The following is a 57000-nucleotide window of genomic DNA, read 5'->3' as shown; positions in this document are numbered from 1 at the left end:
TGAACTACTACCACGGCGAGCTCGTCAGCGGACGGCCGCCCGCCGACGCGCCCGGCGGAGGAGACGCACCGACACCGCGACACACGCAATCGCCGTTCCCGTCGTCGGAGAACATCTTCTGGCACGACCGCGGCCTGCCCCGCACGTCGATGAACTGGGAAGTGCAGCCCGAAGGGCTGACGCGTCTCCTTCGACGCGTGCACGAGGACTACACCGGGGAGCGGGGGGTCGCGCTGGTCGTCACCGAGAACGGTGCCGCCTACGAGGACGAGCCGCTGATGGTGGATGGCGAGGTCCGCGTCGACGACGTGGAACGCACCGAATTCGTGGAGGCGCACCTCGCCGCGGTGCTCGACGCGATCGATGCCGGCGCGGACGTGCGGGGATTCTTCTACTGGTCGCTCCTGGACAACTTCGAGTGGGCGTGGGGGTACTCGAAGCGGTTCGGCATCGTCCGTGTCGACTACGAGACGCAGGAGCGGTCGGTGAAAGCCTCGGGCCTTCGATACAGTCGCATCATCGCCGGCCGCGCGCTGGACGTCGCCGCCGACGCATAGCGCCCCCGCTCGGCGAGGGGGGAGTGCATCAGCATGGCTCGTGAAGTGGTGACGATCGAAGAGGTCGCCGCGCGCGCGGGAGTGTCGCGCTCCACGGTGTCGCGCGTGGTCAACGGCTCGACAGCAGTCTCACCGGCCGCACTGGAAGCCGTTCGCCGGACGATCGCCGAGCTCAACTACGTGCCCAACCGGGCAGCCCGATCGCTCGCGCGTCGGCAGACCCACGCCATCGCCTTCGTGATTCCGGAAGACACCGATCGCTTCTTCGGCGACCCGTTCTTCGCGGCGGTGGTGGCGGGCGTGCACGAACGCGTCGCACGCTCGGAGTATGTGCTGAACCTCATCATCGCCAGCGATGATCCCGACGACAAGGCGACCACGTATCTCCGCGGCGGAAGCGTCGACGGCGTCATCATCGCCTCCCACCACACCAGCGACACCTTCGTCGATCGGATCGCCGCCGACCTCCCCGTCGTGTACGGCGGTCGTCCGGCACGCATCGGGCCGGACGGCCACTACGTCGACATCGACAATGTCGGCGGCGGACGCGAGGCCGGTCGGTACCTCGCGTCGCGGGGACATCGGCGGGTGGGCGCGATCTCGGGTCCGCCCACGATGGCCTCCGCGATCGACCGGCTCCACGGATTCCGGGAAGCCGCCGAGCAGGCAAGGCTCGAGGTGGTCGCCGTCGAGGACGGGGACTTCTCCGAAGAGGGCGGTGCGGCGGCGATGCGCCGCATCCTGGACGGTGGTCCGCCACCAGACGCGCTGTTCGTCGAGAGCGACCTGATGGCCCGCGGCGCGCTGGATGCGCTGCGCGAAGCCGGCGTGCGGGTACCCCAGGACCTCGCCCTCATCGGGTTCGACGACTCGCCGGTCGCCACGGCTGTGACTCCTGCGCTGACGACGATCCGCCAGCCATCCCGCGAGCAGGGATACGGCATGGCCGACGTCCTGCTGAACCTCCTCGCGGGCCGGGATGCGCCGCACTCGACGATCCTGCCGGTCGAGCTCGTCGTCCGCGACTCCGCCTGAGCCGGCGCGCCCGCGGAAATCGAGGAGATGCCGCGGATCGAGGGCCGATTCAGCCCGTTCGATCCTCGATCTGCGTGATTTCCTCGTTTTCCGGGGTGGTCAGCGTGGGTCGCCGCCCAGGGGTCCCACGGCCGGGATCGGCCCGCCATCATCCGCCCCCGTCTTGCGTGCCCGCGCGACGAAGTTTCCGAGGTGGTAGATGAGGAGGGCCGCCGCCGCGCCGATCACGATCGCGCCGAGCTCGAACTCTCCCCACACCATGGTGAAGCCGGCGATCGCGATCACGAGCGACACTGCCGCGGTGTACTGGTTGACCGGGCGGGAGAAGTCCACGCGGTTGTCGACCCAGATCTTGATCCCGATGATCCCGATCAGGCCGTAGAGGGCGGTGGTGACCCCGCCGAGGACCCCCGGCGGGATGGTGTTGAAGACGGCACCGATCTTCGGCGACAGGCTGAGGACGATCGCCGCGGTGCCCGCCACCCAATACGCCGCCGTCGAGTACACGCGGGTCGCGGCCATGACGCCGATGTTCTCCCCGTAGGTCGTCGTACCCGAGCCGCCGAAGACGCCGGCGAGAGTCGTGGCCGCCCCATCCGCGATCAACGCCCGGCCGGTGGAGCGGTTCACCGACGGATCGGTCATCGTGGCGACCCCGCGGACGTGTCCGACGTTCTCCGCGATGAGCACGAGCACGACGGGAAGGAACATCGCGATGACGCTCCAGGTGCCGGGGGAGGCGAAGTCGGCGAGGTGGAACTCGGGCAACCCGATCCACGCGGCATCCGCGACCGGACCGAAGTCGATGAGCTGCTCACCGGTCGTCACCTGCAGGAGCACGGTGGCGAGATACCCCACGAGCACGCCCAGCACGATCGAGATGCGGCCGAGGAAGCCGCGGAACAGCACGCTGAAGAGGATGACCGCGGCCAGCGTGATGGTCGCGGGAAGCGGCTGCTGCTGGTAGCTGCCCCACGCGACGGGAGCGAGGTTGAAGCCGATCAGGGCCACGATGGCGCCGGCGACGACCGGCGGCATGAGCTTGTCGATCCAGCCGAGACCGGCGAACTGCACGATGAGTCCCACGATGGTGAGCAGGATGCCGACGGCCACGATACCGGCGAGGGCGGACCCCATACCGGCGGATGCGGTGGCGGCGGTCACCGGGGCGATGAACGCGAACGACGAACCGAGGTAGCTGGGCAGCTTGTTGCGCGTGACGAGGAGGAACAGCAGCGTTCCCACACCGGAGAAGAACAGCGTCGTCGACACCGGGAAGCCGGTCAGAACCGGGACGAGGAACGTCGCGCCGAACATCGCGACGACGTGCTGGACGCCCACGGCGATCGTCGCCGGCCAGTTCAATCGCTCGTCGGGTCGTACGACCGCTCCGGGTTCGACGGTGCGGCCGTCTCCGTGCAGTTTCCAGACCGGCATGGGTTCCTCCTCGTTGACGCCTCCGTCACTGTAGCGACAGGCGGCGTTTCGGCGTGGTTACGTAGCGCCCCGTCGACCGCACGAGATCTCGCCCAGCGGCCGGGATCCCGGCGTGGGAAGGCCGTGCGCTCGGCGCGAAGCCGTGCGCTCGCGGAAGGGAAAGCGTTCAGGCGCCGGTGAGGCGCTGGAGAAGCTCGGCGTAACGGGCCTGGGTGCGCGCCACGATGTCGTCGGGCAGCGCGGGCGGCTCGCCCGTGCGATCCCAGGATGCGGCGAGCCAATCGCGCACGATCTGCTTGTCGAAGCTCGCCATCCGCTCGGCAGGGGTGGTGCCCGCGCGCCAGGCCGCCGCATCCCAGTACCGCGACGAATCCGGGGTGAGCACCTCGTCGGCGAGCACGAGGGTGCCGGCGGCATTGCGGCCGAACTCGAACTTCGTGTCGGCGAGGATCAGTCCTCGCTTCTCCGCGATGGCTGCGGCGCGGCGGTAGATCTCCAGCGACAGGTCGCGCAACTCGGCGGCGGTGTCGTCGCCGACGAGTTCGACGGTGCGCGCGTAGGAGATGTTCTCGTCGTGCTCGCCGAGGGGCGCCTTGTAGGCCGGCGTGTAGAGCGGCTCGGGCAGGCGGTCGCCGTCGCTCAGGCCCTCGGGCAGCGGGATGCCGCCTACCGTGCCGCTCTCCCGGTACTCGGCCCATCCCGAGCCGGTGAGATACCCGCGCACCACGCACTCGATCGGCTGCATGTCCAGCGCCGCGACCACCATCGCCCGCCCGGTGACTTCGTCCGGGATCAGTTCCAGCGCCGCGTCGCCGATGAGCACGTGGTCGGGGATCAGATGGTTCGGGATGCGGCGGCCGCCGTCACCGGTGGCCAGGCGGTCGAACCACCAGAGGCTCAGGGTGGTGAGGATCGTGCCCTTCCCGGGGATGCCGGGGGAGAGGACGTGATCGAACGCGCTCACGCGGTCGCTCGCGACGACGAGCATGCGCGTGGGGCGGGTGCCCTCGGGGGTGCCGACCGGAACGTACAGGTCGCGCACCTTGCCGGAGTACGTATGGCGCCAGCCGGGCAGTTCGAGGGTGTGGGTCACCTGCCCCATTATCCCGGGGGTGTGATCGAATCCACGTAGTCGTGCGCCTCATCGACGAGAGGGCTCCACACCACATCTCCCGCGTCCGGGCTCGCGGTGATCCACTCCCGCATTTCACGCCCGCGCATCACCATGCGCTCCGCCGAGCCGTCCGTGACGAGCTCGTTCCCGCGGTCGCGCGGCACCTTCACGATCAGCTCGCCGTCGTGACTGAGGAACGCGTAGACCTTCCCGCGGATCCTCAGGCCCTCGGTGCTGAACATGCGTCCCATGTCGACGTCGGGAAGGGCCAGGTGGCGCTCGATGATGGGATCGAAAAGGGCTCGCCCCCTCGCACCTGCCTCACCGTCGACCATGACGAGACCGTAGCGGCCCGGCGTGCATTTCGGGAGGAGTTGTGCAGACGGGAGGCTGTTTCAGCCGATTTCGTCCTCCCTTGTGCACATCTCCTCCCGAGGCGCCGCGGGTGTCGTGCGGTCTCGGCATGCTGCCTGCATGGATACGACGATCGATGCCCAAGCGGAGGGCTTTCTCCGCTCCCTTTCCGACGAATGGCTGCGTCCGCATGGGGCTGAATGCCTCGCGTGCTACCTCAACCGGATGCTGGCGGCATTCGGATGCGACGGCACTCTGCGTTTCGCGCGGTCCTACCGCGAGGCCCGCGCGCCTCGGGCGACGGCGCTGGAACGACGCCTCGTGGTGGCGGGCGGATTCTGCGACTGCGAGGTGCTCTTCAACGTCTTCGCACCCGCCGCTTCCCTGACGTCGCCGGGATACCGGAAGGAGGACGAGGACGTCGGGGCGCCGCCGCCGACCGGGATGCCGCCCTGTCAGGGCGTGAGGCGCGGGTCGACGCGTCCGTGCCTGCTGTGGCGGCGATGGCGCTGGTGAGCGCTCACGGCTCGACGACACGCACCGCGATGTCTGTGCGGTACTGGCCGCCCTCCAGGTGGATCAGGTCCAGGGCGGCATATGCGCGCGTCCGGGCCTCGCGGAACGTCGAGCCGAGAGCGACCACGCTCAGCACCCGTCCGCCGGTGGCGACGAGCCGATCGCCTTCGAGGGCCGTGGCGGCGTGGGCGACGTGCACGCCGTCGACGTCGGAGGCGGCGTGAAGCCCTCTCACCGTGCGGCCGGTCACGGGGGCTTCGGGGTAGCCCTCACTGGCCAGGACGACGGTGACCGCCGTGGCCTCGGCGAACGCGGGACGCGGGTGCCCTTCGAGAGAGCCGGATGCCGCGGCAAGGAGGAGCTCGGACAACGGATCGATGAGTCGCGGCAGCACGACCTGGGTCTCGGGGTCGCCGAATCGGGCGTTGAACTCGATCACCTTGACGCCGGCGTCGGTCAGGATGAGGCCGGCGTAGAGGAGTCCGATGAACGGGGTGCCCTCCGCATCCAGCCGGCGGATGACGGGCTCGGCGATCTCCCGGGTGACGAGGTCGACGAACTCCTCCTCGCCGCCGAAGCGCGCGGACAACCACGGCAGCGGCGAGTAGGCGCCCATGCCACCGGTATTGGGTCCGTCGTCCCCATCGCGGAGGCGCTTGTAATCCTGCGCGGGGCTGAGCGGCAGCACCGTGTCGCCGTCGCTGAGGAAGAACAGCGACACCTCGGGGCCGGAGAGGAACTCCTCCACCAGAACCGGCGCGGTGGGCAGGTACTGCTCGGCGTGCGCCACCGCGGCGGCGCGGTCTTCGGTGACCAGCACGCCCTTGCCCGCCGCCAGTCCGTCGGCTTTCACGACGTATGGCGCGCCGAGCTCATCCAGGGCGGCGGCGACCTCGGCGGCGTTGTGCGCGCGGATGGCCCGGCCCGTGGGTACGCCCGCGGCATCCATAACGCGCTTGGCGAACGCCTTCGACCCCTCCAGCCGCGCCGCAGCCTTGCCGGGGCCGAACACCGGGATGCCGCGTGTGCGCAGCGCGTCGGCGACGCCGGCGACCAGGGGAGCCTCGGGGCCGACGATCACGAGGTCGATGTTCTCGGCACCGGCGAACGCCGTCACCGCGACAGGGTCGATCGGGTCGAGGGAGACGAGGTGCGCGTCGGAGGCGATACCGGCGTTGCCCGGTGCGGCGAAGATCGCGTGGTCGGCGTCTTCCGAGCGGAGGGCGAGAATGAGGGCGTGCTCGCGGGCACCGGAGCCGAGGACGAGGATTCGCACCGGCCCAGCCTATCCACGCAGCAGGAGCAGCCCCCCGGCGTAGCGTGGAACCATGCCGCGCAAGATCGACACCGCCGAGGGACGCCGCGCCTTGGCTGCCGTCGCCGAGGCCGACGCAGCCGGAGCGAAGCCCGCTCGCACCGACCTCGCCACATCCGTTCGGTATCTGCTGCAGCTGCTCGCCGAGAAGGCGCCCGGGCACACGGTCGAGGTGCGCGTGCCCCCGTACGGCGCCGTGCAGGTGATCGAGGGTCCGCGCCACACACGCGGCACACCGCCGAACGTCGTCGAGACCGATCCGGCGACCTGGATCGCGCTGGCTCTCGGTCGTGAGTCGTGGGTGGATGCAGCGGACGCCGGCCGCATCGCCGCCTCCGGTACCCGCGCGAATCTCGCCGCGCTGCTGCCGTTGCGTCCCTGACGGCTTCCGGGAGCGCCGGGCATTCTCCTCCGCAGGCCGCGTCCAGGCCCGGGTGCGAGAATGGGCGCATGTCCGATCCGCAGCGCGTGCCGTCCGTCCGGGACGAGCTCGTGACGGTGCGCGTCCGCCGTTCACCCCGGTACGGTGTGTTCCTCCTCCTCGGTGCCGCGCTCGGCGTGGTGGCCGCGATGGTGCTCACCCTCGCATTCCAGGGGACCACCGAGGCGAGCCCGAACTCCGGCATCCAGTACTCGAACATGCAGGTCTTCGGATTCGTCACGCTCATCTGCGCGCCGATCGGTGTCGCGATCGGCGGGGCCGTCGCGCTCATCCTCGACCGCGCGGTGGGTCGTCGCACCCGTCCTGCGCGCGTCGACCACGAGTCGGTGCATCTTCCCGACTGAGCCTCAGGCGAGCTCCGCGATGATCGGATGGATGGCCGCGTCGAAGGCCGCGACATCTCCTCGGAGCCCGTCGGTCACCGCGACCGTGAGCGAGCCGATCCACCACACGCCCCGCTGAGCGAGCGGAAGCACCTGCACGTTGAGTTCGAACGAGTGCGCGCGACGGCCCACCTGTCGTTCGTGCTCGGCGATGGCGCTCGCGTAGGCGCGGTACGACACCCCCGGCTTGGCGGAGGTGTCGGAGCGGTAGCGATCATGCGCGTCGCGTGCGAACGTCACCGCGGCCTCGGCGTACGGCTGCATGGCGGCGCGCAGCACGCCGGCCGAGGTGGGCAGCGCCACGAGGGTCTCGAATCCGTCGACCAGGTCCAGCGGCTCCGGCGACGGATGCGCCTGCGGTTCCACCGTCATGGCCCAGAACGCGCGCCATTGGCGCTCGAGGAGAGCCTGCAGGTCGTCGGGACGCTCGGCAGCCGCCCGCGGGGGGACGCCACGCAGGTGCGGGAGTTCTTCGGGGGAGCGGATGCCCAGGGTTTGCCGCAGGTAGAGCGCGAGCAGCACGGGCTGGCCCGCGTCCTCGCGGATCACCCATTCCGGACCGCTCCCGTCCCGCATGCCGCCCATCATAGGAGCCCGCCCCCACCGCATCCCTCCCCCCTTGCGGGCGCGAGAAACAACGTTCCGGTCGAAAAACGACGCGCCGCGTGGTGTTTCATCCGGAACGTCGTTTCTCGCGAGGCTGAAGGGCGCGAAGACAGCGCCGCCCGCCCCGGGTGCGCCGGTAGGCTGGGCACGTGGCCTCCCACAACCCCTACACCGCAGCCGGCGTCGACACGGCAGCCGGTGACCGTGCGGTCGAGCTCATGAAGTCCGCGGTCCGCGCCACCCAGGGAGCCGAGGTCCTCGGCGGGGTCGGTGGCTTCGCCGGACTGTTCGACGCCAGCGCGCTGCGGTCCTACACGAAGCCTCTGCTGGCGACGAGCACCGACGGCGTGGGCACGAAGGTCGCCATCGCGCAGGCCATCGACAAGCACGACACCATCGGCATCGACCTCGTGGGCATGGTCGTCGATGACATCGTCGTCGTCGGAGCCAAGCCGCTCTACCTCACGGACTACATCGCGTGCGGCAAGGTCGTGCCCGAGCGCATCGCGGCGATCGTGTCGGGCATCGCCCGTGGATGCTCCGAAACCGGCACCGCGCTCGTCGGCGGTGAGACCGCCGAACACCCGGGACTCCTCGGCGTGAACGACTACGACGTCGCCGGCGCGGCGACCGGCGTGGTCGAGGCGGATCACCTCCTCGGCGCCGACCGCGTCCGCCCCGGCGACGTGGTCCTGGCCCTCGCATCCAGCGGTCTGCACGCCAACGGGTACTCCCTCGTCCGGCACATCGTCGCCGGGCGCGGCATCGGCTACGGCGACCCCGCCGCCGACTTCGGCTCGACGTGGGGCGAAGTGCTCCTCGAGCCCACGCGGCTGTACACCGCGCCGCTCCTGCGGCTTCTCGACGGCACCACGGGCGTCCACGCCCTCAGCCACGTGACCGGCGGCGGAATCGCCGCCAACCTCGCGCGCGTCCTCCCCGAGGGAACGTGGGTGGAGCTCGACCGCTCGACCTGGTCGCCTCCGCCGGTCTTCCGCGTGCTCGCCGATCTCGGCGAGGTTCCCCTCGCCGCGACCGAGGGCACCTGGAACCTCGGTATCGGGTTCCTCGCCGTCGTTTCTGCGGAGACGGCGGATGCGGCGACCGCGGCGCTGACAGCGGAGGGCATCGCGACGTGGCAGGTGGGTGTCGTGGCCGACGGTGCGCGTCCCGTCGGTGAGTTCGAGCAGGGGGCGAAGGGCGTGAACGGCGGCGCCGTGCGCCTGGTGGGCGAGTATGCGGACGGCGGCGGACCCTCGGTCGGCCTCCGGAATGGAGCGAAGTAACACCCCATGTGCGGCATTGTCGGCATGGTCGGGCGCGGCCCGGTCAACCAGGAGATCTATGACGCCCTGCTCCTCCTCCAGCACCGGGGGCAGGATTCCACGGGCATCGCGACGGCCGAAGCAAGCGGCGTCTTCCATATCAACAAGCAGCGCGGGATGGTGCGGGAAGCCTTCCGCACACGCGACATGCGCACCCTGCTCGGCGAGATCGGGCTCGGGCACGTCCGCTATGCGACCAAGGGCACCGCATCCAGCGAGGAGGAGGCGCAGCCCTTCTACGTGAACGCCCCGTACGGCATCGTCCTGGTGCACAACGGCAACCTCACCAACACGCGTGAGCTCACCGATGAGCTGTTCCACAAAGACCGGCGTCACCTGAACACCAGCTCCGACACCGAACTGCTCGTGAACATCCTCGGGTCGGAGCTGCAGTCCGAGATCATCGAGCCCGACCTCGACCCCGACCAGGTGTTCCGCGCCGTTTCGCGCGTGCATGAGCGGGTGGAGGGGTCGTACGCGAGCATCGCGCTCATCGCCGGGTACGGACTGCTGGCCTTCCGCGACCCGTTCGGCATCCGCCCGCTCATCCTCGGTACCCGCAAGGCCGAGGAAGGCGGGTACGAGTGGGTCGTGGCATCGGAGTCGCTCGTCCTGGAGAACGCCGGCTTCGAGGTCGTGCGCGACGTGCTCCCCGGCGAGGCGATCTTCGTGACGCTGGACGGCACGCTGCACACGCGGCAGTGCGCGCCGAACCCCGTGCTGAAGCCGTGCTCGTTCGAGTACGTGTACCTGGCCCGCCCCGACTCCATCATGAACGGCGTCTCGGTGTACGAGGCGCGGCTCCGGATGGGTGAGCGCCTCGCCGACACCATCGCCAAGTACACCCCGCCCGGAACGATCGACGTGGTCATGCCGATCCCCGACTCGTCACGGCCCGCCGCCATGCAGGTGGCGCGCAAACTCGGCCTCGAGTACCGCGAGGGCTTCTACAAGAACCGCTATGTGGGCCGGACCTTCATCATGCCGGGGCAGGCGGTGCGGAAGAAGAGCGTCCGCCAGAAGCTCAACGCGATGTCGAGCGAATTCAAGGGCAAGAACGTGCTCCTCATCGACGACTCGATCGTGCGGGGCACGACGTCCAAGGAGATCATCCAGATGGCCCGGGATGCCGGCGCCAAGACCGTGACGTTCGCGTCGGCCGCGCCCCCGGTGCGGTACCCGCACGTGTACGGCATCAACATGCCCTCTCGGCAGGAGCTCGTCGCGCACGGCCGCACGGTGCCCGAGATCGCCGAAGAGCTGGGATGCGACTACCTCGTGTACCAGGAGGTGGACGACCTCAAGGCGGCGATCCTGGAGGGTTCCGACCTGGATGACCTCGACATGAGCTGCTTCGACGGTCGTTACGTCACCGGCACGGTATCCCCCGAGTATCTGGCCTGGGTCGAGGGCAGCCAGCAGTCCTGAGCCCGGATGCGGGGCATCCGTTCTCCCGCACGTCACCCGGCGCTTCCGTGTCGTTCTCCCGCGTGGGCTTCGCTGAGGGTGCGCCGTCGACCGACGGCGCGTTCCGACGAAGGACACCCCCATGACACCTCTCCCCACCACCCGGCGCGCCCGCGCGTCCGTCGGTACCGCATCCGTGCTTCTGCTCGCGTTGGCGGGCGCCGCCTCAGCGCTGCCCGCCACAGCGCTGCCCACCACAGCGGCGGATGCTCCGCTGGCCGAGCACGGCGGCGCCACCCGTCTGGACGAGGACCGCACCCAAGCGCTCCGCGAAGCGCTTCTCGACGGCCCCGCCAAGAACGTGATCCTCCTGATCGGCGACGGCATGGGCGACTCGGAGATCACGGTGGCCCGCAACTACGCCGAGGGCGCAGCCGGGACGTTCGCCGGCATCGACGCCCTGCCCCTGACCGGGTCGTACGTCCACTGGGCGCTGACAGCGGACGGCGCCCCGAACTACGCCTCCGAGTCGGCCTCGACGGCGTCGGCATGGTCGACGGGAACCAAGACCGTCAACGGCCGGCTGAGTGTCGACGTCGACAACGTCCCGCAGCCGACGTTGCTCGAGCTGGCGAAAGCCAACGGCCGGAAGACGGGGAACGTCTCGACGGCGGAGATCCAGGACGCGACTCCCGGCGCCGAGGTCGCCCATATCTCGGCGCGCGGATGCTACGGACCGGAGCAGACGACGGCCAACTGTGCCTCGGAGGCGCTGGAGAACGGCGGGCTCGGGTCGATCAGCGAGCAGCTGCTGAACCTGCGCCCGGACGTCACCCTGGGCGGCGGCTCGGCGAGCTTCACGCAGGTCGCGAAGGCCGGACCGTGGGAGGGCGAGACGCTCTTCGCGCAGGCCGAGGACCGCGATTACCAGCTCGTCGATGACGCGGCGGGGCTGGCAGCGGTGACGCAGGCCGACGCCGAGTCGCCGCTTCTGGGATTGTTCGCCGAGGGGAACTTCCCGGTGCGGTGGGACGGTCCGGATGCGGTCGACCTCACCGCCGGCGGCAGCCTCCCCGCTCCGGTCGCCTGCACCGAGAACCCGGCGCGGCTCGACACCGGCCTCTCGCTGGCTTCGCTGACAGGCAAGGCGATCGATCTCCTCGACAACGAGGACGGGTTCTTCCTGCAGGTCGAGGGCGCGAGCATCGACAAGCAGGATCACGGCGCCGATGCGTGCGGTCAGATCGGGGAGACGGTCGACCTCGACGAGGCGGTGCAGGTCGCCCTGGCGTTCGCTCAGGAGCGTCAGGACACGCTCGTCGTCGTCACGGCCGATCACGCGCACACCAGCCAGATCGTGGGATCGCCGATCCCGGGGCTGAACACCCACCTGCTGACCTCGGACGGCCAGCCGATGATCGTGGCGTACGGCACCTCGGCGGCCGGGGGATCCCAGCAGCACACGGGTGCGCAGGTGCGCGTCGCCGGTTACGGCCCGGGCGCGGCGAACGTCGTCGGACTCACGGACCAGACCGACCTGTTCTTCACGGCCTCACGGGCGCTGGGGTTGCACGAGGACCTTCACGCCCTCAGCGCCGACGCGACGATCACCACCGACGTGGCGGAGGTCGCCCCCGGCGGGTCGTTCACGGTGACCGTCGAGGGTCTCGATGCCGACTGGCAGGCCACCGGCACGCTGGCATCCGACCCCGTGGACCTCGGGCAGCGCGATGTGCGGAACGGGAGTGTCAGCTTCGTCGTCACTGCTCCCGAAGAGGCGGGCGCGCACACGGTGACCGTCGCGGGGCGGCAGACCGGCGTCGCCCTCAGCGCGCCGATCACGGTGACGGCCGACCCGGCCGCCGCAGAGCCCTCGTCATCGCCGTCGCCGGCTGCCGTGGCCGGCGGGATCAACGGCCCGCTCGCCGGAACCGGCGGAACGGTGCCGTGGCTGCTCGCCGGCATCGGCGCCGCGTTCCTCGCGGTCGGCGGCTACGCCATCCTGCGCCGCCGACGGATGGCCTGAGCGCACACGAAAACGGCCGGCGGCAGTTGCGATAACTGCCGCCGGCCGTCGCTTGTCACCTGGCAGGTGCCGGGTGTCAGGCCTTTTCGTCTTCGAGTTTTTCCTCGTGCTCGTCCGCCCACTTGTCTTCGTACTCGGCCTCGCTGGGAGCGTGCCCGAGTTCGCGTTCGAGGGCGGCGAGGTTCACGGAGTACGTGTCGTACTTGAGCTCACGGGCGATTTTGGTGTGCTTCGCCTTTTGACGGCCACGCCCCATGCGAGACCCCCTCATGTTCGGCAACGCGGGCCGTTCTCGGCCCGACGCATTCACGGATCCGGATCGACCGGCAAGAGTAGCATTCAGGATATCACGGTGCTCTGGTGCCCTTCCCCGTGGACCAGGCCGGACAGGAGGCATGAGCGATGGCGGACGAAGCATCCCCGATCCCGGAGGCCCGGGCGGCGGCCGCGGCGGATGCGCCGCACGGAGCGGTGATCGCGGGGGCGGTGCCCGGGCAATCGGCGCGTGTGGTCATCGAAGCCGCCCGCTACGCCCGGCTGCTGTCGGTTCCGCTGGCGATCGTGCACGTGGACGTCACCCGGTTCGTGACCTTCGAAGACCCCGACGGGTTCGTCCACTCCGCCCCGATCGATCTCGATATCGGCGGTGGTGACGCCGAGCTCGCGAAGGTGCGCGCGGCGGCCGAGTCGGCGCTCGTCGATTGCCCGGTGCCCTGGAGCGTGCATCAGCTCGTCGGCGACCCCGCGCTCGCGATGAAGCACCTCGCCGAGAGGATCGACGCGAAGCTGCTCGTCGTCGGCACGCGCAAGCGCGGGTTCGGTGAATCGGTGCGCGAGTTCTTCACCGGGTCGGTCGCGGCCCGGCTGACCCACCGTCAGCATCGCCCGGTCCTGGTCATCCCGCTCGGCGAGGCGGTTCCCGACGACCAAGAGATCGTCTGGACCTGATCACCCGCGGAGGGCCCGCGTGAGATCGCGGGATGCCTCGTCCAGCGTGTTCTCGAGCGTGTCGACGACCGAATCCGCGAGCACCCCGCCGCGCGCGACGTGCGACCGCAGGTCGGAGCGGACACGCGCGCGGAAGTCGTTCACGACTGCGTCCGCCCGGTGCAGCTGCTCACGGCTGAGCACGCGGGAGTCGTCGGAGTGCGCGCGCGGAGCACTTCCCCGCTCGTCGTTCGCCGCGGCTGCCAGGTCGGCTCGCAGGCTCCGCATGGCGTCGCGCACGCTGCCGCGCACTTCGTCCGCAATCAGCCGGACGCTGTCCGCCAGGCCCGCCTCGATACCGGAGAGGTCCCCGGCACGGCCGGCCACCTCGGCGCGGCCGGCACCGGTGATCTCGTAGACGGTCTTGCGCCCGTCGACCCTCTTGGAGACAAGGCCCTCCTCCTCGAGTTTGGCGAGCCGGGGATAGACGGTGCCGGCAGAGGGCGTGTAGGTCCCGCCCGTGCGGTCGGACAGAGCCTGCATGAGGTCGTACCCGTGCCGAGGCGATTCGTCGAGGAGGCTCAGCAGGTACAGGCGGAGATCGCCGTGGGAGAAGACGGGAGACATCACCACTCCGCCTCGGCCTCGAGGTCGCCCTGGCGGACGCCGGAGGCGCCGCGGCGGAGCACCGTGACGTTCCCGGAGACGGAGTGGCTGCGCACATCGACGAAGGTGCCGCTCAGTTCGCCGGTGGACCCCGAGTAGTTGGTCGGCCCGGACCCGGAGCGCGTCTGGCCGTCGATGGTGACCCGTCCGCTGACCGTGCGAACGGCGTAGTTGGCGGCGAGCTGGTCATCCAGGCGGATCGTGGTGGTTCCGCTCACGGTGTTCAAACCGATGGAGTGGACGGGGCCGTGGGAGTCCACGAGCATGGAGCCGGACACGGTGTCGATGGATGCCTTGCGCACAGCTCCCGTCGCGGCGATGTCGCCCGAGACGCTGTTGGCGCTCAAGGCTCCGTCCAGCTGGCGGATCTGAACATCGCCCGAGACCGCGTTGACGTTCAGGTCTCCGGTGAGGCCGTCGACGATGATGTCGCCGGAGACGGTATTGAGCCGGGCGTCGCTGCGGAGCCCGGCGACCAGGGCGCTCGCGCTGACGACACCCAGGGTGAGCGCGACATCGCGGGGGACCGCGACGGAGATCTCGGCTTTCGGCCCGCCGCCGCCGAAGTTGCGGAACACTTCGAGGAAGTTGTCCCAGCGCAACTGCGGGTGGTCGATCTCGAGGCTGTCGCCGGTCACCTCGATGCGCAGGTCTTTCACGGTGACCGAGTGCACTTCGATCCGGGCGCCGGGTTCGTCGTGGGCGACGACGTCGATCTGGCCGCCGACGAGGCCGACCTTGAGCTTGCGCACGGACTCGATGTCGATGACTCGGGTCTCGCCGGGGTGGACGAGCCACTTCTCGAGGGTCATGAGAACTCCAGAGGGTGAGGTGGGTCGCGATATATCGCGTTCGCCACTCAACACGATATATCGCGAGTGCGTCAAGGGGGGTCGCGCCAATCCCAGCGAACTCCCGCTTGACCTTGACGTTGCGTCAACTCGTACGCTCGTCGTGACGGGAGGCAGTCCATGGAATGGTCCATCCAGCAGATCGCGAAGCTCACCGGCACGACGAGCCGGACGCTGCGCCATTACGGCGACGTCGGCCTCCTCGCGCCGACCCGCGTCGCGCAGAACGGCTACCGCTATTACGACGAGGATGCGCTGGTCCGCCTGCAGCGCGTTCTCCTGCTGCGCGAGCTCGGCCTCGGTCTCCCGCAGATCGCGGACGTGCTCGAGCGCGGAAGGGCGGAGGAGTCCGCCCTGGCGACGCATCTCGCGCTCCTCCGCGAGGAGCAGGACCGCCTGTCGCGGCAGATCGCCGCGGTCGAGAAGACCTTGGAGAAACGGAGAGGAGGTGAACGATTGATGGCAGAGGAGATGTTCGACGGCTTCGACCACACGCAGCATCGTGATGAGGTCACCCGACGCTGGGGCGCGGAGGCGTACGAGCGCAGCGACGCGTGGTGGCGCGGACGATCCGCCGAGGAGAAAGCGGACTGGTCGGCCCGCGTGGCTCAGCTCGGCCGCGACTGGATAGCGGCGGCGGAGCGCGGGAGCGACCCGGCCGGCCGGGAGGCGCAGGAACTCGCGGCCCGGCACGTGGCCTGGCTCACCGGCATACCCGGAACACCGGCCGCTCAGCCGGGAGGCGACCTGAAGGGATACGTGCTGGGCCTCGGAGAGATGTACGTCGCCGATCCCCGGTTCGGCCGCAACTACGCGACGAGCGCGGGAGGCACCGCGGGCGCGGAGTTCGTCCGCGAGGCACTCCGCGCGTACGCCGAGGCGCAGCTATGACAGCCGACACACAGACGGATGCCACGTCCTTCGAGTGAGGGACGTGGCATCCGTGGGGCGTTAGACGCTCTTGCGCCCGCTGATCACCCGGAACAGGAAGGCGATGAGGGCGATCACGCCGACGATCAGCGCGACCCACAGCAGCCAGTTCAGGGCGGCGTTCAGTCCACCCACGATGGCCAGGATGATGGCGATGACGATGATAATGAGGAGGGCGATGTTCATGGTCGAGGTCTACTCCTTCTCTGAGCCGGCGTTCTCCGTGACGGCAGAGTGCCGGGCGCCGCAGACGACGCCCCTCCACCTTGCCCTATCGACCTTCGCGGAGAGTAGGGGTTGACGGTCGACGAAAACGGGTGCTACCCGCCCGGACGCGGGTCGCGCATACGCGGATCGGAGGAGTCACTGTCAACCCCGTCCCGAGGGATTTCCGCGAATCGTAGCGTCGGAGCATGCAGAGAGGAGTCCTCATGCCCGGTGGACGTGGATCGAACCTGAAGGACCCCGACCCTTACGCGGAGCTCGGGCGGCGCGGCTCCTCGGGCAAGAAGAAGGCGGAGCTCGACTCGATGCTCCGCACGCACTGACGGTGGCGCGGCTCATCCGGGTCCGCCCGTACGAGGACCCGGGATATCGGCGCGTCCGCTCGGGCAGTGGATTCCGCTACGTCGACCACACCGGTCTTTCGGCTCCGGCCGACGACGCGGAGCGGGCGCACGCCCTGGTGATCCCGCCCGCCTGGCGGGAGGTCTGGATCTCGCGCGAGCCCCAGGGGCACATCCAGGCCGTGGGCATGGATGAGGCCGGACGCAAGCAGTACCTCTACCACGGCGAGTGGTCCAAGCGTCGTGACAAGGGCAAGTACGCCCGGGCGCTCGCCCTTGCCGAGGCGTTGCCGCGCGCACGGCGCCGCGTCACGCAGTCGATCCGGCGTGAAGCGCTCGACCGCGAACGCGTCCTGGCGGTCGCGTTCCGCCTGCTCGACCAGGTCGCACCCCGCGTCGGCTCGGCCCGGTACTTCGCGAGCAACGGCAGCCGCGGCCTGACCACGTTGCTGCGGCGGGATGCCGAGGTCGAGGGCATCCACGTGACGCTGTCGTTTCCGGCGAAGAGCGGTAAGCGGGCCTTCCTGGAACTCGATGACGAGGATCTCGCTGCCGCCGTCGCCGAACTCGGGGCCGGGCGGCCCCGAGCGCACTTGCTCGCCTATCAGCGGGGGCGCCGACGGGTGCCCCTGACCCCGGGCGACGTCAACGCGTATGTGCGGGCTCTCACCGGCGGATCGTTCACCGCGAAGGACTTCCGCACGCTCCGCGGCACGATCCTCGCCGCCGAGACGCTCGCGCGGATCGGGACGGTGGACACGAAGGGCGACCTCAAGCGTGCCGAGCTGCTGGCGGTGCGGGCGACGGCGGAGAAACTCGGGAACACGCCGTCGGTGGCACGCAGCAGCTACATCGATCCCCGGGTGTTCTCGCTCTACCGGCGCGGCAGACTCATGGACCTGGACGGGTCGCACGACGCGGCGATCCGACGCCTCATCCTGGGGGAATGAGCGCCCTGCCCTAGGGTGTCGATGTGTTCTCGTGGGCCCACCTTGGTCTCGTCGTCCTCGGCGGGGCGCTCGGTACGTCCGCGCGCGCGGGTCTGACCTTGGCCGTCGGCAGCGCGCTCGGACCCGCATTCGTGCCGGCGGTGAACGTCGTCGGCGCCTTCGCCCTCGGGATCGTGCTGGGGGTGCTCTCCCGCTCCGCGCTCTCGCCGCGACGGCGTGCGGCGCAGCTCTTTCTGGGTGCGGGTGTGCTGGGAGGCTTCACGACGTACAGCGCCCTGGCGATCGACTCCGCGGATGTGGCGAACCTGGCGTGGGGTATCGGCACCGTGGTGGCAGGCACAGCGGCGGCATGGGCGGGCCTCGCCCTGGCCCGCCGGCGGGCACCGGCATGACGCCGCTGCTGTTCATCGGGGTCGCCCTTGCCGGGGGTGCGGGGGCGGGCCTGCGCTATCTGCTGGACCTCGCGGTGCAACGGTTCGCGGGGCCGCGCGTGCCGTGGGGAATCCTTGCCGTGAACCTCTCCGGGGCCTTCGCGCTGGGTCTGCTCTCAGCCGGGCTGGTGGATGCGGCAGGGCTGTGGGTGCTCGGCACCGGGTTGCTGGGCGGGTACACCACCTTCAGCGCGGTCGCCGTATCGACGGTGCTCCTGGCCGAAGACCGCCGTCCTCGCGCCGCGGTCGGATACGCGGTGGGAACCTTCGCCGGATCGGTCCTGTGCGCGCTGCTGGGACTGGGGGCCGGCGCCCTCCTGGTCTGAGGAGAACGTGAAGTCTCACATGGGATACTGAGGCCCCGATACGCGCTGATATCGGTCGTTGACGATCCTCCCGAAGGACCCCTGTGTCGAACCTCGCCGTTCTGAGTTTGAAGAACCGGGCGCTCATCGCCCTTGTCACGATCGTCGCGGCGGTGTTCGGCGGACTCGCGCTGGTGAACCTCAAGCAGGAGCTCATTCCTTCGATCGAGTTCCCGCAGCTGGCCGTGGTCACGACCTACCCGGGCGCCTCGCCCGAGGTCGTCGAGAACGACGTGTCGACGCCGATCGAGACGGCGATTCAGGGCGTGCCCGGACTCGAGGCCACGACGGCAACGAGCACGACGAACGCGTCGATCATCTCCGCATCCTTCACGTACGGCACGGATCTGGCGACCGCCGAGCAGAAGATCACTCAGGCCATCAACCGCGTCAGCAGTCAGCTGCCCGAATCGGTGGAACCGAACGTCATCTCGGCGAGCATCGACGACTTCCCCGTCATCCAGATCGCGGTCACGGGTTTCGACGACGCCGAGAACGCTCAGGCCACGCTCGAGTCGACGGTCATCCCCGACCTCGAGGACGTCGGTGGCGTCAACGCGGCCCAGATCGTCGGTGGCCTCGGCCAGCGTGTCACGATCACGCCCGACCCCGCCCGGCTGGCCGAGCGCGGGTACTCGCAAGAGGCCATCTCCGACGCCCTCGACCAGAACGGTGTCCTGTTCCCCGGCGGCGACATCACGCAGGGCGACCAGAGCCTCACGGTGCAGACCGGCGCCAAGCTCACCTCCGTCGAGGACGTCGCCGCGCTTCCGCTGGTGCCGGCCGATGCCGCGCAGTTCCGTGCCGGGGTCACCACGATCGGTGACGTCGCGACGGTCGTGGAGGACTCCGACCCGGTGTCGAGCATCTCCCGCGTCGATGGCGAGCCGGCGTTGACCATCGCGGTCACCAAGCTTCCCGCCGCCAACACGGTGGATGTCTCGCGCGGCGTGCTCGCGGCGCTGCCCGATCTCGAAGCGTCGCTGGAGGGCGCGTCCTTCACGGTCGTCTTCGACCAGGCGCCCTACATCCAGCAGTCCATCGAGGCTCTCGCGCAGGAGGGCCTCCTCGGCCTCGCCTTCGCTGTCCTCATCATCCTGCTGTTCCTGCTGTCGGTGCGCTCGACTCTCGTCACGGCCATCTCCATCCCGACGAGCGTCCTCATCACCTTCGTCGGCATCCAGGCATTCGGGTACTCCCTGAACATCCTGACCCTCGGCGCCCTGACCATTGCGATCGGTCGCGTCGTGGACGACTCGATCGTCGTGATCGAGAACATCAAGAGGCACTACGTCGGCGAGGCCGACAAGCTGGGCTCGATCCTCCGCGCCGTACGCGAAGTGGCCGCCGCGATCACCGCGTCGACGATCACCACCGTCGCGGTCTTCCTCCCCATCGCCTTCGTCGGCGATGTCACCGGCGAGCTCTTCCGCCCCTTCGCCCTCACCGTGACGATCGCCATGACGGCCTCGCTGTTGGTCGCGCTGACCATCGTTCCGGTGCTGGCGTACTGGTTCTTGCGCCCGGGAAAGCCCCTCCAGGACGCCGAGGGACGCACGGTGGACCCGGAATCGCCGGAGGCGCCGCCCAGCCGGCTGCAGAAGGCGTATCTGCCGGTCCTCAACTGGACGCTGCGCCACTCGTGGGCGACCCTCGGGCTGGCCCTTCTCGTTCTTGCGGGCACGGGCGCTGCCGCCCCGTTCATGAAGACGAACTTCCTCGGCGACTCGGGTCAGAACACGTTCACGGTGACACAGGACCTCGGTCCCGCGGCCAGCCTGGAGGCCGAGGACGCCGCCGCGCAGCGTGTCGAGGAAGCCCTTCAGGACGTGGTGGGCATCGAGACGGTGCAGGTGTCGATCGGTTCCAGCGGCTCGGCGCTGCGCGATGCCTTCTCCGGAGGCGGCAGCGGGGTGACCTACTCGGTCACCACCGATCCCGACGCCGACCAGGTCGTCGTGCGGGAGTTGGTGCAGGAAGCCGTCGCCGACCTGGAGGACGTGGGGACGGTGACCGTGGCCGCGGCCGGTGGCGGCTTCGGGTCCTCCGACATCGCGATCGATGTGACCGCGCCGGACGGGCAGACGCTGCAGGAGGCCGCCGACGCCGTCGTCGCGGAGCTCGAGGGCCGTTCCGGTATCGGCCAGGTCACCAGCAATCTCGCGGCGTCCCTGCCGTACGTCGCCGTGACCGTCGATCGGGATGCCGCGGCCGAGCTCGGGCTGTCGGAAGTGGCGGTCGGGGGGCTCGTCTCGTCCACCATGCAACCGCGCCAGATCGGCGCGGTGGAGATCGACGGCACATCGCTGACCGTGTACCTCGCCGCATCCGATCCTCCGGCGACCCTGGACGAGTTGCGCGCCCTCGAGGTGCCCTCGGCTACGGGACCGGTGCGGCTGGATTCGATCGCGACGGTGGCGGAGAGCGAGGGGCCGACCTCCATCACGACAGAACGCGGACTCCGCACAGCGACGGTCACGGTCACCCCGGCGACCGACGACCTCAACGCTGCGTCAGCATCCGTCACCGCTGCCCTGGAAGACGCCGATCTGCCCAGCGGTGCGGGCGCGGAGATCGGCGGCGTCCTTGCCGACCAGACCGATGCGTTCTCGCAGCTGGGGCTGGCGATGCTGGCCGCCATCCTGATCGTCTACATCGTGATGGTGGCGACCTTCAAGTCGCTCCGCCAGCCGCTCCTGCTTCTCGTCTCGGTGCCGTTCGCGGCGACCGGCGCCATTCTGCTGCAGATCGCCACCGGGGTTCCGCTGGGCGTGGCGTCACTGATCGGGGTGCTGATGCTGATCGGCATCGTGGTGACGAACGCGATCGTGCTCGTCGACCTGGTCAATCAGTATCGGGTGCAGGGGCTGAGCGCTCACGACGCAACCGTGGCGGGCGGCTCACGGCGACTCCGCCCGATCCTGATGACGGCGCTGGCCACGATCTTCGCGCTGACTCCGATGGCCCTGGGGATCACGGGCCACGGCGGGTTTATCTCGCAGCCGCTCGCAATTGTGGTGATCGGCGGTCTGGTGTCATCGACCGTCCTGACACTGCTCGTCCTGCCGACGCTGTATAACCTGGTCGAGGGCCGGCAGGAGAGGCGACCCGAACGGCTGGTCGCCGATACCGAGCGGCGGGCCGAGCGGGCGCGGCGGCGACGGGAGCGGCGGCAGGAGCGAGCCGGCTCGAGCGCACTCGCCGGCGAGGAGCCAGGTGGGAGCCGGTCCGAAGGGTCGAGTGGTACGACACGGCGGTCGCTGCGGCGGTCGCGGCCGGAGGCGTCGGAGAGCTGACGGGCTGTTTCGCGCGCAGGGCGATGCAGTGGGTGAAGACGCCGGACCACGCGAACATCGCGCTGAAGGCGAGGACCTCGAACAGCGCCAGGTTGATGTCGCCGCCGACGAACAGCCATGCCGACGCGAAGAGGAACGCGAACGTGACACCGGTCGTCGCCAGCAGCCGTCGCGGCATCCGGTGCAGGAGAACCGGAGAAGTGACCAGCAGCGCCGCAAAGCCGAGCACCATGGTGCCGGCGACGTTGTCGTGAATCGTTCGGTTGAGGTTGAGGGGTACGAAGCCCACCAGAGTGAGGTTCACGCCGATCGTGGTGAGGAACGCCTGCGCCGCAACGCCCGACCCGCGGCGCCCAGCAGCGCGCCCGAGGCGGGACAGGTCCCGCCGCACGTGATTCGCGAAGATCGCGACGAGGAACCCGGCGACGATCAGGGTGCCGTTGAAGAGGGAACCGGAAGTGTCGCGGAAGGTGCCGAGCCTGCTGAAGTGGAGGTGCCACCACAGCGGATCGGTGGTGGTGGTGATCGACAGCAGGATCCCGCCCACGAGCACGACAAGCACCCCTAGCGCGAGGTGCATCGTCGTCAGGCGCGCCAGGACGACGCGCGGCGATGCAACCAGCACCGTTCGGGTAACGGGTAGGACAATGCTCATTCTCGGGTCTCCACCCACGACGGACGGGGCGTTCCCTGACACTCGAGCTCCCCAAGCCCCCGTCGCTCGTCGGTCAGCGAACGCCGGAAGATCCATTTCTCGCCCCCAGCGTGACGGCATGCCGTCTCCGCCATGGTATCCCCCGGAAGGCATAAGAAAGTAGGTCAGAGCACCGCCGACACCGAGAATTTACCTCGGCGTGGCGTGAGAAGTTTCTCATTCAGGGCGTGGGAGAGCTCTCAGAGGGTTCGAGAGACCCCCCACTCGAGGGTCCAGGACTCTCCCGGAGCGAGCCAGCGAAGGCCCGCCCCCGAGTTCAGCGCATCCGCGGGGGCCGTCATCGGCTCGATCGCGACGGCGAGCGGGTGCCCGGGAAAGCGGTCTGTCGTGAAGACCTGGGTCCAGTCGAAGCCTTCCCCCTGCCACAGGGTGAGCGAGGTGCCGTCCGGAGCGGTGAGCGTCGAGCGCGCGTGTCCCCGGTCGTCGCGTGCAAGGTCGCGGTATGCGGTGTCGAGGTCGAGGTCGCCGAGGCGACGGCCATCGCGGAGGTCGGTCGCCGCATCCACCGGGGCCTCTCCGATCGGGAGCTTCCGCTCGTCGACCCGTACGCGGGTCGTTCCCGAGGACCGGAGGACGAGGTCGGCGGTGTCCGCCGTGCCGATGAAGACGAACGGATGCGCGCCTATGGCGACCGGGGCATCCTCGGCACCCGCGTTGCGCACCTCATGCCGTACCGAGATCCCGTCGCCGGCCAGGGTGTAGGTGACACGTGTCTGCAGGGCGAAGGGGTATCCGGTCTGCGGGAAGATGTCCGCCCGCAGTGTGACGCGATCGGGCGCCTCTTCCTCGGGGCTGTACGGCACGAACCGGAGGAGGCCGTGACTGGCGTTCCCCAGCGCGGGCTCGCTGAGGGAGAGCTGGCGAGTGATGCCGCGCTGAGTCCAGCGGCCGTCGCGCACACGATTGGGCCACGGCACCAGAACGACGCCCGAGGCCGTGGGCGTGGGGATGTCGTCGGGGTAACGCGGCACAAGCTCGACGCCGTCCACGGTGAGAGCGCGCAACGCCGCGCCGACCAATGCGATCTCAGCGGTCGCATTCTGCTCCGCGAGGCGAAAGCGCCGTCCGGTCGGGTCCACGGGGAGGAAAGCCATGCGCCCAGGCTAGAGCCCGCGACGCGCGGAGGAGGCCCCACGTCGGGCGGGTTCCCAGCTGGGTGCGCTAGCGTATGAAGGTCGGCTTTGGGCACTGCGCTGTGCGCGGATGGGTTTGTGAGTCCAAGGGGCCGATGGGAGGAGCGAATCCGCTCCGACGATCATCAGAGTTAATGGCCCCGGCCGACGGATGTCCGGGTTTGTGCCGTGCTGCGTGCACGGCGCGTGCTGTTTGCGCGAATACAACCCAGGAAGTTTCCCCATGCCTAAAAACAAGAAGCCTGCCGGCGGTCGCGCCGCCTCCAACTTCGAGCCCCGCTACGGCGACAAGCCGGCATACCAGGACCGCAAGCGTCGCACCGACGATGCGCGTCCCGCCGCATCCAAGCCGGGGAGCAAGAGCCCGACCCACCGTGGCTACCGTGCCGCTGAGGCCGGAGCGACGGCCGAGCCCAAGCGCCGCTGGACCGCGCAGGAGCGCGCCGGCCGTGACGAGTCTCGCGCCATCCGGTCCACCGACCGCCCGCGTCGTGCCTCTGATGACGCCCGTCCGGCGCGTTCCTACGATGACCGCCCCGCACGCTCGTACGACGACCGTCCGGCGCGTCCCTTCAACGACCGTCCGGCCCGTACCTTCAACGACCGTCCGGCTCGGGATGACCGTCCGGCCCGTTCGTTCGATGACCGCCCGCGTCGGGATGACCGTCCCGCCCGCTCGTTCGGCGACCGTCCGGCTCGGGATGACCGCCCGGCCCGCGATGACCGCCCGGCTCGGTCGTTCGATGACCGCCCGCGTCGCGACTCCGGCGACCGTCCGGCTCGCTCGTTCGGCGACCGCCCGGCCCGCTCGTTCGGCGACCGTCCGGCTCGGGATGACCGTCCGGCCCGTTCGTTCGATGACCGCCCGCGTCGGGATGACCGTCCCGCTCGGTCGTTCGATGACCGCCCGCGCCGCGACTCCGGCGACCGCCCGGCGCGCACCTTCAGCGACCGCCCGGCTCGTTCGTTCGATGACCGGCCGGCCCGCCCGTCCAGTGACCGGCCCGCCCGCTCGTTCGACGACCGCCCGCGCCGCGACTCCGGTGACCGCCCGGCGCGCACCTTCAGCGACCGCCCGGCCCGTTCGTTCAGCGACCGCCCGGCTCGTTCGTTCGACGACCGCCCGCGTCGCGACTTCTCGGACCGCCCTCGCCGCGACGCCGGACCGAACCGCTCGGACTGGAAGTCGGAGACGGCGTCGAAGGCGCACGAGCAGCACGTCGACGTCGTGCACGAGAAGCTGCAGGCCGAGGCCGTCCAGACGCAGGAGACCTCGGATGTGACGTTCACGAGCCTCGGGCTGGGCGACAACATCGTCCGCACGCTCGCCGACCTCGGTGCGGCCACGCCGTTCCCGATCCAGGCGGCAACGGTCGCCCCGATCCTCGAAGGCCGTGACGTGCTCGCACGTGGGCGTACGGGCTCGGGCAAGACGATCGCCTTCGGTGCGCCCCTGGTCGAGAGCCTTCTTCGCTCGCAGGCCGGTCAGAAGCGTGCCTTCGCTCGCCTGCCGCAGGCGCTCATCCTCGCCCCGACGCGCGAGCTCGCCCTGCAGATCGACCGCACCATCCAGCCCATCGCTCGCAGCGTCGGCCTGTTCACGACGCAGATCTACGGCGGCGTGCCCCAGGCGCGCCAGGTGGGTGCGCTCCGCAAGGGTGTCGACATCATCATCGGAACCCCGGGCCGTATCGAAGATCTCATCCGCCAGGGCAAGCTCGACCTCTCCGACGTGCGCATGGTCGTGCTCGACGAGGCCGACCACATGAGCGAGCTCGGATTCCTCGAGCCGATTCAGCGCATCCTGCGCCTGGTGCAGGACGGTGCCCAGAAGCTGATGTTCTCGGCGACGCTGGACCGTGAGGTCGCAGCGCTCGTGGACGAGTTCCTCGTGGATCCCGCGGTGTACGAGGTCGCCGGCGAGACGCAGGAGTCGAGCACCATCGACCACCGCATCCTCGTCATCGACCACCGCGACAAGGCCGAGATCCTCACCGCGCTCGTCGACCGCGACGGCAAGACCCTGGTCTTCGCCCGGACGCGCGCCTACGCCGAGATGCTCGCCGAGCAGTTCGACGACGCCGGCATCTCGGCCGTCGCGCTGCACGGAGACCTCAATCAGGCCAAGCGCACGCGCAACCTCGAGCGGCTCACGTCGGGCCGCGTCAACGTCCTGGTGGCGACGGATGTGGCAGCCCGCGGCATCCACGTCGACGACATCGACCTCGTGATCCAGGCCGACGCCCCCGACGAGTACAAGACGTACCTGCACCGCTCGGGCCGTACCGGTCGCGCGGGGCGCGCAGGCACCGTCGTGACGCTCATCCCGCGCCAGCGCCGCCGGCGCATGACCGAGATGCTGCAGCGTGCGGAGATTCAGGCGCCCTTCGACGACGTGCGCGTCGGCGACGATCTCCTCGAGGACATCCGTCTCGGCATCTCGGCCGAGGTGGCCGAACCCGCCGTGCAGGCACCGCGCCAGCCGGCCGAGCCTGCGGCGACCGAGGCCGCCGCTGTAGAGCCCGAGCTCACCGCTGAAGAGCCCGAGCTCGCCGCTGAGGAGCCCGAGCTCGCCGCTGAGGAGCCCGAGGCCGCCGCTGAAGAGCCCGAGGTCGCCGCTGAAGAGCCGGCGCTCACCGCTGAGGAGCCCGAGGTTGCCGCTGAGGTGACCGAGCTCGTCGACGAGGAGCCCGCCGCCCCCGCCCGGGCCGGCGACACCCCCGCCTGATCGGAGCAGCCACTCCGCGAGACCGCATCCGGCCGACGAGACGGCGACATCATGTCGCTGGGTCGTCGGCAGGGTGCGGTTTCGCCGTTTCCGCGCGACCCGGCGTCAGAACAGGGTCGGCTCGCTCGCCGGCGCCACCCGCGGCCGTGTCGTCCGAACGGGTCCGAGTCCGCGCAGTGCGCCGGGATCGGACGCGCCGGGCACCAGCGTCCGGTCGGCGAGCCCGGGCACGGGGCGACCGCGGGGGTGGTCGTCTTCATCCCGCCCGTCGAGGCCGTGCATCCGCAGGAGCGGACGCACGCGCTTGGCGAGCCAGGTGCGGTACGCCTTGGGCGCCTGCGTCGCCACCCCGGGGTAGAGGCCACGGTATGAGGAGACGAGTTCGGGATGCTCCCGCTCGAGCCACGTGAAGAACCAGGGCTTCACCCCCGGGCGCAGGTGCATCGCCCCGTAGACGACGCGCGCGGCTCCGGCTTCGCGGATGCGGCGGAGAGCGTCGTCGAGTGCGGCGACCGAGTCGGTGAGGTGGGGAAGGATCGGCATGAGGAACACCGTGACGCGGAACCCCGCCTCCGTGGCCGCTCGGACGGTGTCGAGACGCGCTTGCGCGCTCGGAGTTCCGGGCTCGATCGCCTTCTGCAGCACGTCGTCGAACACCGCGATCGACATCGCCAGTGACACCCGGACGGATGCTGCTGCATCCCTCAGCAGCGGCAGGTCGCGCCGCAGCAGCGTTCCCTTCGTCAGGATCGAGAAGGGTGTACCCGACTCGGTCAGGGCCGATGCGATCTGCGGCATGAGTCGGTATCGCCCCTCGGCGCGCTGATACGGGTCGGTGTTGGTCCCGAGCATCACGGGTTCACGCGACCACGAACCGCGGCGAAGCTCTGTGCGGAGCACGTCGGCGACGTTGACCTTCACGACGATCTGCGAATCGAAATCGCTGCCGGCATCGAGGTCGAGATACTCGTGCGTCCCCCGGGCGAAGCAGTATGTGCAGGCGTGACTGCATCCCCGGTACGGGTTCACGGTCCAGTCGAAGGGCATGGCGGATGCTCCGGGAACCCGGTTCAGCGCCGACTTGCAGAGCACTTCGTGAAACGTCATTCCGGCGAACTCGGGGGTGGTCACGGAGCGGACGAGGCCGTCCATCCGTTCCATCCCGGGGAGGGCGGAGGGGTCGTCCACGCCCAACTGCTGCCCCTGCCATCGCATGCATCCATGGGAACAGAGATACGAATCTCTGTCAAGACAGGCTGCCCATAGTTTCGAACGACACGGCGCTCGGCTGGCGCAGGACTCCTCGCAGGGGAGAATGGACGCGTGACGGAACCCGACCCGCACATCCTCACGCGTCGCGCGCTGCGCGAGGCGGCGCTGCGTGCTGCCGAGGCGGCGCCCGCTCCGATCGCACGCCATGCGCGCCGTGCGGGCATCGGAAAGCGGATGGCGGTGGCAGCGGCCGGAGCCATGATCCTGGTCGCCGGGGCGTCGGTGACGACGGCGGCGGCGCTGACGGCGCCCGCCCTGACGGCGCCGCCGCTGACGGCCTCGGCCACGTCGCCCGCGGTGAGTGCGACCGCCGCGCCCGCGCCCGCGCCGACTCCCGCGGAGGAGGTGAGCGCCCGCATCCTCGCCCTTCCGCCCGAGGGTCTGCCCACGCCCGAGCAGTCGACGGGAGTCGCCGATGCGGGAACGCTGTGCGAGGACCCGGCGCTCACCGCGGCGCTGGCGGCCGGGGATGACGCGGCGACCATTGCCGCGACCGGCGGCCCGGAGGCGTTCCGCGCGGCCGTCGCGGCGGGAACGGCTCCCTGCATCCGCCTCGACGATTCCGCACGCGTCTGGGTGGTGGTGAACAAGCAGCGGCCGTATGCGCCGATGGATGCCGTGCCCGCGCCGCTGGTGCAGCCCGAGGCGGTCCGGAGCCTCGGGGGAAGCGACCTGCGGCAGGACGCGGCAGGTGCGCTGACGGCGCTCGTACGCGCGGCCGCGGATGCCGGTGCCGGCGAGGTCGCACTGGAGAGCGGCTACCGCTCGTTCACGACGCAGCGGTCCACCTACGCCGGGCATGTCGCGGACCGTGGGGTGGAGGGCGCCGACCTCGTGAGCGCTCGTCCCGGGTACAGCGAACACCAATCGGGCCTCACGGTGGACGTGGTGCCCTGCGCCGAATCCTGCGCGACGATCGACCACCTCGCCGCGTCGCCGCAGGGCGCGTGGCTGGCCGAGCACGCCTGGGAGTACGGCTGGATCGTCCGCTACACCGAAGGGCGCACCGACGTCACCGGGTACGCGCCCGAGCCGTGGCATCTCCGCTACATCGGACCCGAGTTGGCGCGCGCCTACCACGACGGCGGCTGGACGACGCTGGAGGAGTTCTTCGGGCTGCCTCCCGCGCCCGGGTACGCCGAGTAACTCCCCGACCGCACGACTTCTTGCCCAGCGCACGGACTATCCACGCGGACAGGGCGTGCGTTCGGCAGGATGCGGTGCGCTCGGCGGCAGGGGCTGGCGCCAACCTCCAATGCGGCACCCGGTGTCACGAGCCGTGGGATGCGGTTCCGGACAGCGAACACGCGAGCGACAGCTCGCTCGCCTAGACTCGCTCGCGCTACACGGTCGATCGGCCGTGGCCCACAGCATCCACTCGAAGCAGAGGGAGTCGGCATGGACCGCGACATCTACGACGAAGACCACGAGGCGTTTCGCGACGTCGTCCGGGAATTCGTCAAGCGTTACGTCAGCAACGAAGCGCGCGAGCGCTGGGACGCCGAAGGCGAGATCGATCGAGCGACGATGCTCGCCGCCGGGCAGTCCGGGCTCATCGGCCTGTCGGTGCCCGAGGAGTTCGGCGGGGCGGGGATGCTGCAGGACTACCGGTTCCGCACGATCGTGATGGAGGAGATCCTCAAGGCGGGCGCCGGATCGCTCGCCGGAGCCTTCGGCATCCAGGATGACCTCGCCGTGCCGTATCTCGCCCACTTCGGCACGCCCCAGCAGCAGCAGAAGTGGCTGCCGGGAATGGCCACCGGAGAGGTCATCGGCGCTCTCGCCATGACCGAGCCCGGCACCGGCAGCGACCTCCGCGGCGTGACCACGACGGCGAAGAAGGTCGAAGGCGGATACCTCGTCAACGGCGCCAAGACGTTCATCTCCTCGGGTAAAACGGCAGACCTCATCGTCACCTTCGTGAAGACCGGGGAGGGCAACCGGCCGGATGCGTTCAGCCTGCTGCTGATCGAGAACGGCATGGCGGGCTTCGAGCACGGCAAGAAGCTCCACAAGATGGGCTTCCAGGGCCACGACACCGCAGAGCTGTCATTCAGCGACGTGTTCGTTCCCGAGGAGAACCTCATCGGCGGTCAGGAGGGGCACGGCTTCATTCAGCTGATGCGCAACCTGCCGCTGGAGCGGCTGTCGATCGGTGTCGCCGCCGCGGCCGCCTCCGAGGCAGGCCTCGGATGGACCCTCGAATACGTGAAGAGCCGTGAGGCATTCGGGACTCCCATCATCGACTTCCAGAACACGCGTTTCCGGCTCGCGGATGTCGCGACCACGGTCGATGTCCTGTGGGCGTATGTCGACCGGGCCATCGCGCTCTACGGCGAGGGCAAGCTCACGCCCGAGGAGGCCGCGAAGGTGAAGTTCTGGACGACCGAGCGCGAGGGCGAGGTGCTCGACACGTGCGTGCAGCTGCACGGCGGATACGGCTACATCACCGAATACCCGATCGCCCGCGCGTACCTCGACGCCCGTGTGCACCGGATCTACGGCGGAACGAACGAGATCATGCGCGAGATCGTCGGCCGCCAGCTCGCCGGCCGCCGCTGACCCCCGTCGACTCGCCACAAAACGTCGCATTCTGGGCGAAAACCGGACGTTTTGTGGCGAGTCGACCGCGGTTTGGGACCGTCAGCGGGAGAGGTTGCCCGCGGAGCAGGTCTCTTGCGCGGCTGTCGATCCCGTGATGCTCGGCGAGAGGGCGACGGCGTCCCGGGCCGGGTCATCCGGCGCCGCGGTGGTGGCGTCGGGGTCGGGCGCAGGGGTTCCGGAGCCGGGCGCAGGGGTTCCGGAGTCGGGCGCTGGAGTTCCGGGCGCGGTGGGCTCCGGAGTGACCTCGACGACGCCTCCGTTGGCTCCGACGTTCCCGGTGAGCTCGATCGCCCTGTTATCGGTGAGCGCCTGCCATAGCGGCGCCGCCGCGGTGTAGTTCGGGACGACGCGGTTGGGGTCGTTCGGCGACGTGTTCGTCGGGTACTGCACGAACACGATCTCCTCGAAAGGCACGTCCCGGACGGCCAGGGCGATCTGTACCAGCGTGAGCGGATTGGTGAGGGTGGTCGTCGGGTCGACATTGCGCAGCGTCGTGGAGGCCAGCCGGTACATCGTGGCGGGGTCGGTGAGAACCTCCTCGCTGACGAGCTTCCGCGCGAGCCGTGACATGTACTGCTGCTGGTTGCTGACGCGGGCCAGGTCGCTTCCGCCCACGCCGTAGCGGGTGCGCAGGAACTGCAGCGCCTCGATGCCTTCGATGGTCCGGGGGCCGGCCGGCCAGTCGATCCCGGTGTTGCGGTCACGCATCCCCTTGGCCAGGCACACCTCGACACCGCCGACGGCGTCGGTGATCTCGATCACCCCGCCGAAGCTCACCGTCGCGGCGAAGGGGATCTCCTGGTCGCTGAGGTCGGCGACCGTGTTGACGACGCAGTTGAGGCCACCGATGCCGTACAGCTCGTTGATCTGCACGGTTCCACCGGCCCAGTTCGACCCGTCGGTGCGGGTGCATCCCGGGGACTGCAGGACCAGGTCGCGCGGGAAGGACACCACCGTCACCCGCCGAGGGGCATCGGAGATGTGCATCAGGATGTTGACGTCGTTGAGGTTGCTCGCCGCATCCGCACCCGTGCAGCGGGCGCCGAAGAAGTGCGCGTACTCCGGCTCGCATTCGTCGATACCCGTGACGAGGAGGTTCACTCCACCCTCGATCTCGCCGATGTCGGGGGGCGGGGCGGGCTGATCCTTCAGGACGACCGCGTCTGCGGTGAAGCTCGCGGCGAGGTCGTACGTGGCGTACGTGAGGGTGCCCGCACCGGCCACCAGCACGACCGCGAGAGCAACGGCGACGATCGTCGCGAGCTGCCCGGCGATGCTCGGTGAACGCAGCCGTGCGTGTCGCGCTACCGTCCGGCGTCGCCGCGCCATTGCTCCTCCTTCGACGCCGGTCGAGGGCATCGGGCCGATTCTAGGCAATCGCGCGCGGGGAGCCCGGGATGCCGGGCCGACTCAGCCCAGCCGCCACGGATGCAGCTCCGCGAAGACGAGGGCCGACAGCGCCCAGAACGCCACGACGAACACCCCGTCGCGCACGCGGAACGGCACCACGTATCGCTCCGTGCGGTCGGGGAACGCTCCGAAAGCCCGGGCGTCCATCGCGAGGGCGACGCGCTCCGCGTGCCGGATGGCGCCGGCCAGCAGCGGCACGAGGTATCCGCCCCAGCGCGCCACTGCCGCCACCGGCCCCCGCCCCCCGGAGGCGCCACGGATGCGGTGCGCCCGACGGATGACCTCGAGCTCGTAGCCGAACCGAGGGACGAAACGGATCGCGGCGAGCGCCGTGTACCCGATCCGGTAGGGCACGTGCAGCTGCTGCACCAGCGACCGCACGAGATCCGGACCCGTGGTCGTCAGCCCCGCGATGAGAGCGAGGCCGATGATCGCGCCCAGGCGCAGGCCGGTGGCGAATCCGACCTCGAGCGCGCCGCCGTAGAGGGTCCACCAGCCGAGGTCCAGCACCACGGCCGACCGATCCACGTCGCCGGTGTCGGCCCAGACGGAGAAACCCAGGCCCACCGCGAGAACGGCGGCGGGAAGAAGGAGGAGAAGCGTGGTGGCGGCTCGCGCCGACCACGTCGCACCGATGAGCAGCGTCGCGTAGGCGATGACGAGGAACGCCGCCGGGGTCGCCAGGTCGCGGACGAACAGGAGCATCGCCATCGCCGGCAGCGGGCCGGCGAGCTTGGCGAGCGGATTGAGGCTCGGCAGGAAGCGGCTTCGCGCCTGGGGGCTGGCGGCGTAGGGGTCGCGCGGACCTCTCATCCGGTGCCACCGGGGAGGTCGGCGAGGCGCGTGACGCCGGCGAGCTCTGGATGCCCGGACAGGGCGCTGAGCGCAACGCGAAGCGGTGGCGGTCGGAGTCCCGCCGCGCGCAGCAGAGCCTCGTCGGCGAAGACATCGGACGTGGATGCTGCCGCCACCACCCGGCCATCCGAGAGCACCACGGTACGGTCGGCATGCTCGCCGACCAGGTGCATGTCGTGCGTGACGATGACGATGGTCGTGCCGTCGCGGCGCAGTTCGTCCAGCAGCGCCATCAATTCGTCCGCCCGCTCCCGATCCTGACCGAAGGTCGGTTCGTCGAGCACCAGCACGCGGGCACCGGCGACGAGCGCCGATCCCACGGACAGCCGCCGCTTCTGCCCGCCCGAGAGCAGGAAGGGGTGGAGGTGCGCGTGCCGGTCGAGCCCGAAACGGCGCAACACCTCCTCGGTCCGGTCCCGCACGACGTCGTCGGGAAGTCGCTGCATCCGAAGGCCGTGCGCGACCTCGTCGAAGACGGTCTGCGCGATGAACTGGTGCTCGGGGTTCTGGAAAACGAACCCGACCGAGCGCGCGAGCGTGCGCGGGTCGGCACGGTGCACGTCGACCCCGGCGAGCAGGACCGCGCCGCGCGGCGGACGTTGAACACCGGCGATCGCCTGCACGAGCGTGGTCTTGCCGGCGCCGTTGGCCCCCACCACGGCGACGAACTCGCCGGGAGCGATATCGAGATCGATGCCCTCGAGCACCGTGGTGCGGGCTGTTCCACGCCCGCGGCTGAGCGTGAGTCCGCGCACGCGCACCATCGGCTCCCGGCCCGCCGCGCCCGACCGGTCCGCCGCGCCCGACCGGGCCGCCGCGCCCGACCGGTCCGCCGCGCCCTCTGCGGCCGACGACGCCTCCGCTCCGCGCGATGCGGTTCGGGGCGCATTCTGTGCTTTGGGGCGCGTGTCGGTGCGCCCCAAAGCACCATCTCCGCCCCGAGCCGGTTCCGCAGCCGCTCCCGTCCCCACAGCCGGAGTCCGCTCGAGCCCGGCGCGGAGTTCTCCCGGCGTCAGCGGGAGAGGGTCGAGCGGATAGCCGGCGCGGCGCAGACGCAGCGCGGCGAGGGTGGATGTCGGCAGCCACACGCCGATCGCGTGCAGTTCCTGCGCGCGCTGACGCAGCACCGCGTCCACGGAACCGTCGGCGACGAGCCTTCCCGAGGCATCCAGCACCACGACGCGATCGACCAGGCCCACCGCGGCGTCGAGGTTGTGCTCGATGAGCACGATGGCGCGGTCGCCGGCGGCGACGACATCGGCCAGCGCCGCATAGACCTCTTCGGTACCGCTCGGGTCGAGGTTTGCGGTGGGTTCGTCGAGCACGAGGAGGGGCGAGCCCAGCGCGAGTGCCGCGGCGATCGCCAGCCGCTGGCGCCCCCCGCCGGACAGCCGATCCGGGTTGACGGTGCGCCGCTCCCACAGTCCGACGCGGCGAAGCGCCGTTTCCGCGCGCCGAAGGACCTCGTCGACCGGAAGCCGCAGGTTCTCCGGCCCGAAGGCGACTTCGTCGAGCACCGACCCCGTGAGCATCTGCGCGTCCGGGTCTTGGAAGACCATGCCGACGTAGGTGCTGAGGGTCGACACGGCCGTGGTGGCCGCATCCCTGCCCGCCACCTCGACCGTGCCGGAGACCGTGGCGGGCACGGCCGACGGGATGAGTCCGTTCAACGCGAGCGCCAGCGTGGACTTGCCCGACCCGCTCGGACCGAGGATCAGCACCACCTCGCCGGGGGCGACGTCGAAGCTCACCCCGGACGGTGTCGCGGCGTCGGCGGAGTCGTGCGTGATCGCCAGATCGCGTACCCGCAGCAGGGGGGCCGGGGATGCGGCGGTCACCGCCGCGCCGCGGTGCGCGCGACGCCCGCGCGGCGGAGGCCCGCTCCCACGGCCAGGCCGACTCCGGTCCACGCGACGGGTCCGAGCAGGAACAGCGCCACGAAAACGACCTGGGCCCAGGGCTCCAGCTCCCCGATGTCGAAGGCGAACCACAGGGGCATCGCGAGAACGACACCCGTCACGACGGCGGCGAGGAAGAAGCGCCACGGGTTCCACCGCCGGTACCGCGTGAGAGCGGCCACACCCTCCTGCACACCGCCGAAGACGACGGCGGCGAGGAGGTATCCCGTGAGCAGAGCCGGAGCGATGGCGGATGCCACGATCGCCGCGATCGCGTGGGTGATCAGAGCCACCCAGGGCTGGCGCAGCAACTCCTGGGCGATGACGCCGGGCAGCGTGTGGAAACCCAGCACGAGGCCATAGAGGGCGACAGCGCCGGCGGCAGCCATCAGATGAAGCAGGGCCCAACCGGCCGACAGCAGCCCCGTCGCGACGCCGATGGCGGCGCAGATCAGCAGGACGCGCGTGGGGAGTCGGGATGCCGCGGCCACCGTTTCAGCGTACTCCGCGCAGTTCTCGGGCAGCCGGCGCCGTCATCCATGAACGGAAACCGACCATTGGCTGAGATTGTGCTGTGAGCTATGTTGGTCGAACGCGCGCCGCTGACGACGCGCGCATCGCTCACATCATCCCCCCACTTGGAGCGCACATGCCCTTGAAAGGCACCTTCGGTCGACCCTTACGGTCGGTCGCGATCGTGGCACTGGCCGCACTGTTCACCGGAACGACAGCCACCGCGGGCTACGGGGCGGTGGCAGACGTGAACACGCCCGTTCCGATCGACGCGCCCAGCGGCCAGTACATCGTCCTTCTGGATGAGGCGCCGGCGGCGACGTACGACGGCGGCGAGTCCGACCTGCGCGCCACCAAGCCCGACGAGGGCGACAAGCTCGACGCGCGTTCGCCCGAGGTGCAGGAGTACACGGAGTTCCTCGACAACCGTCAGCAGGAGGTTGCTGCCGAAGCGGGTGTCGACCGGGACTACTCGTACACGCTCGCCGTCAACGGGTTCAGCGCGCAGCTCAGCTCTCAGCAGGCGGCGAAGCTGTCGGCGACGAAGGGCGTGGCCGCCGTCGTTCCCGATGAGATTCGTCACCCCGACGCCGTCCCCTCGACCGAATTCCTCGGACTCGAAGGAAGCGGCGGTGTGTGGGAAGCGATCGGTGGGCCGGAGGCGGCGGGCGAAGGCACCGTGGTCGGCGTCGTCGACACCGGCATCGCGCCGGAGAACCCCTCGTTCGCGGGAGAGCCTCTGGGCACCACCCCCGGCGAGGAACCGTATCTCGACGGGAACGAGGTCGTCTTCGCGAAGGCCGACGGCACCACGTTCCGCAGCGAGCGCGTGAGCGGTGAAGCCTGGAGCGCCGACGACTACTCCACGAAGCTCATCGGTGCGAAGTACTTCAGCTCGGGTGCCGCAGCAGCCGGCTTCGACTTCTCCTCCGACTTCCTCTCGCCGCGCGACAACGACGGGCACGGGTCGCACACCGCCGGCACCGCCGCGGGGAACCACGCGGTTGCCGCGAGCGTCGAGGGTGTCGACTTCGGTGAGATGTCCGGTGTGGCGCCGGGTGCCAAGGTCGCGGCCTACAAGGCCTGCTTCGCCGGCCCCGATCCTCTGGTGAACACAGACGACATCTGCGCGTTGAGCGATCTGCTGGGCGCCATCAACTCCGCCGTCAACGACGGCGTCGACGTTCTCAACTACTCGATCGGCGGCGGATCGGCCACGACCACCCTCGCCACCGAGGACCGCGCGTTCTTCAACGCCGCCGCAGCGGGGATCTTCGTCTCCGCCAGCGCCGGCAACTCCGGGCCGGGTGCGGCCACGGCCGACCACGCGTCCCCCTGGTACATGACGGTCGCCGCATCCACCATTCCCACGTACGAAGGCACCGTCCAGTTGCCGAACGGCTTCCAGGCGGCGGGCGCGACGGTCTCGGTGCCTGCCGGCGAAGAGGTGACGGGTCCCGTCGTCTACGCCGGCGACATCGTGGCAGCGGGGGCCGACCCCGCTCAGGCGGCGCTCTGCTACCTCGATGCGATCGACCCGGCCGGGGCCGAGGGAAAGATCGTGGTGTGCGACCGCGGTGGGAATGCCCGCATCGAGAAGTCGCAGGCCGTGGAGGAGGCGGGCGGGATCGGCATGATCCTCGTCAACGTCACACCCGGTTCGCTGGACAACGACTTCCACTCCGTGCCGACCGTGCACATCGCGGACACGCACCGCGCCGCGCTGCTGGACTACGTCCGCAACACCCCGGATGCCACGGCGACCCTGCTCGGAGAGAATGTCACGGGCGTGGAGACCCCCACCCCGGTGATCGCCGGGTTCTCCAGCCGCGGCCCGATGCTGGCCGACGGCAGTGACATCCTCAAGCCCGACATCACGGCGCCGGGCGTGGCGATCCTCGCCCCGACCCACAATGCCGAGGGCGAGGACGCGACGTTCGGCTTCAAGTCGGGCACGTCGATGTCGGCGCCGCACATCGCCGGACTGGCTGCGCTGTACCTGGGGGAGCGTCCGAACGCGACGCCCGCCGAGATCAAGTCGGCCATGATGACCACCGCGTACGACACGGTGAACGATGACGGGTCGACCAACACCGATCCGTTCGCGCAGGGGGCCGGCCATGTCGACCCGACGCGGTTCTTCGAGCCGGGGCTGTTGTACCTCAACGGCCCGGACGATTGGGCCGCGTACCTGCAGGGCAAGGGTCTGGCCGACTTCGGCGTCGAACCCATCGACGGCAGCGACCTTAACCTCGCCTCCATCGCGATCGGTTCACTCTCCACGCCGCAGACCGTGACGCGCACGGTGACGTCGACGCAGGCGGGGACCTTCACCGCAGCCGTCGACGTACCGGGCATCACCGCGGTCGTGGAGCCGGCATCCCTCACCTTCGGGGCGGCTGGGGAGACCCAGTCGTACACCGTCACCTTCACCCGCGACGGCGCTCCCGCCGAGGAGTGGACGAGCGGCCGGCTCACCTGGACGAGCGGCGACACGACCGTCCGTTCACCGATCGTGATCCAGCCGGTGACGGCGGATGCTCCGGCCGAGGTGTCGGGCACCGGAATCAGCGGCAGCACCGACGTCACGATCACGCCCGGGATCACGGGTGACCTGCCGGTGAACCTCAGCGGGCTCGCACCGATGACGCTGCTGACCGATCCTGCCCATCCCGTCGAGGGCCACTCCGGCGATGAGACCTCCGGAGCCGACGAGGACGGCTACGTCAGGTGGACCGTGGATGTGCCCGAGGGCACGGAGCTGTCGCGGTTCTCGCTGGACTCCTCGGATGATGAGACCAGCGACCTCGACCTGTTCGTGTACCGCGTGGTCAGCCCCGACGACCTTCGCTACTACGAGATGTGGCAGTCGGCCAGCGGCGCCGCAGATGAACAGGTGACCCTGCACGAGCCGACCGCCGGGACCTACCTGGTCGAGGTGAACGTGTTCGCGTTCGTCGAGCCGTTCACGTGGGATCTGCGGCACGGCAACGTGCCGGCCGAAGGCGGGGAAGGCGCGCTGACGGCGACGCCGAACCCGATCCCGGCACAGCAGGGCGTCGCGACGACCTATGCGCTGTCGTGGACGGGGTTGCAGCCGTCGACGCGGTACCTCGGCGTCGCGCAGTACGGCGAGTCGTCGGTTCGCACCGTGCTGACCGTCGATTCCGGCCTGGCGCCGCCGGCCGCCACCGAGGCGCCGACGATCTCCGGCGACCCGCGCGTGGGGAAGAAGCTCACGGCGACGCCGGGTACCTGGGATCCGGCCGACGTGACCATCGCCTACCAATGGTTGCGCGACGGTCAGCCGATCCCAGGCGCCACGGGAAAGACGTACAAGGTGACCAGAGCGGACGTGGGCACGACCCTGTCGGTGCGGGTGACCGCCACCGCTGAGGGCAACCCCACGCCCGGGGTGGCCGACAGCGCCGGGGTGTTCGTCAAGTTCTCGTCGCAGACCAAGGTCACGCTCAACCGCTACATCGGTACGTCGTCGCAGGACTACGCCGTCACCGTGGCGGTCACCCCGTCGGGCGGAGCGGCGGCGACCGGGGATGTCGAGGTCTGGGTGAACGGCCGGGCGTACTCGGGCACCCTCGCCGAGGGCACGGTGACGATTCCGCTGCCGAAGCAGTCGAAGGGCGTCAAGGTCGTGATCGCGGAGTACAGCGGTAGCGACACGGTGGCGGCGTCGACGGGTGTGAGCGGCTTCGTGGTCTACCGCTGATCCGCGGCATCCCCCGGCCCGGGCACCAACGGGCTGGGGGATGCTTCCCGCTCGCTGAGCGAGAACGTCCGTGTTTCCCCCGGTCGCTGCTGAGGGGGCGCGGCCCCGTTCCCCGGTCGCTGAGCGGCGCGGCCGCCGTTCCCCGGTCGCTGAGCGAGCGCAGCGAGACGAAGCGTCCGGGCGTCGCGCGCTGCTTTGCCCTTCGTCTCGTCGCTGCGCTCCTCGCTCAGGGACCGGTGCTCCGGGTGCCGCGCGGGATGCCCTTCGTCTCGGTCGCTACGCTCCCTCGCTCAGGGACCGGGTCACGGCGCTGAGCGAGTACTGCGTCGCTTTAAAGAGGGGACTCCGCCCGCGGAGGGGCGGCGTCCCGGCGGGTCATCCCGGGCTCTCCGACGGGGTGGCAGCCTCTTCGCCGTCCTCCTCGGTCGGCCAGTCCACGATCAGGCCCGCGACTTCGTTCTCCCGCAGGTAGTGCACGACGAACGGACAGGTCGGGGTGACCGTGTCACCGCGGCGGGCGAGATCGGCAAGCGCCTCGCCGACGAGCCTCGACCCGAGCCCCTCGCCCTTGAATGCGGGGTCGATCTCGGTGTGCGGAACCACCACCGACCCGGTGTCGGACGGTTCGATCGTGACGTACCCGCCAACCTCGTCACCCACGTGGATCTCGTAGCGGGACTTCTCATCGTTGCGGGTGACAGTGATGTCGGCGGTCATCCCAACCCCTTCCGGTTACCTCTGTCCAACCTAGGCCGACCTCACTCTGTTCCGCACGCGCCGAAAAGGCGCGCCGCTCGGCGCACGGATGCTGCCGCTCATCGCACCGCGGACCCCCCATCCGCGGAGCCGACGAGTCGCTTCGTAACCTCGACGGGTACGCAATGACGCGCCATCCGAGGAGCACCATGTCCGCATCGCCCCGGCCCTCCGCCGACGAGCCCCTGCTCGCCACAGACCCATTCCTGCCCCCCGTCGCCGTGCCCGCCGAGCGGCTGCGCACCACCTGGACGTGGCCGAAGATCCTGCTGTGGGTCGCCGTCGCCCTCCTCGGCGGTGTCGCCTGGACGATGCTCGCCATCGTCCGCGGGGAAACGGTCAACGCGATCTGGTTCGTGTTCGCCGCAGTGTGCACGTACGCCATCGGCTACCGCTTCTACTCCAAGGTGATCGAGCGCTACATCACGCGTCCGGATGACCGACGGGCGACGCCGGCCGAGCGCAGGCAGGATGGCAAGGACTACGTCCCCACCGACCGCCGCGTGCTGTACGGCCACCACTTCGCCGCGATCGCGGGCGCCGGACCCCTCGTCGGGCCCGTGCTGGCCGCGCAGATGGGCTACCTCCCCGGCACGATCTGGATCATCGTCGGTGTGGTGCTCGCGGGAGCCGTCCAGGACTACCTCGTGCTGTTCTTCTCGATGCGCCGCGGCGGCCGCACGATCGGGCAGATGGCGCGTCAGGAGCTCGGCCGCATCGGCGGCACCGCCGCGATCCTGGCGAGCCTCCTCATCATGCTGATCATCGTGGCGATCCTCGCGCTCGTGGTCGTCAACGCCCTCGGCGAGAGCCCGTGGGGTGTCTTCAGCGTCTCGATGACGATCCCGATCGCGCTGTTCATGGGGTGCTACCTGCGCTGGATACGTCCGGGCCGCATCACGGAGGTCTCGATCATCGGTTTCGTGCTGCTGATCGCCGCGATCATCGCGGGCGGATGGGTCGCCTCCACCGAGTGGGGCGTGGCGATCTTCGCCCTCGACCGCACGACCATCGCCTGGGGCATCATCATCTACGGCTTCATCGCCGCCGTGCTGCCGGTGTGGCTGCTCCTGGCCCCCCGCGACTACCTGTCGACGTTCATGAAGATCGGCGTCATCGTGATGCTCGCCGGCGCGATCGTGCTGGTGCGGCCCGAGATCGAGGTGCCGGCGTTCAGCCAGTTCGCCGGCGGGGAGCTCGGCCCGGTGTTCAGCGGCCCGATCTTCCCGTTCCTGTTCGTGACGATCGCCTGTGGAGCGCTCTCCGGCTTCCACGCCCTCATCGCGTCGGGCACCACGCCGAAGCTGCTGGAGAAGGAGCGGCAGACGCGCTTCATCGGGTACGGCGGGATGCTGATGGAGTCGTTCGTCGCGATCATGGCGCTCGTGGCGGCGATCTCGATCGACCAGGGCATCTACTTCGCGATGAACTCGTCGCCGGCGGCGACCCTCGGCACGGTCGAGGGTGCGGTGGCCTTCGTCAACAACCTGGGCCTCACCGGCGCCCCGCTCACCCCCGAGATGCTCACCTCCACGGCCGAGGCCGTCGGCGAGGAATCGATCGTCTCGCGCACCGGCGGGGCTCCCACCCTCGCGCTGGGGCTCGCCAACATCATGCAGGCGGCACTGGGCGGACCGGCGCTGATGGCGTTCTGGTACCACTTCGCGATCATGTTCGAGGCGCTGTTCATCCTCACCGCCGTCGATGCCGGCACCCGCGTCGCACGGTTCATGCTGCAGGACTCGATCGGCATCCTCGTCCCGAAGTTCCGGGATGTCTCCTGGCGCCCCGGTGTGTGGATCTGCACCGCGATCATGGTCGCCGGCTGGGGGTCGATCCTCATCCTGGGTGTGACCGATCCCCTCGGCGGCATCAACACCTTCTTCCCGCTGTTCGGCATCGCCAACCAGCTCCTCGCCGCGATCGCCCTCGCCGTCGTCCTCGCCATCGTCGCGAAGCGCGGCCGCAGCTACGCGAAGTGGCTGTGGATCGTGGCGCTGCCCCTCGCCTTCGCGTCCGTCGTGACGATCACCGCGTCGATGTACAAGATCTTCTCGCCGGTGCCGCAGGTGGGGTACTGGGCCAACCACTTCGCCTTCCGGGCGGCGCTGGATGAAGGTCTCACCGAGTTCGGCACCGCCCCGAGCCGGGCGGCCATGGAGGCCGTGGTCCGCAACACGGCGGTGCAGGGCACACTCTCGATCATCTTCGTCACTCTCGCGATCATCGTGATCGCGATCGCCGTGGGGGTGGCCGTCAAGGCCGTGCTCCGCGGCGGTGGCGCCGATACGGAAGATGCACCCGAGCCTTCACGACGTTTCGCACCGGCCGGCTTCGTCGCCACGAAGGCCGAACGCGAGATCGAGAAGGAGTGGGAGGCGCTTCCGCCGACCGAGACCCGCGCGGACCGGAAGGCGGCCGCGCACTCCTGAGTGCGGACCGACATGATTCCGATGGATGCTCCGGCCCCCCTCGTCCACAGCGTGCGCGCACCCGCCGAGCCCGTGCGCGCACCCGCCGACGCCGGGTGGTGGGCGCGCGTGCGCGGCACGGTCGCGGCGGCGGGCCGGAGCATCCACTGGTACGTCACCACGCTGATGGGTGACCGCGCCTACGACACCTACGTCGCGCACCTGCGCCGGATGCACCCCCACCAGCAGCCGATGACGGAGCGCGAGTTCTGGCGGGCGCGTTCGGATGAGCAGGATCGCAACCCCGGCGCGCGCTGCTGCTGATTAGGCTCGGAGGATGCCCGACGCCGCGCTGCTGGGCGGGGCGGTCGGAGTCGCCGGAGGCGTGCTCCTGACCCTCGCCCTCGTGTTCGCCCGCCGGTTGGCGCGCGCCTCGCGCGACCTGGGGAGCGACGCCGAGCGGGCCACCCACCGCACGCTGCACGTCGCGGCGCAGGCCGCCGCGGCCCTGCGGGGCGGACGCGCCGAGCCCGACACCCAGCGGGCGGCGCGACATCTGCGGACGCTCCTCGGAAGCTCGGCTGTCGCGATCGTGGGGCCGGGGGATGCTGTCGCCCTCGACGGCCCGGGCGATCTCGACGCCGCCGCGCGCCGGGTCGCGGCGAGAGTACGCGAGACTGGCCGTCGGCAGGTGTTTTCGCGCCCGGACGGGTCGGCACTGGATGCGGTGGGCGCCCCGGTCGTCGTGGGCGACGTGGTGTGGGGCGCGGTGGTGGCCTTCGCCAGTCCCGTCCGAGGACCGCTCGTCCGAGCCGCCGGCGACGTCGCGGCGTGGTGCGCGGCGCAACTCGCGCTCGGCGAGCTCGACGCATCGCGCACGGCGCTGGCCGAGGCGGAACTCCGGGCGCTCCGGGCCCAGATCAGCCCGCACTTCATCTACAACGCCCTCACGGCGATCGCCTCGTTCATCTCCACCGACCCGCCCCGGGCTCGTGATCTCGTGCTCGAGTTCGCCGACTTCACCCGGTACTCCTTCCGTCGGCAGGGGGAGTTCACCACGCTCGCCGAGGAGCTGCGCAGCATCCACTCGTACCTGGAGCTGGAGCGCGCGCGATTCGGTGAGCGGCTGACCGTACGGCTGTTGATCGCCCCCGAGACGCTCTCGACCGTGATCCCCTTCCTGTCCGTTCAGCCGCTCGTCGAGAACGCCGTCCGCCACGGGTTGGAGCCCGGCGACCGCGGCGGCGTCATCACGCTCGCCTCACTCGATGACGGCACGCACACCGAGATCACCGTCGAGGACGACGGCGCAGGGATCGACCCGGTCGAGCTCGCGGCGCTGCTGGACGCCGATTCGGCGTCGGCGCACGTCGGCCTCCGCAACGTCGACACCCGCCTGCGTCAGCTGTACGGCAGCGGCGGCGGGCTCGTCGTGGAGACCAACCTCGGCGCGGGTACGTTGGTGCGCATGCGCGTGCCCAAGTCGCAGCCGCTGCACGAGACGGGGCCGGGGTGAGCCTCGACGTGCTCGTCGCCGATGACGAGCCGCCCGCCCTGGAAGAACTCGTCGCGCTCCTGCGCGCTGACGAACGCATCGGGGAGGTCCACCCCGCGCGCAACGGCGCGGAGGGCATCCGCATCCTCGAATCGGGGCTCGTGCAGGCCGCGTTCCTCGACATCCACATGCCCGGCATGACGGGGTTCGAACTCGTCCGCGCCTTCTCCGGACTGCGCACGCGACCGGCCGTGGTCTTCGTCACGGCGGATGATGCCGGCGCGGTCGAGGCGTTCGACCTCGAGGCCGTCGACTACGTCCTCAAGCCTGTCCGGATCGAACGGCTGAGCCGGGCGATCACGCGCGTTCTGGAGGCCGGGGCCGGGGGCGGGGCGGCCGGGAGCGGGGTGGCCGGGAGCGGGGCCGTCGGCGGCGGCGACGAGACGATCCCCGTGACGATCGGGGGGATCACGCGGATGGTGCGCCGCAGCGACGTGCGCTGGGTGCAGGCGCAGGGCGATTACTCCCGCCTGTGGACGACCGGCGCCGACCACCTCGTTCGCGCACCGCTCTCCGACCTCGCCGAACGGTGGGCGGGAGCCGGATTCGTGCGCGTGCACCGGTCGTTCCTCGTGCACCGGGATGCGGTGGTGGCGGTGCGGCTGACCGGCCCGAACCCGACCGTCGTGCTCCCGGAGATCGAACTGCCCGTCAGCAGACGCCTCATCCCCGCCGTCCGGGAGGCGCTCGTCCGCCCCGACCGGGCGCCGGGATGAGCGGCGACCGCCCGCCCGCGCGCGTGCGGGTCACCGCATCCGACGCCCGGCGCCCTCGCACCACGACGCGGAGCATCCCCGTGCCCGGCGCCGGCTCGCACGAGGCTGAAGCGGTGTTCACGCGCGGACTCGTGCGTGCGCAGCTCCGGCTCGCTCTGGCCAGTCTGCTCGGATTCGTCGTGGTCGCGGGAGCGCTCACGGGAGTGCTCTTCCTGCTGCCGGCCGCCGGCGACCCGCTCGTGTTCGGCGTGCCGCTGTCGTGGCTGATGCACGCGTACGGTTTCTACCCGATCATCCTGGTCTTCGCGATCGTGTACGCCCGGGGTGCCTCGCGCAACGAACGGCGATATCGGGTGTTGGTCGAACCGGAGCACGACACGTGAACGCCGTCCTCGATCTCGCCGCGATCGGGCTTCTCGTCGTGGTGAGCGCCGTTCTCGGTTTCGCGGGCGTGCGTCTGTCGCGGACGACGAGCGATTTCTTCGTCGCCTCGCGCAGCGTCCGGCCGGTGTGGAACGCCTCCGCCATCAGCGGCGAGTACCTCTCCGCCGGCACCTTCCTCGGGCTCGCCGGGCTCGTGCTGCTCTCCGGCGCTGAGGGCTTCTGGTTCCCGGTCGGGTACGCCGCCGGATATCTTCTCGTGCTGCTGTTCGTGGCGGCGCCGTTGCGGCGGAGCGGCGCGTACACGATCCCCGACTTCGTGCACGCGCGACTGGAGTCGGCTCCGGCGCGCCGGGTGACGAGCATCGTGGTGCTCGTCATCGGATGGCTCTACATCGTCCCGCAGCTTCACGGCGCCGCGATCACCCTCGGCGTGGTCGCCGACCTGCCGCCGTGGGTGGGTGCCGTCCTCGTCGCGGTGCTCGTGGCGGGGATCGTGGCCGCCGGCGGGATGCGGGCGATCACGGCGGTGCAGGCCTTCCAGTACTGGCTCAAGCTCACCGCGCTTCTGGTGCCCGCGGTGTTCCTCCTGGTGGCGCTGAGCGGCGGCGGATACGAGGTCGACCCTCGGGCGGTCTTCCCGCCCGATCGCGGACCGGCCGGCGCCGACGCCTACGCCACCGCATCCCTCATGGTGGCGCTGCTCCTCGGCACCATCGGCCTGCCGCACGTGCTGGTGCGGTTCTACACCAGCCCCGACGGGGGGTCGGCGCGGCGGACGACCGTGCTCGTGGTCGCGATGATCGGTGTCTTCTACGCCGTGTCATCCACGATGGGGCTCATCGCGCGGGTGGTGGCGCCGGACATGGCCGAGCCTGTCGTCGCGGACGGGGTGGTCCTCGCGCTTCCGTCCCGGGTGCTCCCCGGGCTTCTCGGGGAGCTTCTCACCGCCCTGATCGTCGCGGGGGCCTTTGCGGCGTTCCTCGCCACGTCGTCGGGACTCGTGGTGTCGCTGGCGGGCGTGCTCAGCCAGGACCTCTTCAGCGGGAGCGTCCGCTCCTTCCGGTTGTCGGCCGTGCTGTGCACCGCCGTGCCGCTGGCGGTCGCGCTCGTGGCGGTACCCGAGGGCCTCGTGTCCACGGTCGGGCTCGTGTTCGTCTTCGCCGCGTCGAGCCTGTCTCCGGTGCTGCTGCTGGGCGTGTGGTGGCGCGGGCTCACCGCGCGCGGTGCGGTGGCCGGGATGGTGGTGGGGGCGGTCTCGTGCGGCGGCGCACTCATCGGCGGCGCACTCGCGCGTGATGCGGGGGCGTGGTCGGTGGTGTTCACTCAGCCGGCGGCGTGGACCATCCCGCTCAGCACCGCCGTCATGGTGGGAGTCTCGCTTCTGGACCGAGACGGCGCTCCGCTGCGGACCGAGCGCTTCCTCGCGCGGCTGCACGCCCCGGAGGCGTGACGCGGACGGGAGCGGCCTGGGGGTTCGTGACGCGGGGACTCGCGTGGTTCGGGACGGTTTCGCGTGGTTCGGCGCGGGCGAGGGGGTAACCGCACCGGAGGGTCGGCGGGGCGGGTTACCGTGGACGGGTGACGTTCGCCGGCCCCGACTCCCTGTCCGGCGACCCGTACGCCGATGTGCCGCCGGATGATCCCTACGCCGGGATGGAGTGGGATCCCGACCAGTTCGGTCCGCCCGACGACCTCGAGGCGCCTCCCCCGCCGATGGATGCTGCGGTCGGTTCCGTCGGCGGACGCCAGGGCGCCGCATCCCCTCGCTCGTCCACCGCGGTCTCCTCCGGCTCGACAGCGGCGGGACTCGGTCTGGCGACGCGGGACTTCGCCGGTCGCGATCCGCGCGAGGTGCTGCACGAGGTCTACGGGTACGACCAGTTCCGCGGCGACCAGGCCGACGTCGTCGCGCACGTGGTCGGCGGCGGGGATGCTGTCGTCCTCATGCCCACCGGCGGGGGCAAGAGCGTCACGTACCAGGTGCCGGCGCTGGTGCGGCCCGGCACGGGACTCGTGGTGAGCCCCCTCATCGCCCTCATGCACGATCAAGTCGACGCGCTCGTGGCCAACGGCGTGCGCGCCGCGTACCTCAACTCCACGCAGACCGCGGGGGAGCGGCAGGCCGTCGAACAGGCGTACCTCGCCGGCACCCTCGACCTTCTCTATGTCGCTCCCGAGCGCCTCAACGGCGCGCAGACGCTGAACCTCCTCGCCCGCGGGCGGTTGAGCGTCATCGCGATCGACGAAGCGCACTGTGTGTCGCAGTGGGGCCATGACTTCCGCCCCGACTACCTCGCCCTCGGCGACCTCGCCGACCGGTTCCCGGGCGTTCCGCGGATGGCGCTCACCGCCACGGCGACCCCCGCGACCGCGCGCGAGATCGTGGAGCGCCTCCGCCTGGACGGCGCGCGCCAGTTCGTCGCCAGCTTCGACCGCCCCAACATCCAGTACCGCATCGCGCCGAAGGTCGAGCCGCGCAAGCAGCTGGTGTCCTTCATTCGCTCCCTCCAGCAGGGAGACGGGCCGGACGAGGCGGAGCCGGCCGGCATCGTCTACGCCCTCAGCCGCAAGACGGTCGACCAGACCGCGGAGTTCCTGCGGGCGCAGGGGATCGATGCGCTGCCGTACCACGCGGGGCTCGATGGGTCCGTCCGCGCGGCGAACCAGTCGCGGTTCCTCCGCGAAGACGGCGTGGTGATGGTCGCGACCATCGCGTTCGGCATGGGCATCGACAAGCCCGACGTGCGCTTCGTCGCCCACATCGACCTGCCGAAATCCGTCGAGGGGTACTACCAGGAGACGGGGCGGGCCGGCCGCGACGGCGAACCCGCGGTCGCGTGGCTCGCCTACGGGCTCGGCGACGTCGTGCAGCAGCGTCGCATGATCGACCAGTCGCCCGGCGACCGCACGTTCAAGATGCGCTTGGGCCAGCACCTGGACGCGATGCTCGGACTCAGCGAGACGGTGGGATGCCGCCGGCAGAACCTGCTCGCGTACTTCGGCGAAGACGCGGGGCCGTGCGGCAACTGCGACACGTGCCTCGAACCCCCGGAGACGTGGGACGGACTCGTTGCGGCGCAGAAGATGCTGTCGACGATCGTGCGGCTGCAGCGGGAGCGCGGCCAGTCCTACGGCGCCGGTCACCTCGTCGACATCCTGCGCGGCGCCCGCACCGAGCGCATCACGCAGCAGGGCCACGACAAGCTCTCCACCTACGGCATCGGCGCCGACCTCTCCGACCAGGATTGGCGGAGCGTCATCCGTCAGCTCCTCGCGCGCGGGCTGCTGGTCGGGCGCGGCGACTACGGAACGCTCGCCCTGACCGAGGCGAGCGGCGGGGTTCTCCGTGGCGAGACCGCGGTGCCGCTGCGCCGCGACACCCTCGGGCGCACCGGCGGCGGCGGTGCGCGGGTGCGCAAGTCTTCCGCGGCGGAGTCGGTCGGTGCCGGCGACCGCGACCTGTTCGAGGCCCTGCGCGCGTGGCGTGCGGAACAGGCCCGCGAGCAGGGCGTCCCCGCGTACATCGTGTTCGGCGACGCGACGCTCCGCGCGCTCGCCGCGGCCCGCCCCGCGTCGCTCGCGGATCTCGACGGCGTCACCGGCATCGGCGCGAAGAAGCGCGAAGCCTACGGCGACAGCATCCTCTCGGTCGTCGCCGCCCACTGACGCCCCCCGTCCCCCCGCTGCTCCCTCCGTTCCCGCGCGAGAAACGACGATCCGGACGAGAAAGGCCGCGACGCGTCGTTTCTCACCCGGGATGTCGTTTCTCGCCGACGGAGCGCGTCAGGGGGGTCGCCAGGTGCCGAGAGAATCGGCACAGCGCTCGATCAGGGCGGTGTCGGCGGCTGCGCGCTCGATGGTCGCCCGATAGTAGAGCGGCCCGACGGCGAGGGCGGTGCTCGCCTCGGGTCCCACCCACGACGAGAGTTCGCCCAGCCGCTCCGCTTCCGTGAGGGCGGCGGCGAGTTTGTCCGATAGGACTCGGGCGAACCCGGCACGCCTGGCATCCATGCCGGGGTTCCAGAGGGCGGCGTGGGCGAGGGTCGTGGCGACCGCCCGCACGGCATCGCTCTCCAGTTGGCGTGCGAGGGAGGTCAATTCGCGGATCAGCCACTCGCGGAACGGAGAGGCGGGGGAGTCGAAGAACGGCATGGGGACGGTGGCCATCGCTTCGGCGAGGAGCTGCTCGGTCTGCGGCCAATGCCGGTAGACGGTGGCGCGGCCGATGCCGGCGTGGGCCGCGATCTGGTGGGGCGTGACCGCGGTAGGCCCCTGCGTGAGCAAGAGTTCGCGCGCGGCATCCAGGATCGCCTGGCGGCTCCGCAGAAAGCGCGGGTCGTTCTCGCAACCGGCGACCGCTTCTTCCGCGGCGGCGACTGATCCGGGCCTCGCCGAGAAACGACATCTCGGACGAGAAAGGCCGCGTCGCGTGGTTTCTCAGCCGGATTGTGGTTTCTCGCGGCTGGGCGCCGGCGGGTACGAGGCGATGCGCTCCACCCGGAAGAGCAAGGGATGCTGCGACACGTCGCGCGGCGCCTCGCCGGGAAGCTCGTAGACGTCGAGCATCAACTGCACGGGGTAGTCGATCCGCTGTCCGACCGCCTTCACCCATCTCCCGTCGATGAAGAAGCGCAAACGCTCGGGCGTCCACTCGACGGCGTAGTCGTGCATCGCGGTGAGGTCGCCGCGGACCCGGACCTTGTCGAAGTCGGTCCGCAGTCGCGGATCGCGCTGTGCCTTGACCCCGACCCCCACCCAGCCTCCGGAGTCGTCCAGCTCTGATCCGAAGATCTCCGCGATGCAGATCTCGCCGCAGTCGTCGGGCTGTTCCTCGAACCCGATCGGCCACAGCGCCACCATCGCGTCCGGGTGACGGATCGCGGCGAACCGTGCCGCGATGACGCCGTGCCGCACGAGCCAGCCGCGATGGCGCGGCTGCTCCTCCCGCACGATCAGGCCGTCGCGGAACCGGTGCTGGCCGATCGCCGAGCCGACGCCGCCGCTGAACTGCCCGGTCTGCAGATGCGACACCCGCACCTCCCCGTCGAGCTGCGGCGCCCACGGGGCGGTCCCGGCGTCGACGCGCAGCACGAGTCCGGTGTCATCGAGCTCGTACCGCGCGGCCGTTCGAGCCCGAGACGACCAGTGCGGCGTGTAGTACGGCCACCATCGGGCCGGGTCGAGCTCGCTGAAGCTCTCCTCGACATCGGGCGTGCGCCCGCCGAGCGACAGCGGAGTCAGATCCAGCTCCCAGACGCGAACGTGCAGGACGGCGTCCCGGTAGGGGTAGTCGCGCTCACCCACGTCGGCGAAGCCCGCGGAACGGCACAGGGCGTTGGATGCGGCGTTCGCGGCGTCGGGGTACGCGTACAGGTGATCGCGGTGGGGCGAGTCATCCGCGACGTACCGCAGCAGAAGCCGGACCGCCTCCCGCGCGACGCCGCGGCCCTGCCAGGGCGGAAGCACGTTCCAGCCGGCCTCGTACGCGGCCGCGCCGTCGTGCTCGATCGGCCAGAAGCCGATTCCCCCGGCCGGCTCGCCGCCGACCTCGATGCGGAACATCCACGCCTCGCCCGCGTCGTTCAGCCGGAGGTAGCGCGCGTGGCGATCCCGGAGCTGTTCCGGCGTTTCCGGCCCGGCGAGGAGTCGCGTCATCTCCGGAGTGTTTGCCGCCTCCAGGAGCGGCAGGTCGTCCGGCCCCCACCGGCGCAGGGTCACGCTCTCATCGCGCATGGGTCCAGTGTCCCCCCGGTGAGGGCACTGTCGGAACGCACAAGGTCGGGGGCTTCGGCGACGCGGAGACTTTGTGGGAAAGGGCCACCGGAGTTGGCCGCAGCTTGTAGGAAGTCCTACGGTGATGGTCGATCCGCGTCTTGCCGAAAGGTCTCGAACATGGCTGATGCCACCGTCCGTCCCACCACCCCCGCCCAGTCCACGCGCACCCCCGCCGGTGGTGCCCCGACGGCCGCGCACACCGCGGCGGAGGCATCCGAAGCCCAGATCGACGTCGCCGCCGTGACCGACATGCTGCTGGGAACGTGGGCCGAGACGCGCCGCACCGCGCGCGAGATGATCAAGGACCCCGCGTACTGGCGCGTCGACGGACTGTCGATGGACGAGCACCGCGAGCGCGTCCTCACCCAGTTGCACCTGCTCGTCCAGAAGAAGGCCGTGCACCGCGCGTTCCCGACGCGTTTCGGGGGCTCCGACGACAACGGCGGCAACATCGCCGGGTTCGAGGAACTTGTCGTGGCCGACCCGAGCCTGCAGATCAAATCGGGCGTGCAGTGGGGCCTGTTCGGTGCGGCTGTGCTGCAGCTGGGCAATGCCGAGCATCACGAGAAGTGGCTGCCCGGCATCATGAGCCTCGAGATCCCCGGCGCGTTCGCCATGACCGAGACCGGACACGGATCGGATGTCGCGGCCGTGGGAACGACGGCGACCTACGATCCCGCGACCGAGGAATTCGTCATCCACACGCCGTTCCGCGGTGCGTGGAAGGACTACCTCGGCAACGCGGCCCTGCACGGCGTCGCCGCCACCGTCTTCGCGCAGCTCATCACGAACGGCGTCAACCACGGCGTGCACTGCTTCTACGTCCCGCTCCGCGACGAGAACGGACAGTTCCTGCCGGGCATCGGCGGCGAGGACGACGGGCTCAAGGGCGGGCTGAACGGTATCGACAACGGCCGCCTCCACTTCGATTCCGTCCGCATCCCGCGCACGAATCTCCTCAACCGTTACGGCGACGTCGCCCCCGACGGCACGTACACGAGCGACATCTCCAGCCCCGGACGCCGCTTCTTCACGATGCTCGGCACGCTGGTGCAGGGCCGCATCTCCCTCGACGGCGCTGCCGCCTGGGCGTCGGCGCTGGGCCTCAAGATCGCGATCACCTACGGCAACCAGCGCCGGCAGTTCGACTCCGGCCGGGGCACCCCGGAGGTCGTCCTGCTGGACTACGGCAAGCACCAGCGCCGGCTGCTGCCGCGGGTGGCGACGACCTATGCGCAGATCTTCGCGCACGACGAATTCCTCCAGAAGTTCGACGCCGTCTTCAGCGGCCGTACCGACACCGACGAAGACCGGCAAGACCTCGAAACCCTCGCCGCGGCGCTCAAGCCCCTCTCGACCTGGCACGCCCTGGACACCCTCCAGGAGGCGCGTGAAGCCTGCGGTGGTGCGGGGTTCCTCTTCGAGAACCGTCTGGTCAGCCTCCGGCAGGACCTCGACATCTTCGCGACGTTCGAGGGTGACAACAACGTCCTGCTGCAGCTGGTCGGCAAGCGTCTGCTGTCGGATTACGCCGCGCAGTTTAAGGGCAAGGATGCCAAGGCCCTGGCCGCATTCGCCGTCGGCCAGACCGCCGGCAAGGTCTTCCACGGTGCGGGTCTCCGCCAGCTCGGCCAGGCGGTCAGTGACTTCGGCTCGAAGGCCCGCGCCGTCGAGCGCGGCCTCCGCACCGATCAGCAGCATGAGCTGCTCGCCGGCCGGGTGGAGCAGATGGTCGCCGACGTCGCCGGGCGCCTCCGCCCCGCATCCAAGCTCTCCCCCGATGAGGCCGCGGCGCTGTTCAACGCCAACCAGTCCGAACTGATCGAGGCAGCCCGCGCGCACGGCGAGCTGCTGCACTGGGAGGCGTTCACGGATGCGGTCAACCGCACCGAGGATGCCGGTACGAAGCGCGTGCTCACGTGGCTGCGCGACCTGTTCGGCCTGAGCGTCATCGAGAAGCATCTTGCCTGGTACCTGATCCACGGACGCCTGTCGGCCCAGCGTGCCGCCGCCGTCTCGAGCTACATCGACCGGCTGTGCCTCCGCCTCCGCCCCCACGCGCAGGACCTCGTCGACGCGTTCGGCTACGAACCCGAGCACGTCCGTGCGCCGATCGCCTCGGGCGCGGAGCAGGCCCGCCAGGACGAGGCAGCGGCGTACTACGCCGCGCTCGCCGCATCCGGTAACGCCCCCGTGCCAGAGAAGAAGCCCGCGGCGAAGTAGCTCACTCCTCGACGACGCGCCATGACCGCACGAACTGTTCGACGGTCATGGTGTCGAGGTCTCGGCGGGTGGACTGCAGCATGCGGTCGGCCTCCTGGGGTTGACCGGCGGCGAGCCGGAGGACCTCCGCCCCGGTGTCCTTGCGCGCGACGACGAGATGCATCCCGGGGAGCGCGTCGTCCACACCGACGCCGCCGCTGAGCAACCCCATCGCGAACGTCGCGGCGACGCGTGTCGCCTTGGCGATCGGATGCATCCGCCGGTCTTCGAGCCGGGCCTCGAGGATATCGGCGGCAACGGTGTCGGGATGCGGGTCGGAAGAGCTCACCCGACCATCCTCTCGTGGCCTCTGGATGATGCCGGGTGCCGCGGGCCGGAGGCGGCGGCGCGCGTGTCGACGCCCGCCGATAGGGTGGCGCCGTGACCACCGACGTGCGGATCGGACCCGACGGCATCGCGCGCTGCGCGTGGGCGGGGGATGACGCGGAGTACCGCCGCTATCACGACGAGGAGTGGGGCCTTCCCCTGCACGGCGACAGGGCGCTGTTCGAGAAGATGAGCCTCGAGGGGTTCCAGGCCGGACTCGCGTGGATCACGATCCTGCGCAAACGCCCCCGCTTTCGGGAGGTGTTCGCAGGGTTCGAGCCGGCGCTCGTCGCGGAGTTCGGCCCCGAAGACATCGAGCGCCTGATGCAGGATGCCGGCATCATCCGCAACCGCGCGAAGATCGAGGCCACCATCTCCAACGCCCGGCGCGTCACCGAGATGGATGAGGGCGAACTGGACCGGCTGCTGTGGTCGTTCGCCCCCGACCCTCCACGCGCGCGGCTGACGTCCTTCGCCGACACCCCGGCGGTCACCCCCGAGTCCACGGCGATGAGCAAGACGCTGCGCACGCGCGGATTCCGATTCGTCGGCCCCACGACGATGTACGCGCTGATGCAGTCCGCCGGCATGGTCGACGACCATGTCGAGGGATGCTGGCGCGCCGCCTGACGCGGCGGCGGTCGCCGTGCGGGGAGGTGCCCGGGAGGAGCGCGGCCGTCGGCGCACTCATCCACAGATTTGCGGAGCCACGACGTCATGGATGTGCCGGATGTCAGGATTTCGGTGTGAGGGATGTGCTGCTGCGGCAGATGAACGACGCGGAATACGAGGGGTGGGTCGAGACGGTCGCCAGGCTCTTGGCGAACGAGCAGGTGGCGGCCGGCAACTGGCACGCGGCCGGGTCGGTGGAACTCGCGCGGGAAGCGATCGTGCGGCAGCTGCCCCAGGGCGTCGATACGCCTCGGATGCTGATCCTCCACGCGACCGACGCCGCCGGAGACGCGCTGGGTCACGCGTGGGTGTCACTGGACCATCCGCGAGGTCTGCCGGATGTCGCGTTCCTGCAGGACATCGAGGTCGTCGAGCAGCGCCGCGGATCGGGATGGGGCCGGGCGCTGCTGGGAGCGGTGGAGGAGGTGGCGCGGGCTGCGGGGGCGCCGGCGCTCGAACTGAACGTCTTCGCGCACAACGCGACCGCCGTCGGCCTGTACGACACCTCCGGCTACCACGTCGTCACGCAGCAGATGCGGAAGGCGTTGTAGCCCGCTCGCGCGTCGCGTGGTCCGCGGAGGCCGCGGGGCCCGGTAGACTGGGGGAACTGCGGAGCTTTTCTGCTCCCTGCGTCGTCGAACGCATCGGCCTTCGGGCCCGAACTTTCACGGCGAACGGATGCGTCACCCGACGCCTTCGCCATCCTGCGGCCCTCTCCCCGACGGCGCCGCATCCTGAATCGCCGCGCGTGCGTCTGCGCGCCGGCATGAAAGACACATGACCTCTTCTACTTTCGCCGATCTCGGCGTTCCCGCTCCTCTCGTCGACGTCCTTGCCTCGCAGGGCATGACCGAGGCGTTCCCGATCCAGGCCGACACCCTCGCCGACACGCTCGCCGGGCGCGACGTGCTCGGCCGGGGCAAGACCGGTTCCGGCAAGACCCTCGCCTTCTCGCTCCCGCTCGTCGCCCGCCTGGGTGCCAAGCCCTCCACCCGCCGGGGCCGCAAGCCCCGCGCGCTCGTGCTTGCACCCACCCGTGAGCTCGCCAACCAGATCGACGCCGTCATCAAGCCGCTCGCTGCCGCGTACGGCCTGACGACCACGACCGTCTACGGCGGAGTGAACCAGCGCCGTCAGGTGGAGGCGCTCGCTGCAGGCGTCGACATCCTCGTCGCCTGCCCCGGCCGCCTCGAGGACCTCATCGGTCAGGGCTACGCGAGCCTGGACGACATCGAGATCACGGTGCTCGACGAGGCCGACCACATGGCCGACCTGGGCTTCCTTCCCGGTGTCACCCGCCTCCTCACCCGCACCCCCGCCGGCGGACAGCGTCTGCTGTTCTCGGCGACGCTGGACAACGGCGTGGACAAGCTGGTCCGCAAGTTCCTCCGCAACGAGGTGCTGCACTCGGTCGACGAAGCCACGTCGCACGTCGCCGCGATGACGCACCACGTCTTCGTCGCCGCGGATGCCACGGCCAAGAACAACCTCGTCCGCGCCCTTGCGTCCGGCTCGAGCCGCCGCATCCTCTTCACTCGCACGAAGCACCAGGCCAAGAAGCTGGCGCGCACGCTGACCGCAGCGGGCATCCCGTCGGTCGACCTCCACGGCAACCTGTCGCAGCCGGCGCGTGACCGCAACCTCGCCGCGTTCAGCGCCGGCACCGCCCGCGTGCTGGTGGCAACGGATGTCGCCGCCCGCGGCGTGCACGTCGACGACATCGCCCTCGTGGTGCACGTCGATCCGCCCGTCGAGCACAAGGCGTACCTGCACCGCTCGGGCCGCACGGCTCGCGCCGGCAGCGCCGGCGACGTCGTGACCGTGATGCTGCCCGAGCAGCGTCGCGACACGCTCGACATCCTCCGCAAGGCCGCGATCTCGGCGACGCCCACCCCGGTGACGCCCGAGTCCGCCGAGGTCACCGCCCTCGTCGGCGACGTCGCCGCCTACGTCACTCCGGCCCCGGTCCAGGCTCCGCAGCAGCGCGGTGGCGGCTCGTCGCAGGGCGGCAACGCGCAGCGCAACCGTCCCGCTCGCGGCGGCTCCGGCGGCGGTTCACGCTCCGGCAGCCGTCCGGCTGCGGATGCTGCGCCCTCGCGCTCGGCAGGATCCAACGGTGGCAACGGCCGTCGCCGCGGCGCCGGTGCCGCCCCCGTCGGTGCCGGCTCGCGCTCGACCGGCGCCGCCGGATCGGGCTCGCGCTCGGGCGGTCTCCGCGTCGGTGACGTGGTGCGTGGCAACGCGCGCCCCAACCGCCGCGCCCAGGGCTGATCCCCGCGGGCACGCCCCGCTCCCCGAAGCGCCGACAGGCAGCGACTCCGCTGCCGGTCGGCGCTTCGTCGTTCCCGGTCGGCGCTTCGTCGTTCCCGGGCGGGGACTGTTCGAAGATAATCGGATGAGTTATCCGTTTTCAGGCGTAGCCTGGGACCATGACCCGTCCCCGAGCCGATGCCGTGCGCAGCCGGGAAGCGATCCTGTGTGCGGCACGCCGCATCCCGCACGACGACCTGCGCCTGAACGACGTCGCCCGCATCGCGGGGGTCGGGGTCGCGACGGTCTACCGGCACTTCCCCACCGTGCAGGCGCTCGCTGAGGCGCTCTCCGTCGACTCCGTCGAACGGCTGCGCGTGCTCGCCGCCGACGCGGAGCGCTCCCCCGACGCGGGGGAGGCACTGCCCGCATTCTTGGCGGCCGCTCTGGATCTGCAGCTCGGGGATGAAGGAGTGCAGACGATCATCACCACGCCCGATGGGGATCTCGGCGCGGCGCGCGAGGCCAAATGCGCGTTCGTCCGCAGCTTCCGCACGCTGCTGGAACGCGCTCAGCGCGACGGCGCCATCCGGCCCGACGTCACCGTCCAACAGGTGCAGCGGATGCTGTGCGGCGTCGAGCGGGCAGTACGTCTCGGCTCGCCGGAAGATCGGCCCGTGCTGCTGGACGTGCTCATCGCCGGGTTGCGGTCATCCCGTGACCCCTCCCTCTCTCCCTCCCGCCCTCTCGCAGCAAGGATCTGACATGGATTACGGGCACCGACTCGATTTCGGGGCGTTCATCACCCCCGCCGCGGCGGATCCGCAGGTCCCGGTCGCGCTCGCGCAGCTGTCCGAAGCATCCGGACTCGACCTCGTCACCTTCCAAGACCACCCGTATCAGCCGGCGTTCCTGGACACCTGGACGCTCATGACGTACGTGGCGGCGCAGACCCAGACGGTGCGCATCGCTCCGAACGTGCTCAACCTGCCGTTGCGCCCGCCCGCGGTGATCGCCCGGTCGGCGGCGAGCCTCGACCTCCTCTCCGGCGGACGGTTCGACCTCGCCCTCGGCTCGGGCGCCTTCTGGGACGCCGTCGAGGCCATGGGCGGCCGGCGTCTCACCCCCGGCCAGGCGGTCAGTGCGCTCGAAGAGGCGATCGGCGTCATCCGGGGCCTGTGGGACACCTCCGAGCGCCGGGGGCTGTTCACCGAGGGGCGGTACCACCGGGTGAACGGCGCGAAGCGAGGACCACGCCCGGCCCACGACATCCCGATCTGGATCGGCGCATACAAGCCGCGGATGCTGGCACTGACGGGTCGCGTGGCGGATGGGTGGCTGCCGAGCCTGGCGTACCTGCAGCCGGGTGACCTCGCCCGCGGAAACGCCGCCATCGACGAGGCCGCCGCGGGCGCGGGACGCGATCCGCGCGAGATCCGTCGCCTGCTCAACGTGGGGGCGCCCTCGGGAGACCTGCGCGGGTGGATCGAAGAACTGGCGGGGTACGCCCTCGAGAACGGCATCGGGAGCTTCATCGC

General features: G+C 70.4%; 51 protein-coding genes and 1 pseudogene (2 of these 52 running past the window's edge). 32 read left to right on the top strand and 20 right to left on the bottom strand.

Annotated features, from left to right (window positions below):
- Positions 1-557 carry the end of a GH1 family beta-glucosidase gene (locus AC4FS1_RS11380; protein WP_491155088.1) on the top strand. It extends 922 nt beyond the left edge of the window, so 557 of the gene's 1479 nt are visible here — the last part of the coding sequence; the start codon falls outside the window, past its left edge; its stop codon occupies positions 555-557.
- A 33-nt stretch (positions 558-590) separates the two neighbouring features.
- The gene (locus tag AC4FS1_RS11375; RefSeq protein ID WP_491155086.1) at positions 591-1592 is read left to right on the top strand and encodes a LacI family DNA-binding transcriptional regulator; all 1002 of its coding nucleotides are present in this window, start codon (positions 591-593) and stop codon (positions 1590-1592) included.
- Between the two features lie 99 nt (positions 1593-1691).
- Here the strand turns inward: AC4FS1_RS11375 and AC4FS1_RS11370 are convergent, their stop codons facing one another.
- The 3 genes from AC4FS1_RS11370 to AC4FS1_RS11360 all read right to left on the bottom strand — a co-directional run bounded on the left by AC4FS1_RS11370 (position 1692) and on the right by AC4FS1_RS11360 (position 4478).
- The gene (locus AC4FS1_RS11370) at positions 1692-3029 is read right to left on the bottom strand and encodes a uracil-xanthine permease family protein (RefSeq protein WP_491155084.1); all 1338 of its coding nucleotides are present in this window, start codon (positions 3027-3029) and stop codon (positions 1692-1694) included.
- 166 nt (positions 3030-3195) lie between these two features.
- Positions 3196-4131 (bottom strand): phosphoribosylaminoimidazolesuccinocarboxamide synthase, encoded by a 936-nt coding sequence (locus tag AC4FS1_RS11365; protein ID WP_491155082.1) that lies wholly within the window; start codon positions 4129-4131, stop codon positions 3196-3198.
- Entirely contained in the window at positions 4131-4478 is a 348-nt protein-coding gene (locus AC4FS1_RS11360) for a hypothetical protein (RefSeq protein WP_491155080.1), read from the bottom strand. The genes AC4FS1_RS11365 and AC4FS1_RS11360 overlap by 1 nt, the downstream gene beginning before the upstream one ends.
- A gap of 139 nt (positions 4479-4617) precedes the next feature.
- Here AC4FS1_RS11360 and AC4FS1_RS11355 point away from each other — a divergent pair, with 139 nt between their 5' ends.
- Complete coding sequence (locus AC4FS1_RS11355) at positions 4618-5013, top strand: DUF2695 domain-containing protein (protein ID WP_491155078.1); 396 nt, start codon at positions 4618-4620, stop codon at positions 5011-5013.
- Positions 5014-5017: 4 nt separating this feature from the next.
- On the opposite strand, the gene purD is transcribed toward AC4FS1_RS11355, so the two are convergent.
- Positions 5018-6289, bottom strand: a complete 1272-nt coding sequence (gene purD / locus AC4FS1_RS11350; RefSeq protein ID WP_491155077.1) for a phosphoribosylamine--glycine ligase — start codon at positions 6287-6289, stop codon at positions 5018-5020.
- Positions 6290-6341: 52 nt separating this feature from the next.
- Here purD and AC4FS1_RS11345 point away from each other — a divergent pair, with 52 nt between their 5' ends.
- Both AC4FS1_RS11345 and AC4FS1_RS11340 read left to right on the top strand, forming a co-directional pair.
- Positions 6342-6710, top strand: coding sequence for a sterol carrier family protein (locus AC4FS1_RS11345; RefSeq protein WP_491155076.1), 369 nt, complete (start codon positions 6342-6344; stop codon positions 6708-6710).
- A gap of 68 nt (positions 6711-6778) precedes the next feature.
- Positions 6779-7114, top strand: a complete 336-nt coding sequence (locus AC4FS1_RS11340; RefSeq protein WP_491155074.1) for a potassium transporter Trk — start codon at positions 6779-6781, stop codon at positions 7112-7114.
- 3 nt (positions 7115-7117) lie between these two features.
- Here the strand turns inward: AC4FS1_RS11340 and AC4FS1_RS11335 are convergent, their stop codons facing one another.
- Positions 7118-7729, bottom strand: coding sequence for a zinc-binding alcohol dehydrogenase (locus tag AC4FS1_RS11335; protein ID WP_491155072.1), 612 nt, complete (start codon positions 7727-7729; stop codon positions 7118-7120).
- Positions 7730-7908: 179 nt separating this feature from the next.
- On the opposite strand from AC4FS1_RS11335, the gene purM reads away from it, so the two are divergent.
- The 3 genes from purM to phoA all read left to right on the top strand — a co-directional run bounded on the left by purM (position 7909) and on the right by phoA (position 12517).
- On the top strand, positions 7909-9045 hold the full coding sequence (purM, locus tag AC4FS1_RS11330; RefSeq protein ID WP_491155070.1) for a phosphoribosylformylglycinamidine cyclo-ligase: 1137 nt from the start codon (positions 7909-7911) through the stop codon (positions 9043-9045).
- Between the two features lie 6 nt (positions 9046-9051).
- On the top strand, positions 9052-10512 hold the full coding sequence (gene purF, locus AC4FS1_RS11325; RefSeq protein WP_491155069.1) for an amidophosphoribosyltransferase: 1461 nt from the start codon (positions 9052-9054) through the stop codon (positions 10510-10512).
- A gap of 121 nt (positions 10513-10633) precedes the next feature.
- Positions 10634-12517 carry an alkaline phosphatase gene (phoA, locus tag AC4FS1_RS11320; RefSeq protein ID WP_491155067.1) on the top strand — a complete coding sequence of 628 codons (1884 nt, stop codon included), beginning with the start codon at positions 10634-10636 and terminating at the stop codon, positions 12515-12517.
- Positions 12518-12593: 76 nt separating this feature from the next.
- Here the strand turns inward: phoA and AC4FS1_RS11315 are convergent, their stop codons facing one another.
- Positions 12594-12773 (bottom strand): DUF3073 domain-containing protein, encoded by a 180-nt coding sequence (locus tag AC4FS1_RS11315; protein ID WP_491155065.1) that lies wholly within the window; start codon positions 12771-12773, stop codon positions 12594-12596.
- Positions 12774-12919: 146 nt separating this feature from the next.
- Between AC4FS1_RS11315 and AC4FS1_RS11310 the strand changes: the two genes are divergently transcribed.
- A complete protein-coding gene (locus AC4FS1_RS11310; protein WP_491155063.1) occupies positions 12920-13465 on the top strand; it encodes a universal stress protein in 546 nt (181 codons plus the stop codon).
- Here the strand turns inward: AC4FS1_RS11310 and AC4FS1_RS11305 are convergent, their stop codons facing one another.
- A complete protein-coding gene (locus tag AC4FS1_RS11305; RefSeq protein ID WP_491155714.1) occupies positions 13466-14071 on the bottom strand; it encodes a PadR family transcriptional regulator in 606 nt (201 codons plus the stop codon). It lies immediately after the preceding gene.
- Complete coding sequence (locus AC4FS1_RS11300; protein WP_491155061.1) at positions 14071-14922, bottom strand: DUF4097 family beta strand repeat-containing protein; 852 nt, start codon at positions 14920-14922, stop codon at positions 14071-14073. Before AC4FS1_RS11300 ends, AC4FS1_RS11305 begins: the two co-directional genes overlap by 1 nt.
- 159 nt (positions 14923-15081) lie before the next feature.
- On the opposite strand from AC4FS1_RS11300, the gene AC4FS1_RS11295 reads away from it, so the two are divergent.
- Positions 15082-15852, top strand: a complete 771-nt coding sequence (locus AC4FS1_RS11295) for a MerR family transcriptional regulator (RefSeq protein ID WP_491155059.1) — start codon at positions 15082-15084, stop codon at positions 15850-15852.
- 60 nt (positions 15853-15912) lie between these two features.
- Here AC4FS1_RS11295 and AC4FS1_RS11290 read toward each other — a convergent pair whose 3' ends face one another.
- Positions 15913-16077 carry a hypothetical protein gene (locus AC4FS1_RS11290; RefSeq protein ID WP_491155058.1) on the bottom strand — a complete coding sequence of 55 codons (165 nt, stop codon included), beginning with the start codon at positions 16075-16077 and terminating at the stop codon, positions 15913-15915.
- Positions 16078-16304: 227 nt separating this feature from the next.
- Between AC4FS1_RS11290 and AC4FS1_RS11285 the strand changes: the two genes are divergently transcribed.
- From AC4FS1_RS11285 to AC4FS1_RS11265, 5 genes are all read left to right on the top strand, one after another.
- The gene (locus AC4FS1_RS11285) at positions 16305-16439 is read left to right on the top strand and encodes a hypothetical protein (RefSeq protein WP_491155057.1); all 135 of its coding nucleotides are present in this window, start codon (positions 16305-16307) and stop codon (positions 16437-16439) included.
- A 2-nt stretch (positions 16440-16441) separates the two neighbouring features.
- Positions 16442-17407, top strand: coding sequence for a DNA topoisomerase IB (locus AC4FS1_RS11280; RefSeq protein ID WP_491155056.1), 966 nt, complete (start codon positions 16442-16444; stop codon positions 17405-17407).
- A 23-nt stretch (positions 17408-17430) separates the two neighbouring features.
- Positions 17431-17799 (top strand): fluoride efflux transporter FluC, encoded by a 369-nt coding sequence (locus AC4FS1_RS11275; protein ID WP_491155054.1) that lies wholly within the window; start codon positions 17431-17433, stop codon positions 17797-17799.
- Complete coding sequence (locus AC4FS1_RS11270) at positions 17796-18164, top strand: fluoride efflux transporter FluC (protein ID WP_491155052.1); 369 nt, start codon at positions 17796-17798, stop codon at positions 18162-18164. Before AC4FS1_RS11275 ends, AC4FS1_RS11270 begins: the two co-directional genes overlap by 4 nt.
- A gap of 83 nt (positions 18165-18247) precedes the next feature.
- On the top strand, positions 18248-21499 hold the full coding sequence (locus tag AC4FS1_RS11265) for an efflux RND transporter permease subunit (protein WP_491155051.1): 3252 nt from the start codon (positions 18248-18250) through the stop codon (positions 21497-21499).
- A 94-nt stretch (positions 21500-21593) separates the two neighbouring features.
- On the opposite strand, the pseudogene AC4FS1_RS11260 reads toward AC4FS1_RS11265, so the two are convergent.
- Together AC4FS1_RS11260 and AC4FS1_RS11255 are read right to left on the bottom strand one after the other, a co-directional pair.
- Positions 21594-22079: pseudogene (locus AC4FS1_RS11260) on the bottom strand (DUF998 domain-containing protein); the annotation flags it as partial.
- Between the two features lie 314 nt (positions 22080-22393).
- Complete coding sequence (locus AC4FS1_RS11255) at positions 22394-23308, bottom strand: aldose 1-epimerase family protein (protein WP_491155049.1); 915 nt, start codon at positions 23306-23308, stop codon at positions 22394-22396.
- 262 nt (positions 23309-23570) lie between these two features.
- On the opposite strand from AC4FS1_RS11255, the gene AC4FS1_RS11250 reads away from it, so the two are divergent.
- Positions 23571-26075: a DEAD/DEAH box helicase gene (locus tag AC4FS1_RS11250; RefSeq protein ID WP_491155047.1), complete on the top strand. Its 2505-nt coding sequence runs from the start codon at positions 23571-23573 to the stop codon at positions 26073-26075.
- Between the two features lie 105 nt (positions 26076-26180).
- Here AC4FS1_RS11250 and AC4FS1_RS11245 read toward each other — a convergent pair whose 3' ends face one another.
- The gene (locus AC4FS1_RS11245; RefSeq protein WP_491155045.1) at positions 26181-27290 is read right to left on the bottom strand and encodes an Rv2578c family radical SAM protein; all 1110 of its coding nucleotides are present in this window, start codon (positions 27288-27290) and stop codon (positions 26181-26183) included.
- A gap of 108 nt (positions 27291-27398) precedes the next feature.
- On the opposite strand from AC4FS1_RS11245, the gene AC4FS1_RS11240 reads away from it, so the two are divergent.
- Both AC4FS1_RS11240 and AC4FS1_RS11235 read left to right on the top strand, forming a co-directional pair.
- Positions 27399-28493, top strand: coding sequence for a M15 family metallopeptidase (locus AC4FS1_RS11240; protein WP_491155044.1), 1095 nt, complete (start codon positions 27399-27401; stop codon positions 28491-28493).
- 252 nt (positions 28494-28745) lie between these two features.
- On the top strand, positions 28746-29909 hold the full coding sequence (locus AC4FS1_RS11235; RefSeq protein ID WP_491155043.1) for an acyl-CoA dehydrogenase family protein: 1164 nt from the start codon (positions 28746-28748) through the stop codon (positions 29907-29909).
- An 81-nt stretch (positions 29910-29990) separates the two neighbouring features.
- Here AC4FS1_RS11235 and AC4FS1_RS11230 read toward each other — a convergent pair whose 3' ends face one another.
- The 4 genes from AC4FS1_RS11230 to AC4FS1_RS11215 are packed head-to-tail and all read right to left on the bottom strand — an operon-like array spanning position 29991 to position 34605.
- Positions 29991-31310: an LCP family protein gene (locus AC4FS1_RS11230; protein WP_491155041.1), complete on the bottom strand. Its 1320-nt coding sequence runs from the start codon at positions 31308-31310 to the stop codon at positions 29991-29993.
- Positions 31311-31361: 51 nt separating this feature from the next.
- The gene (locus tag AC4FS1_RS11225) at positions 31362-32174 is read right to left on the bottom strand and encodes an energy-coupling factor transporter transmembrane component T (protein ID WP_491155039.1); all 813 of its coding nucleotides are present in this window, start codon (positions 32172-32174) and stop codon (positions 31362-31364) included.
- Positions 32171-34054: an ABC transporter ATP-binding protein gene (locus AC4FS1_RS11220; RefSeq protein WP_491155037.1), complete on the bottom strand. Its 1884-nt coding sequence runs from the start codon at positions 34052-34054 to the stop codon at positions 32171-32173. Before AC4FS1_RS11220 ends, AC4FS1_RS11225 begins: the two co-directional genes overlap by 4 nt.
- Positions 34051-34605 carry an ECF transporter S component gene (locus AC4FS1_RS11215; RefSeq protein ID WP_491155035.1) on the bottom strand — a complete coding sequence of 185 codons (555 nt, stop codon included), beginning with the start codon at positions 34603-34605 and terminating at the stop codon, positions 34051-34053. The genes AC4FS1_RS11220 and AC4FS1_RS11215 overlap by 4 nt, the downstream gene beginning before the upstream one ends.
- A 158-nt stretch (positions 34606-34763) precedes the next feature.
- Here AC4FS1_RS11215 and AC4FS1_RS11210 point away from each other — a divergent pair, with 158 nt between their 5' ends.
- Positions 34764-38354 (top strand): S8 family serine peptidase, encoded by a 3591-nt coding sequence (locus AC4FS1_RS11210; RefSeq protein ID WP_491155034.1) that lies wholly within the window; start codon positions 34764-34766, stop codon positions 38352-38354.
- Positions 38355-38729: 375 nt separating this feature from the next.
- Here AC4FS1_RS11210 and AC4FS1_RS11205 read toward each other — a convergent pair whose 3' ends face one another.
- Complete coding sequence (locus AC4FS1_RS11205) at positions 38730-39071, bottom strand: GNAT family N-acetyltransferase (protein ID WP_491155032.1); 342 nt, start codon at positions 39069-39071, stop codon at positions 38730-38732.
- 188 nt (positions 39072-39259) lie between these two features.
- Here AC4FS1_RS11205 and AC4FS1_RS11200 point away from each other — a divergent pair, with 188 nt between their 5' ends.
- The 7 genes from AC4FS1_RS11200 (at position 39260) to recQ (ending at position 47842) form a co-directional block, all read left to right on the top strand.
- Complete coding sequence (locus AC4FS1_RS11200) at positions 39260-41542, top strand: carbon starvation CstA family protein (protein WP_491155030.1); 2283 nt, start codon at positions 39260-39262, stop codon at positions 41540-41542.
- 21 nt (positions 41543-41563) lie between these two features.
- The gene (locus AC4FS1_RS11195; protein ID WP_491155028.1) at positions 41564-41845 is read left to right on the top strand and encodes a YbdD/YjiX family protein; all 282 of its coding nucleotides are present in this window, start codon (positions 41564-41566) and stop codon (positions 41843-41845) included.
- Between the two features lie 13 nt (positions 41846-41858).
- Entirely contained in the window at positions 41859-43037 is a 1179-nt protein-coding gene (locus AC4FS1_RS11190; RefSeq protein ID WP_491155026.1) for a sensor histidine kinase, read from the top strand.
- Positions 43034-43792, top strand: a complete 759-nt coding sequence (locus AC4FS1_RS11185; RefSeq protein ID WP_491155024.1) for a LytR/AlgR family response regulator transcription factor — start codon at positions 43034-43036, stop codon at positions 43790-43792. The genes AC4FS1_RS11190 and AC4FS1_RS11185 overlap by 4 nt, the downstream gene beginning before the upstream one ends.
- Complete coding sequence (locus tag AC4FS1_RS11180; RefSeq protein ID WP_491155022.1) at positions 43789-44175, top strand: heavy metal transporter; 387 nt, start codon at positions 43789-43791, stop codon at positions 44173-44175. The genes AC4FS1_RS11185 and AC4FS1_RS11180 overlap by 4 nt, the downstream gene beginning before the upstream one ends.
- Entirely contained in the window at positions 44172-45626 is a 1455-nt protein-coding gene (locus AC4FS1_RS11175; RefSeq protein ID WP_491155020.1) for a sodium/solute symporter, read from the top strand. The genes AC4FS1_RS11180 and AC4FS1_RS11175 overlap by 4 nt, the downstream gene beginning before the upstream one ends.
- Positions 45627-45829: 203 nt before the next feature.
- Positions 45830-47842, top strand: coding sequence for a DNA helicase RecQ (gene recQ / locus AC4FS1_RS11170; RefSeq protein WP_491155712.1), 2013 nt, complete (start codon positions 45830-45832; stop codon positions 47840-47842).
- A 117-nt stretch (positions 47843-47959) separates the two neighbouring features.
- On the opposite strand, the gene AC4FS1_RS11165 is transcribed toward recQ, so the two are convergent.
- On the bottom strand, positions 47960-48481 hold the full coding sequence (locus AC4FS1_RS11165; RefSeq protein WP_491155710.1) for a TetR/AcrR family transcriptional regulator: 522 nt from the start codon (positions 48479-48481) through the stop codon (positions 47960-47962).
- Positions 48482-48613: 132 nt separating this feature from the next.
- Positions 48614-49909 carry a GNAT family N-acetyltransferase gene (locus AC4FS1_RS11160; RefSeq protein WP_491155018.1) on the bottom strand — a complete coding sequence of 432 codons (1296 nt, stop codon included), beginning with the start codon at positions 49907-49909 and terminating at the stop codon, positions 48614-48616.
- Between the two features lie 159 nt (positions 49910-50068).
- Here AC4FS1_RS11160 and AC4FS1_RS11155 point away from each other — a divergent pair, with 159 nt between their 5' ends.
- Entirely contained in the window at positions 50069-52174 is a 2106-nt protein-coding gene (locus tag AC4FS1_RS11155) for an acyl-CoA dehydrogenase family protein (RefSeq protein ID WP_491155016.1), read from the top strand.
- A 1-nt stretch (position 52175) separates the two neighbouring features.
- Here the strand turns inward: AC4FS1_RS11155 and AC4FS1_RS11150 are convergent, their stop codons facing one another.
- A complete protein-coding gene (locus AC4FS1_RS11150; protein ID WP_491155014.1) occupies positions 52176-52502 on the bottom strand; it encodes a hypothetical protein in 327 nt (108 codons plus the stop codon).
- A gap of 92 nt (positions 52503-52594) precedes the next feature.
- On the opposite strand from AC4FS1_RS11150, the gene AC4FS1_RS11145 reads away from it, so the two are divergent.
- The 5 genes from AC4FS1_RS11145 to AC4FS1_RS11125 form a co-directional block, all read left to right on the top strand.
- Positions 52595-53170 (top strand): DNA-3-methyladenine glycosylase I, encoded by a 576-nt coding sequence (locus AC4FS1_RS11145; RefSeq protein WP_491155013.1) that lies wholly within the window; start codon positions 52595-52597, stop codon positions 53168-53170.
- 116 nt (positions 53171-53286) lie between these two features.
- A complete protein-coding gene (locus AC4FS1_RS11140) occupies positions 53287-53763 on the top strand; it encodes a GNAT family N-acetyltransferase (RefSeq protein WP_491155011.1) in 477 nt (158 codons plus the stop codon).
- A 226-nt stretch (positions 53764-53989) separates the two neighbouring features.
- Positions 53990-55483: a DEAD/DEAH box helicase gene (locus AC4FS1_RS11135; RefSeq protein ID WP_491155010.1), complete on the top strand. Its 1494-nt coding sequence runs from the start codon at positions 53990-53992 to the stop codon at positions 55481-55483.
- A 158-nt stretch (positions 55484-55641) separates the two neighbouring features.
- Positions 55642-56226, top strand: coding sequence for a TetR/AcrR family transcriptional regulator (locus AC4FS1_RS11130; RefSeq protein ID WP_491155008.1), 585 nt, complete (start codon positions 55642-55644; stop codon positions 56224-56226).
- A gap of 1 nt (position 56227) precedes the next feature.
- A protein-coding gene (locus AC4FS1_RS11125; protein ID WP_491155006.1) for an LLM class flavin-dependent oxidoreductase crosses the window boundary here: on the top strand, positions 56228-57000 show its 5' end (the start). The gene runs 1486 nt beyond the window's last position; only the first 773 of its 2259 coding nucleotides appear in the window; it begins with the start codon at positions 56228-56230; its stop codon lies off the right edge, out of view.

This window comes from Microbacterium sp. Z12_35 (assembly GCF_058310475.1).
Note: the sequence above shows the minus strand (reverse complement) of the source record. Positions and strands in the feature narration are given on the sequence as shown.

Bases quoted from the DNA above. Each gene is read 5' to 3' on its own strand.
- AC4FS1_RS11340 (WP_491155074.1), top strand. From the start codon at position 6,779: ATGTCCGATCCGCAGCGCGTGCCGTCCGTCCGGGACGAGCTCGTGACG.
- AC4FS1_RS11155 (WP_491155016.1), top strand. From the start codon at position 50,069: ATGGCTGATGCCACCGTCCGTCCCACCACCCCCGCCCAGTCCACGCGC.
- AC4FS1_RS11300 (WP_491155061.1), bottom strand. From the start codon at position 14,922: ATGACCCTCGAGAAGTGGCTCGTCCACCCCGGCGAGACCCGAGTCATC.
- AC4FS1_RS11365 (WP_491155082.1), bottom strand. From the start codon at position 4,131: ATGGGGCAGGTGACCCACACCCTCGAACTGCCCGGCTGGCGCCATACG.
- AC4FS1_RS11225 (WP_491155039.1), bottom strand. From the start codon at position 32,174: ATGAGAGGTCCGCGCGACCCCTACGCCGCCAGCCCCCAGGCGCGAAGC.
- AC4FS1_RS11335 (WP_491155072.1), bottom strand. From the start codon at position 7,729: ATGCGGGACGGGAGCGGTCCGGAATGGGTGATCCGCGAGGACGCGGGC.
- AC4FS1_RS11205 (WP_491155032.1), bottom strand. From the start codon at position 39,071: ATGACCGCCGACATCACTGTCACCCGCAACGATGAGAAGTCCCGCTAC.
- AC4FS1_RS11230 (WP_491155041.1), bottom strand. From the start codon at position 31,310: ATGCCCTCGACCGGCGTCGAAGGAGGAGCAATGGCGCGGCGACGCCGG.
- AC4FS1_RS11180 (WP_491155022.1), top strand. From the start codon at position 43,789: ATGAGCGGCGACCGCCCGCCCGCGCGCGTGCGGGTCACCGCATCCGAC.
- purF (WP_491155069.1), top strand. From the start codon at position 9,052: ATGTGCGGCATTGTCGGCATGGTCGGGCGCGGCCCGGTCAACCAGGAG.
- AC4FS1_RS11360 (WP_491155080.1), bottom strand. From the start codon at position 4,478: ATGGTCGACGGTGAGGCAGGTGCGAGGGGGCGAGCCCTTTTCGATCCC.
- AC4FS1_RS11235 (WP_491155043.1), top strand. From the start codon at position 28,746: ATGGACCGCGACATCTACGACGAAGACCACGAGGCGTTTCGCGACGTC.
- AC4FS1_RS11270 (WP_491155052.1), top strand. From the start codon at position 17,796: ATGACGCCGCTGCTGTTCATCGGGGTCGCCCTTGCCGGGGGTGCGGGG.
- phoA (WP_491155067.1), top strand. From the start codon at position 10,634: ATGACACCTCTCCCCACCACCCGGCGCGCCCGCGCGTCCGTCGGTACC.
- AC4FS1_RS11195 (WP_491155028.1), top strand. From the start codon at position 41,564: ATGGATGCTCCGGCCCCCCTCGTCCACAGCGTGCGCGCACCCGCCGAG.
- AC4FS1_RS11245 (WP_491155045.1), bottom strand. From the start codon at position 27,290: ATGCGATGGCAGGGGCAGCAGTTGGGCGTGGACGACCCCTCCGCCCTC.
- AC4FS1_RS11285 (WP_491155057.1), top strand. From the start codon at position 16,305: ATGCAGAGAGGAGTCCTCATGCCCGGTGGACGTGGATCGAACCTGAAG.
- AC4FS1_RS11370 (WP_491155084.1), bottom strand. From the start codon at position 3,029: ATGCCGGTCTGGAAACTGCACGGAGACGGCCGCACCGTCGAACCCGGA.
- AC4FS1_RS11130 (WP_491155008.1), top strand. From the start codon at position 55,642: ATGACCCGTCCCCGAGCCGATGCCGTGCGCAGCCGGGAAGCGATCCTG.
- AC4FS1_RS11210 (WP_491155034.1), top strand. From the start codon at position 34,764: ATGCCCTTGAAAGGCACCTTCGGTCGACCCTTACGGTCGGTCGCGATC.
- AC4FS1_RS11190 (WP_491155026.1), top strand. From the start codon at position 41,859: ATGCCCGACGCCGCGCTGCTGGGCGGGGCGGTCGGAGTCGCCGGAGGC.
- AC4FS1_RS11355 (WP_491155078.1), top strand. From the start codon at position 4,618: ATGGATACGACGATCGATGCCCAAGCGGAGGGCTTTCTCCGCTCCCTT.
- AC4FS1_RS11250 (WP_491155047.1), top strand. From the start codon at position 23,571: ATGCCTAAAAACAAGAAGCCTGCCGGCGGTCGCGCCGCCTCCAACTTC.
- AC4FS1_RS11305 (WP_491155714.1), bottom strand. From the start codon at position 14,071: ATGTCTCCCGTCTTCTCCCACGGCGATCTCCGCCTGTACCTGCTGAGC.
- AC4FS1_RS11255 (WP_491155049.1), bottom strand. From the start codon at position 23,308: ATGGCTTTCCTCCCCGTGGACCCGACCGGACGGCGCTTTCGCCTCGCG.
- AC4FS1_RS11200 (WP_491155030.1), top strand. From the start codon at position 39,260: ATGTCCGCATCGCCCCGGCCCTCCGCCGACGAGCCCCTGCTCGCCACA.
- AC4FS1_RS11345 (WP_491155076.1), top strand. From the start codon at position 6,342: ATGCCGCGCAAGATCGACACCGCCGAGGGACGCCGCGCCTTGGCTGCC.
- AC4FS1_RS11310 (WP_491155063.1), top strand. From the start codon at position 12,920: ATGGCGGACGAAGCATCCCCGATCCCGGAGGCCCGGGCGGCGGCCGCG.
- AC4FS1_RS11375 (WP_491155086.1), top strand. From the start codon at position 591: ATGGCTCGTGAAGTGGTGACGATCGAAGAGGTCGCCGCGCGCGCGGGA.
- AC4FS1_RS11160 (WP_491155018.1), bottom strand. From the start codon at position 49,909: ATGCGCGATGAGAGCGTGACCCTGCGCCGGTGGGGGCCGGACGACCTG.
- recQ (WP_491155712.1), top strand. From the start codon at position 45,830: ATGGAGTGGGATCCCGACCAGTTCGGTCCGCCCGACGACCTCGAGGCG.
- AC4FS1_RS11295 (WP_491155059.1), top strand. From the start codon at position 15,082: ATGGAATGGTCCATCCAGCAGATCGCGAAGCTCACCGGCACGACGAGC.
- AC4FS1_RS11315 (WP_491155065.1), bottom strand. From the start codon at position 12,773: ATGGGGCGTGGCCGTCAAAAGGCGAAGCACACCAAAATCGCCCGTGAG.
- AC4FS1_RS11290 (WP_491155058.1), bottom strand. From the start codon at position 16,077: ATGAACATCGCCCTCCTCATTATCATCGTCATCGCCATCATCCTGGCC.
- AC4FS1_RS11135 (WP_491155010.1), top strand. From the start codon at position 53,990: ATGACCTCTTCTACTTTCGCCGATCTCGGCGTTCCCGCTCCTCTCGTC.